Origin of the sequence: Rhizobium sp. AN68 (assembly GCF_030758035.1) — a bacterium.
Classification (GTDB): Bacteria; Pseudomonadota; Alphaproteobacteria; order Rhizobiales; family Rhizobiaceae; genus Agrobacterium; species Agrobacterium tumefaciens.
Genome location: NZ_JARWMI010000003.1, coordinates 1,256,985 through 1,314,062, shown reverse-complemented (window position 1 = coordinate 1,314,062; position 57,078 = coordinate 1,256,985). Strand labels below are relative to the sequence as shown.

Annotated in this window: 52 protein-coding genes, 1 pseudogene and 1 riboswitch (2 of these 54 running past the window's edge); of the genes and pseudogenes, 16 read left to right on the top strand and 37 right to left on the bottom strand. The window is 58.7% G+C overall.

Annotation, left to right across the window (positions count from 1 at the left end):
- Nucleotides 1-364, bottom strand: the 5' portion of a protein-coding gene (locus RBH71_RS19445; protein WP_003512953.1) for a copper chaperone PCu(A)C. The gene continues 620 nt to the left of window position 1, outside the view; the window shows 364 of its 984 coding nt (coding positions 1-364); its start codon is at nt 362-364; its stop codon lies beyond the left edge, outside the window.
- 88 nt (nt 365-452) lie between these two features.
- On the bottom strand, nt 453-833 hold the full coding sequence (locus RBH71_RS19440; protein WP_003512951.1) for a hypothetical protein: 381 nt from the start codon (nt 831-833) through the stop codon (nt 453-455).
- 173 nt (nt 834-1,006) lie between these two features.
- Here RBH71_RS19440 and RBH71_RS19435 point away from each other — a divergent pair, with 173 nt between their 5' ends.
- The 5 genes from RBH71_RS19435 (at nt 1,007) to RBH71_RS19415 (ending at nt 6,917) form a co-directional block, all read left to right on the top strand.
- A complete protein-coding gene (locus RBH71_RS19435) occupies nt 1,007-1,192 on the top strand; it encodes a DUF3008 family protein (RefSeq protein ID WP_003496099.1) in 186 nt (61 codons plus the stop codon).
- Nucleotides 1,193-1,316: 124 nt separating this feature from the next.
- Nucleotides 1,317-1,404: riboswitch (glycine riboswitch) on the top strand.
- Nucleotides 1,405-1,558: 154 nt separating this feature from the next.
- Complete coding sequence (gcvT, locus tag RBH71_RS19430; protein WP_003512949.1) at nt 1,559-2,698, top strand: glycine cleavage system aminomethyltransferase GcvT; 1,140 nt, start codon at nt 1,559-1,561, stop codon at nt 2,696-2,698.
- 28 nt (nt 2,699-2,726) lie between these two features.
- Complete coding sequence (gene gcvH / locus RBH71_RS19425; protein WP_003512948.1) at nt 2,727-3,089, top strand: glycine cleavage system protein GcvH; 363 nt, start codon at nt 2,727-2,729, stop codon at nt 3,087-3,089.
- A complete protein-coding gene (gene gcvP, locus RBH71_RS19420; RefSeq protein WP_003512945.1) occupies nt 3,089-5,953 on the top strand; it encodes an aminomethyl-transferring glycine dehydrogenase in 2,865 nt (954 codons plus the stop codon). Before gcvH ends, gcvP begins: the two co-directional genes overlap by 1 nt.
- 160 nt (nt 5,954-6,113) lie before the next feature.
- Complete coding sequence (locus tag RBH71_RS19415; protein ID WP_003512943.1) at nt 6,114-6,917, top strand: endonuclease/exonuclease/phosphatase family protein; 804 nt, start codon at nt 6,114-6,116, stop codon at nt 6,915-6,917.
- Nucleotides 6,918-6,962: 45 nt separating this feature from the next.
- Here the strand turns inward: RBH71_RS19415 and RBH71_RS19410 are convergent, their stop codons facing one another.
- Nucleotides 6,963-7,466: a hypothetical protein gene (locus tag RBH71_RS19410; RefSeq protein ID WP_003512942.1), complete on the bottom strand. Its 504-nt coding sequence runs from the start codon at nt 7,464-7,466 to the stop codon at nt 6,963-6,965.
- 133 nt (nt 7,467-7,599) lie between these two features.
- Here RBH71_RS19410 and RBH71_RS19405 point away from each other — a divergent pair, with 133 nt between their 5' ends.
- Nucleotides 7,600-8,940 carry an MFS transporter gene (locus RBH71_RS19405; RefSeq protein WP_003512940.1) on the top strand — a complete coding sequence of 447 codons (1,341 nt, stop codon included), beginning with the start codon at nt 7,600-7,602 and terminating at the stop codon, nt 8,938-8,940.
- Between the two features lie 60 nt (nt 8,941-9,000).
- Here the strand turns inward: RBH71_RS19405 and RBH71_RS19400 are convergent, their stop codons facing one another.
- From RBH71_RS19400 to cysG, 5 genes are all read right to left on the bottom strand, one after another.
- A complete protein-coding gene (locus RBH71_RS19400; RefSeq protein ID WP_323687452.1) occupies nt 9,001-9,813 on the bottom strand; it encodes a ferredoxin--NADP reductase in 813 nt (270 codons plus the stop codon).
- A 146-nt stretch (nt 9,814-9,959) separates the two neighbouring features.
- Nucleotides 9,960-10,466 carry a DUF934 domain-containing protein gene (locus RBH71_RS19395; RefSeq protein WP_003512936.1) on the bottom strand — a complete coding sequence of 169 codons (507 nt, stop codon included), beginning with the start codon at nt 10,464-10,466 and terminating at the stop codon, nt 9,960-9,962.
- Between the two features lie 10 nt (nt 10,467-10,476).
- A complete protein-coding gene (locus RBH71_RS19390; protein WP_003512935.1) occupies nt 10,477-12,147 on the bottom strand; it encodes a nitrite/sulfite reductase in 1,671 nt (556 codons plus the stop codon).
- A gap of 8 nt (nt 12,148-12,155) precedes the next feature.
- Complete coding sequence (locus RBH71_RS19385) at nt 12,156-12,470, bottom strand: DUF2849 domain-containing protein (protein ID WP_003512933.1); 315 nt, start codon at nt 12,468-12,470, stop codon at nt 12,156-12,158.
- Nucleotides 12,463-13,926, bottom strand: coding sequence for a siroheme synthase CysG (gene cysG / locus RBH71_RS19380; RefSeq protein ID WP_003512931.1), 1,464 nt, complete (start codon nt 13,924-13,926; stop codon nt 12,463-12,465). Before cysG ends, RBH71_RS19385 begins: the two co-directional genes overlap by 8 nt.
- 261 nt (nt 13,927-14,187) lie before the next feature.
- Here cysG and RBH71_RS19375 point away from each other — a divergent pair, with 261 nt between their 5' ends.
- Together RBH71_RS19375 and mazG are read left to right on the top strand one after the other, a co-directional pair.
- Entirely contained in the window at nt 14,188-14,775 is a 588-nt protein-coding gene (locus RBH71_RS19375) for a deaminase (RefSeq protein WP_003512927.1), read from the top strand.
- Between the two features lie 64 nt (nt 14,776-14,839).
- A complete protein-coding gene (gene mazG, locus RBH71_RS19370; RefSeq protein WP_003512925.1) occupies nt 14,840-15,685 on the top strand; it encodes a nucleoside triphosphate pyrophosphohydrolase in 846 nt (281 codons plus the stop codon).
- Nucleotides 15,686-15,886: 201 nt separating this feature from the next.
- Here the strand turns inward: mazG and hflX are convergent, their stop codons facing one another.
- From hflX to dusB, 8 genes are all read right to left on the bottom strand, one after another.
- The gene (hflX, locus tag RBH71_RS19365) at nt 15,887-17,311 is read right to left on the bottom strand and encodes a GTPase HflX (protein WP_323687451.1); all 1,425 of its coding nucleotides are present in this window, start codon (nt 17,309-17,311) and stop codon (nt 15,887-15,889) included.
- A gap of 108 nt (nt 17,312-17,419) precedes the next feature.
- A complete protein-coding gene (hfq, locus tag RBH71_RS19360; RefSeq protein WP_003496145.1) occupies nt 17,420-17,662 on the bottom strand; it encodes an RNA chaperone Hfq in 243 nt (80 codons plus the stop codon).
- Nucleotides 17,663-17,846: 184 nt separating this feature from the next.
- Nucleotides 17,847-19,223 (bottom strand): Trk system potassium transporter TrkA, encoded by a 1,377-nt coding sequence (gene trkA / locus RBH71_RS19355; protein ID WP_003512920.1) that lies wholly within the window; start codon nt 19,221-19,223, stop codon nt 17,847-17,849.
- Nucleotides 19,224-19,273: 50 nt separating this feature from the next.
- On the bottom strand, nt 19,274-20,638 hold the full coding sequence (locus RBH71_RS19350) for a sigma-54-dependent transcriptional regulator (protein ID WP_003512918.1): 1,365 nt from the start codon (nt 20,636-20,638) through the stop codon (nt 19,274-19,276).
- Nucleotides 20,628-22,889: a sensor histidine kinase NtrY-like gene (locus RBH71_RS19345; RefSeq protein ID WP_003512916.1), complete on the bottom strand. Its 2,262-nt coding sequence runs from the start codon at nt 22,887-22,889 to the stop codon at nt 20,628-20,630. The genes RBH71_RS19350 and RBH71_RS19345 overlap by 11 nt, the downstream gene beginning before the upstream one ends.
- 149 nt (nt 22,890-23,038) lie before the next feature.
- Nucleotides 23,039-24,490 carry a nitrogen regulation protein NR(I) gene (ntrC, locus tag RBH71_RS19340; protein ID WP_323687450.1) on the bottom strand — a complete coding sequence of 484 codons (1,452 nt, stop codon included), beginning with the start codon at nt 24,488-24,490 and terminating at the stop codon, nt 23,039-23,041.
- A complete protein-coding gene (locus RBH71_RS19335; protein WP_003512904.1) occupies nt 24,487-25,635 on the bottom strand; it encodes a two-component system sensor histidine kinase NtrB in 1,149 nt (382 codons plus the stop codon). Before RBH71_RS19335 ends, ntrC begins: the two co-directional genes overlap by 4 nt.
- Nucleotides 25,632-26,618 (bottom strand): tRNA dihydrouridine synthase DusB, encoded by a 987-nt coding sequence (gene dusB / locus RBH71_RS19330; RefSeq protein WP_371414565.1) that lies wholly within the window; start codon nt 26,616-26,618, stop codon nt 25,632-25,634. Before dusB ends, RBH71_RS19335 begins: the two co-directional genes overlap by 4 nt.
- A gap of 305 nt (nt 26,619-26,923) precedes the next feature.
- On the opposite strand from dusB, the gene RBH71_RS19325 reads away from it, so the two are divergent.
- Together RBH71_RS19325 and RBH71_RS19320 are read left to right on the top strand one after the other, a co-directional pair.
- Nucleotides 26,924-28,111 (top strand): bifunctional 2-C-methyl-D-erythritol 4-phosphate cytidylyltransferase/2-C-methyl-D-erythritol 2,4-cyclodiphosphate synthase, encoded by a 1,188-nt coding sequence (locus tag RBH71_RS19325; protein WP_003512901.1) that lies wholly within the window; start codon nt 26,924-26,926, stop codon nt 28,109-28,111.
- Complete coding sequence (locus tag RBH71_RS19320; RefSeq protein WP_003512899.1) at nt 28,108-28,617, top strand: CinA family protein; 510 nt, start codon at nt 28,108-28,110, stop codon at nt 28,615-28,617. The genes RBH71_RS19325 and RBH71_RS19320 overlap by 4 nt, the downstream gene beginning before the upstream one ends.
- Here the strand turns inward: RBH71_RS19320 and RBH71_RS19315 are convergent.
- Nucleotides 28,599-29,054: a type II toxin-antitoxin system RatA family toxin gene (locus RBH71_RS19315; protein ID WP_003512897.1), complete on the bottom strand. Its 456-nt coding sequence runs from the start codon at nt 29,052-29,054 to the stop codon at nt 28,599-28,601. The genes RBH71_RS19320 and RBH71_RS19315 overlap by 19 nt on opposite strands.
- A gap of 9 nt (nt 29,055-29,063) precedes the next feature.
- Complete coding sequence (locus tag RBH71_RS19310) at nt 29,064-29,633, bottom strand: hypothetical protein (RefSeq protein ID WP_003512895.1); 570 nt, start codon at nt 29,631-29,633, stop codon at nt 29,064-29,066.
- A 249-nt stretch (nt 29,634-29,882) separates the two neighbouring features.
- Between RBH71_RS19310 and RBH71_RS19305 the strand changes: the two genes are divergently transcribed.
- The 3 genes from RBH71_RS19305 to RBH71_RS19295 all read left to right on the top strand — a co-directional run bounded on the left by RBH71_RS19305 (nt 29,883) and on the right by RBH71_RS19295 (nt 31,933).
- Nucleotides 29,883-30,059: a hypothetical protein gene (locus RBH71_RS19305; RefSeq protein WP_003512893.1), complete on the top strand. Its 177-nt coding sequence runs from the start codon at nt 29,883-29,885 to the stop codon at nt 30,057-30,059.
- 114 nt (nt 30,060-30,173) lie between these two features.
- Entirely contained in the window at nt 30,174-30,908 is a 735-nt protein-coding gene (locus tag RBH71_RS19300; RefSeq protein ID WP_003512891.1) for a helix-turn-helix transcriptional regulator, read from the top strand.
- A 95-nt stretch (nt 30,909-31,003) separates the two neighbouring features.
- A complete protein-coding gene (locus RBH71_RS19295; protein ID WP_003512889.1) occupies nt 31,004-31,933 on the top strand; it encodes a DMT family transporter in 930 nt (309 codons plus the stop codon).
- A gap of 78 nt (nt 31,934-32,011) precedes the next feature.
- Here RBH71_RS19295 and lipA read toward each other — a convergent pair whose 3' ends face one another.
- The 11 genes and pseudogenes from lipA to RBH71_RS19240 all read right to left on the bottom strand — a co-directional run bounded on the left by lipA (nt 32,012) and on the right by RBH71_RS19240 (nt 43,403).
- A complete protein-coding gene (gene lipA / locus RBH71_RS19290) occupies nt 32,012-32,983 on the bottom strand; it encodes a lipoyl synthase (RefSeq protein ID WP_003512887.1) in 972 nt (323 codons plus the stop codon).
- 104 nt (nt 32,984-33,087) lie between these two features.
- A complete protein-coding gene (locus tag RBH71_RS19285) occupies nt 33,088-33,336 on the bottom strand; it encodes a GlsB/YeaQ/YmgE family stress response membrane protein (protein ID WP_003512885.1) in 249 nt (82 codons plus the stop codon).
- 81 nt (nt 33,337-33,417) lie between these two features.
- Nucleotides 33,418-34,863, bottom strand: coding sequence for a dihydrolipoyl dehydrogenase (gene lpdA / locus RBH71_RS19280; protein ID WP_003512883.1), 1,446 nt, complete (start codon nt 34,861-34,863; stop codon nt 33,418-33,420).
- 58 nt (nt 34,864-34,921) lie between these two features.
- Complete coding sequence (locus RBH71_RS19275; RefSeq protein WP_003512881.1) at nt 34,922-35,566, bottom strand: SGNH/GDSL hydrolase family protein; 645 nt, start codon at nt 35,564-35,566, stop codon at nt 34,922-34,924.
- Between the two features lie 12 nt (nt 35,567-35,578).
- Nucleotides 35,579-36,950 (bottom strand): annotated as a pseudogene (locus tag RBH71_RS19270) (pyruvate dehydrogenase complex dihydrolipoamide acetyltransferase).
- Between the two features lie 14 nt (nt 36,951-36,964).
- Complete coding sequence (locus tag RBH71_RS19265) at nt 36,965-38,386, bottom strand: pyruvate dehydrogenase complex E1 component subunit beta (RefSeq protein ID WP_003512876.1); 1,422 nt, start codon at nt 38,384-38,386, stop codon at nt 36,965-36,967.
- Nucleotides 38,387-38,403: 17 nt separating this feature from the next.
- Nucleotides 38,404-39,447 carry a pyruvate dehydrogenase (acetyl-transferring) E1 component subunit alpha gene (pdhA, locus tag RBH71_RS19260; protein ID WP_003512874.1) on the bottom strand — a complete coding sequence of 348 codons (1,044 nt, stop codon included), beginning with the start codon at nt 39,445-39,447 and terminating at the stop codon, nt 38,404-38,406.
- Between the two features lie 153 nt (nt 39,448-39,600).
- Entirely contained in the window at nt 39,601-39,918 is a 318-nt protein-coding gene (locus tag RBH71_RS19255; RefSeq protein WP_003512872.1) for an FtsB family cell division protein, read from the bottom strand.
- 336 nt (nt 39,919-40,254) lie between these two features.
- Nucleotides 40,255-41,529 carry a phosphopyruvate hydratase gene (eno, locus tag RBH71_RS19250; protein WP_003512870.1) on the bottom strand — a complete coding sequence of 425 codons (1,275 nt, stop codon included), beginning with the start codon at nt 41,527-41,529 and terminating at the stop codon, nt 40,255-40,257.
- Between the two features lie 147 nt (nt 41,530-41,676).
- A complete protein-coding gene (kdsA, locus tag RBH71_RS19245; RefSeq protein WP_003512868.1) occupies nt 41,677-42,522 on the bottom strand; it encodes a 3-deoxy-8-phosphooctulonate synthase in 846 nt (281 codons plus the stop codon).
- Nucleotides 42,522-43,403 (bottom strand): VOC family protein, encoded by an 882-nt coding sequence (locus RBH71_RS19240; protein WP_003512866.1) that lies wholly within the window; start codon nt 43,401-43,403, stop codon nt 42,522-42,524. The genes kdsA and RBH71_RS19240 overlap by 1 nt, the downstream gene beginning before the upstream one ends.
- A 211-nt stretch (nt 43,404-43,614) precedes the next feature.
- On the opposite strand from RBH71_RS19240, the gene lexA reads away from it, so the two are divergent.
- Nucleotides 43,615-44,337, top strand: a complete 723-nt coding sequence (lexA, locus tag RBH71_RS19235; protein WP_003512859.1) for a transcriptional repressor LexA — start codon at nt 43,615-43,617, stop codon at nt 44,335-44,337.
- A 438-nt stretch (nt 44,338-44,775) separates the two neighbouring features.
- Complete coding sequence (locus tag RBH71_RS19230) at nt 44,776-45,459, top strand: glutathione S-transferase family protein (protein WP_003512858.1); 684 nt, start codon at nt 44,776-44,778, stop codon at nt 45,457-45,459.
- A 16-nt stretch (nt 45,460-45,475) separates the two neighbouring features.
- Here RBH71_RS19230 and RBH71_RS19225 read toward each other — a convergent pair whose 3' ends face one another.
- On the bottom strand, nt 45,476-47,911 hold the full coding sequence (locus tag RBH71_RS19225; protein WP_035251723.1) for a ComEC/Rec2 family competence protein: 2,436 nt from the start codon (nt 47,909-47,911) through the stop codon (nt 45,476-45,478).
- Between the two features lie 306 nt (nt 47,912-48,217).
- Here RBH71_RS19225 and gltA point away from each other — a divergent pair, with 306 nt between their 5' ends.
- Complete coding sequence (gltA, locus tag RBH71_RS19220; RefSeq protein WP_003496202.1) at nt 48,218-49,507, top strand: citrate synthase; 1,290 nt, start codon at nt 48,218-48,220, stop codon at nt 49,505-49,507.
- A 139-nt stretch (nt 49,508-49,646) separates the two neighbouring features.
- On the opposite strand, the gene lpxB is transcribed toward gltA, so the two are convergent.
- From lpxB to rseP, 7 genes are all read right to left on the bottom strand, one after another.
- A complete protein-coding gene (lpxB, locus tag RBH71_RS19215) occupies nt 49,647-50,819 on the bottom strand; it encodes a lipid-A-disaccharide synthase (protein ID WP_003512856.1) in 1,173 nt (390 codons plus the stop codon).
- Nucleotides 50,816-51,697, bottom strand: coding sequence for an LpxI family protein (locus RBH71_RS19210; protein WP_003512855.1), 882 nt, complete (start codon nt 51,695-51,697; stop codon nt 50,816-50,818). Before RBH71_RS19210 ends, lpxB begins: the two co-directional genes overlap by 4 nt.
- A gap of 3 nt (nt 51,698-51,700) precedes the next feature.
- Nucleotides 51,701-52,516, bottom strand: coding sequence for an acyl-ACP--UDP-N-acetylglucosamine O-acyltransferase (lpxA, locus tag RBH71_RS19205; protein WP_003512854.1), 816 nt, complete (start codon nt 52,514-52,516; stop codon nt 51,701-51,703).
- On the bottom strand, nt 52,513-52,980 hold the full coding sequence (gene fabZ, locus RBH71_RS19200) for a 3-hydroxyacyl-ACP dehydratase FabZ (RefSeq protein WP_003512853.1): 468 nt from the start codon (nt 52,978-52,980) through the stop codon (nt 52,513-52,515). The genes lpxA and fabZ overlap by 4 nt, the downstream gene beginning before the upstream one ends.
- Nucleotides 52,973-54,040: a UDP-3-O-(3-hydroxymyristoyl)glucosamine N-acyltransferase gene (lpxD, locus tag RBH71_RS19195; protein WP_003512851.1), complete on the bottom strand. Its 1,068-nt coding sequence runs from the start codon at nt 54,038-54,040 to the stop codon at nt 52,973-52,975. Before lpxD ends, fabZ begins: the two co-directional genes overlap by 8 nt.
- 49 nt (nt 54,041-54,089) lie before the next feature.
- Nucleotides 54,090-56,420: an outer membrane protein assembly factor BamA gene (gene bamA / locus RBH71_RS19190; RefSeq protein ID WP_003512849.1), complete on the bottom strand. Its 2,331-nt coding sequence runs from the start codon at nt 56,418-56,420 to the stop codon at nt 54,090-54,092.
- Nucleotides 56,421-56,619: 199 nt separating this feature from the next.
- Nucleotides 56,620-57,078 carry the final stretch of an RIP metalloprotease RseP gene (rseP, locus tag RBH71_RS19185; RefSeq protein ID WP_003512847.1) on the bottom strand. Its footprint extends 663 nt past the window's final position, so only the last 459 of its 1,122 coding nucleotides appear in the window; its start codon lies beyond the right edge, outside the window; its stop codon occupies nt 56,620-56,622.

Below are 57,078 nucleotides of genomic sequence, written 5' to 3'. Positions count from 1 at the left end.
CCTGAACGGCAAAGGTGTCATAGAATTCATCCGGCAGATTGCCGCCCTTCCAGCGGATTTCGACCGCGCCGCTTTTGATGTCCTTTCCGTGGTTCTTGTAGGCTTTCTGATAGTCGCCCTTGATGACCTCAAGGTCCCAACCGGCCTTGGGCTGCGGCTTGGCAGTGATGAAGCCTTCCGGCAGCTTGATCTGCACTTCCGTGGTGGCAAGTCCGCCATCGCAGCCATGCGGCACCTGAAGTGCGGCAACGATTGTGCTTTCCTGTTCGGCCGAACCGTCAACGAAGGTCGTATGGGCGAAGGCCTGCGCCGTCGAGACGGAGGCGACGAACAGGGTGCAGGTGATGATCTTGGTGGTTTTCATTTGTTTGTCCTTGCGACTGCGGCGCCATTGGCCCGGGCAGCTGCTCCGTGCCGCCACCCGGCGGCGATGATCCTGTGAAACGAAGAGATCAGGCGAACAGGGATGGTGGGCCGCGTGCGGACGGTTTGCGGATCGTCTGGACCGAGCGAAAGTCCCATTCCGCGGTCAGGCGATTGTCGAGCCAGGCGAACTCCGTCCTCAGCCAGCCGGCCGCATCGGGCACCGGCAAGAGAATGGACGAGGCCAGAAGGCAGGCCTCGCAAAACAGGATCGCATCGCTTGAATGGGCGGGGCCGTCATTGGGGTGCGAGGCATTTACCCCGCCGCTGTGGCCTAGGCAGATTTCGGCAAAGGTGCCGTCCGGCAGCCGGTAACTCTCATCCAGAAGAACGGCAGGTGCCCCGGCGAGCGCGGGCTTGTGGGCAAAACCAAGCGACAACATCAAAAGCGCACAGAAAATGCGAAGCATTTTCTCCACCCTTGTCAGCGGTCGTTTTCGATTTGCGTCCATCTTCTGGCGATACCCCTCTTTCTTTCCGATTTCAAAGGGGAAATTTGCCGCAGGCCCAACCGCTCAACGGAACAATCGATACAGGGCGGCATTTCCTCTCCAATACTGATCGTTTCGGAAGGAGTACCGACATGCCAGCCAAATCGAAAGCCCAGCAGAAAGCCGCGGGTGCGGCGCTGGCCGCCAAACGCGGTGAAGTCAAGAAATCCAGTTTACAAGGTGCTTCAAAAAGCATGGAGAAGTCCATGACAGAAAAGGAACTTGATGAACTGGCGTCGACAAAGCGCAAGGGTCTGCCGGAGAAAAAATCAGACTGACGGCACGCCTCATACAAGGAACTCGCCATTTATCCTGCCAGCGATGGCGCAGATGGAGCAAAAATCTGTTCAGATGCGTCATTTCGTCCTTGCCAATGACCGGGCTTCGAAGATAATGAGCCTCGCATCATCGTTGGGAGAAACCGCTTCATTGCGGTGCCGAAGGAGCAACCGCCCCGGAAACTCTCAGGCAAAAGGACCACCGGTGACGACGGAACTCTGGAGAGAAGCCACCTTTGATAAGGACGGCTCGCCGAAGGGATAACAATCTCAGGCGACAAGGACAGAGGGGGCTCTTGAACCCGGCGCGTTTTTCGCGTCATGACCTGAGCCCGCGCGATCTTTCGCGCAACCCTGGAGGCGTCCTTGGACGATACCGCCGAGCTTAAAATCACGCCGCTCCATTCCCTGCATGTTTCCCTTGGCGCCCGCATGGTGCCTTTCGCCGGTTACGACATGCCGGTGCAATATCCGGCGGGCGTGCTGAAGGAACATCTTCAGACCCGTACCTCTGCTGGCCTCTTCGACGTGTCCCACATGGGCCAGGTTATCGTGAAGGCGAAGTCGGGCAACAATGCCGACGCTGCAATCGCGCTTGAAAAACTGGTGCCGGTTGACATTCTCGGCCTGAAGGAAGGCCGCCAGCGTTACGGTTTCTTCACCGATGAAAACGGCTGCATCCTTGATGATCTGATGATCACCAATCGCGGCGATCACCTTTTCGTCGTCGTCAACGCGGCGTGCAAGGACGCCGATGTCGCCCATATGAAGGCGCATCTTTCTGACACTTGCGACATTACCCTTCTCGATCATCGTGCGCTGATTGCGCTTCAGGGACCACGCGCGGAAGCGGTTCTGGCCGAGCTTTGGGCCGGTGTTTCCGAAATGAAGTTCATGGACGTGCTGGAAGTTCCCCTGCACGACGTTCCCTGCATCGTTTCCCGTTCCGGTTATTCCGGCGAGGATGGTTTTGAAATCTCCGTGCCTGCCGAAAAGGCGGAAGAGATCGCCAAGGCCCTGCTTGAGCACCCTGATTGCGAGCCGATCGGGCTTGGAGCACGCGACAGCCTGCGTCTTGAAGCTGGCCTTTGTCTCTACGGCAACGATATCGATACAACGACCTCCCCCATCGAAGCCTCGCTTGAATGGGCGATCCAGAAGGCGCGCCGCGCCGGTGGTGATCGCGAAGGCGGTTTCCCTGGGGCAGAGCGTATTCTCGGTGAACTCAAGGACGGCACATCGCGTCGTCGCGTCGGCCTGAAGCCAGAGGGCAAGGCACCGGTGCGCGGTCATTCCAAGCTTTTCGCGGATGCAGAAGGCAAGACGGAAATCGGCGAAGTGACTTCCGGCGGCTTCGGTCCGTCGGTCGAAGGTCCCGTTGCCATGGGTTACGTCCCTTCTGCCCATACTGCTCCCGGCACGGCGATCTTTGCGGAAGTGCGCGGCAAATATCTGCCCGTCACCGTCGCTGCCCTGCCCTTCATCAAGCCCACCTACAAACGATAATCTTCATCCCATCTCCGGAGAGAATACGATGCTGAAATTTACCGCAGAACACGAATGGCTGAAGTTCGAAGGCGATATCGCCACCGTTGGCATTACAAGCCACGCCGCTGAACAGCTTGGCGACCTCGTCTTCGTCGAATTGCCGGAAGTGGGCGCCACCTTCTCCAAGAATGGCGACGCGGCGACCGTTGAATCCGTCAAGGCGGCTTCCGATGTCTATTGTCCGCTGGATGGCGAAGTGGTGGAAATCAACCAGGCCATCGTCGACGATCCCTCGCTGGTCAATTCCGATCCGCAGGGTGCTGGCTGGTTCTTCAAACTGAAGCTCTCCAACGCCGCGGATGCCGATACGCTGCTCGACGAGGCAGCCTACAAGGAGCTGATCGCGTAATGACGACGCCCACGGAATTCCATTTCACCGACTATCAGCCCTATGATTTCGCCAACCGGCGTCACATCGGGCCGTCGCCGTCGGAAATGGCGGAGATGCTGAAGGTCATTGGCTACAAGAGCCTCGATGCCCTGATCGACGCCACCGTTCCCTCCTCCATCCGCCAGAAGGTGCCGCTGACCTGGGGTGCAGCGCTGACCGAACGCGAGGCGCTCGACCGCCTGCGCGAAACGGCCAACAAGAACCAGGTGCTGACCTCGCTGATCGGCCAGGGGTATTACGGTACAATCACCCCGCCGGTGATCCAGCGCAACATTCTGGAAAACCCGGCCTGGTACACCGCCTATACGCCTTACCAGCCAGAAATCAGCCAGGGCCGTCTTGAGGCGCTGCTGAACTACCAGACCATGGTCTGCGATCTGACCGGCCTCGATGTCGCCAATGCATCGCTGCTCGATGAAGCGACCGCCGCTGCCGAAGCCATGGCGATGTGCCAGCGCGTCGCGAAGTCCAAGGCAACCGCCTTCTTCGTCGATGCCAATTGCCATCCGCAGACCATCGCGCTGATCGAGACACGTGCGGCGCCACTCGGCTGGAAGGTTATCGTTGGCAATCCCTTTACCGATCTCGATCCTGTCGACGTATTTGGCGCGATCTTCCAGTATCCGGGCACCCACGGTCATGTCAGCGATTTCTCGGGCCTGATTTCCCGCCTGCACCAGACGGGTGCCATCGCTGCCGTTGCCGCCGATCTTCTGGCGCTGACGCTGTTGAAGTCACCCGGTGAAATGGGTGCGGATATCGCCATCGGCACCTCGCAGCGTTTCGGCGTTCCGGTCGGCTATGGTGGTCCGCATGCGGCTTACATGTCCGTCAAGGATGCACATAAGCGCTCCATGCCTGGCCGTCTGGTCGGCGTCTCAGTCGATGCGCGCGGCAATCGCGCCTATCGCCTGTCGCTGCAGACCCGCGAGCAGCATATCCGCCGCGAGAAGGCTACCTCCAACATTTGCACCGCGCAGGTGCTGCTTGCAGTCATGGCGTCGATGTATGGCGTTTTCCATGGCCCGCAGGGCATCAAGGCGATTGCCCAGCAGACCCACCAGAAAGCCGTTTTGATGGCCAAGGGCCTGGAGAAACTAGGCTACGTCATCGAGCCGGAAACCTTCTTCGACACCATCACCGTCGAAGTCGGCCATATGCAGGGCGTCATCCTGCGCTCGGCCGTTGCGGAAGGTGTGAACCTGCGCAAGGTCGGCGCGACCAAGATCGGCATGAGCCTTGACGAGCGCACGCGTCCCGCGACACTTGAGGCGGTCTGGCGCGCATTCGGCGGCAATTTCTCGATCTCGGATTTCGAGTTGGAATATCGCCTGCCGAAGGAACTGCTGCGCACCAGCCAGTACATGACGCATCCGATCTTCCACATGAACCGTGCCGAAAGCGAGATGACCCGTTACATCCGCCGTCTTTCGGACCGTGATCTCGCGCTCGACCGCTCGATGATCCCGCTCGGTTCCTGCACCATGAAACTGAACGCAACTGCGGAAATGCTGCCCATAACGTGGCCGGAATTTTCCGACATCCATCCCTTCGTGCCGGCCAATCAGGCGCTCGGCTACAAGGAAATGATCGATGACCTTTCGGAAAAGCTGTGCTCGGTCACCGGTTATGACGCCTTTTCCATGCAGCCGAATTCCGGCGCGCAGGGGGAATATGCGGGGCTCCTGACCATCCGCAACTACCACATCGCCAATGGCGGCGCACATCGCGACGTTTGCCTCATTCCAACCTCGGCGCACGGCACCAATCCAGCCTCCGCGCAGATGGTCGGCATGAAAGTGGTGCCGGTGAAAGTGCGGGAAAATGGCGATATTGATATCGACGATTTCCGAGCAAAAGCAGAGCAGTATGCGGAAAACCTCTCGTGCTGCATGATCACCTATCCGTCCACCCATGGCGTGTTTGAGGAGACGGTTCGCGAGATTTGCGAGATCACCCATAAACACGGTGGTCAGGTCTATCTTGACGGCGCCAACATGAACGCCATGGTCGGTCTTGCCCGTCCCGGCGATATCGGTTCCGACGTCAGCCACCTCAACCTGCACAAGACCTTCTGCATCCCGCATGGCGGCGGCGGTCCGGGCATGGGGCCGATCGGCGTCAAGGCGCATCTTGCTCCCTATCTTCCCGGCCATCCGACGACGGACGGTCGTGAAGGTGCGGTTTCGGCTGCCCCCTTCGGCTCGCCGTCGATCCTGCCGATTTCCTGGAGCTACTGCCTGATGATGGGCGGCGAAGGGCTGACGCAGGCGACCAAGGTTGCGATCCTCAACGCCAACTACATCGCCGAACGGCTGAAGGGTGCTTACGACGTGCTCTACAAGTCCGAAACGGGACGTGTGGCGCATGAGTGCATCATCGACACCCGCCCGCTGGCAGACAGCTGCGGCGTGACGGTGGACGACGTTGCAAAGCGTCTCGTCGACTGCGGTTTCCATGCGCCGACCATGAGCTGGCCGGTTGCCGGCACGCTGATGATCGAGCCGACGGAATCCGAGACCAAGGCGGAAATAGACCGTTTCTGCGATGCCATGCTGGCGATCCGCGAGGAAGCCCGCGACATCGAGGAAGGCCGTGCGGACAAGACCAACAATCCGCTGAAGAACGCGCCGCACACGGTAGAAGATCTCGTCGGCGAGTGGGATCGTCCCTACAGCCGCGAACAGGGTTGCTTCCCGCCCGGCGCCTTCCGCATCGACAAATACTGGTCGCCGGTAAACCGCATTGACAATGTCTATGGCGACCGCAACCTTATCTGCACCTGCCCGCCGATGGAGGCTTATGCCGAGGCCGCCGAATAAAGGCATCGGTACGAACGAACTTATGAAGGCCCGGAGCGATCCGGGCCTTTTTCGTTCCGGACACAAGCCCCCAAGACCGGACGACCACGTCACATGCGATTGATCGTAACCCGTTCCATGCTAAACCGGATGCTGCAATTTAAGCGGTGATGGAGTTTGAATGCGTTTGATTTGCCTGAATGGTTGGGGCGGAAAGCTCCATGACGAGCTTGTTCCCTATATCTCCGCGTCCGATCCCGACATTCTATGTTTGCAGGAAGTGGTGCACACACCGGCAGCCGAAGAGGACTGGCTGAGCTATCGCGATGACGGTATGGACCTGCCGCAAAGGGCGAACTTCCTTCGCGATGTCGAAGAAGCCCTACCCGATCATCTGGCAATCTTTTGCCCGGCGTCACAGGGTGACCTCTGGCACGGGGAGACACGATATCCCTCTCAATGGGGGCTGGCGACTTTCGTGCGTAAATCCATCGCGATTGTTGCGCAGGCTCAAGGTTTCGTGCACGGCTGCTTTTCTGCGAATGGGTACGGAGATCACCCGCGTTCGCGCACGGGCCATGCTGTCAGGGTTTTCGACTTCACGACCGGCCAGCCAGCCGTCATCGCCCATATGCATGGGCTGCGTGACCCCAACGGTAAACACGATATTCCCGCCCGTCTGATGCAGGCAAAACGCCTCGTGAAACTTGTCAAAGACATCGCGGAGTATGGTGACCGGATCATCGTCTGCGGCGATTTTAATGTTCTGCCTGAGAGCGACACCTTCACGGTATTGAAGGAACTGGATCTCATCGAACTCGTCACAACACATGGTTTCACAGACACGCGCACCTCGCACTATGCCAAACAAAACCGTTTTGCAGATTACATGCTTGTCAACCCGGTTGTGCAGGTCGATCACTTTGATGTGGTGAGACAGCCAGAAGTCTCGGATCATTGCCCTTTGCTGATCGAATTCAGCTAGAGGCTTAAGCCGCATTACCGGTCATTGCCTCACGTCGCGGCTTGGTCAGCGCACGAGCCGGATATCGCTCGTCACCACCGTCTTGCCGGTCCTGCCGTCCTTGTCGGTGGTGCGAAGCCGCAGGCCGTTTTGCCCGACTTTTTCGATTGTCATGGCTGCGACGCGGTCACCGTTGATGTCGCGGTTCCAGCGAACCGTCAGATTGATTGCATTTCCCTGCCGCGTACCGGAAAGGGCAGACGGTCGGCCGGAGGGTCCGGTGTAAGCGCCGCTGTAACGTCCACCTTTCTCCGACAGGTCGGCCGCAATTGCGCGCCTGACCACCAGAAGCCCCCGGCATGTGCCGGACATATTGAGCGACGAGGTCCCCGTTTTGGAATTCAGCGTACAATTGACGTTGATCGGCGGCGTGCCAATGCGGGTGATCACGGTTCCCTTCCCCGCCCATGTGCCCTTCAGCGACGAGAGGAATTCGCGTTCGTCCGCTAATGCCGGCTGCACACCGAGCAGCCCTGCAAAAAATAAACTCGTGATAGCCGTCGTTTTCATGGCGCGTATCCAATTTTTCACGAAGATTAACTCGCTTGCACCGTCAAACGTTCCTCCGGTTTATTTAGCAACTGTCAAAAAATTCGAGAGGCTCATGTTTCTCTCGTGCCGATGCAACCAAATGCAGGCATAGATGTTTCTCGCCAGCGTCGATCAATTTCTGATCACCTACCGCGTATTTTTCGGAGCATATTTCATGACGACGATCGGCGTTTTGGCACCGCGCGGCAGCCTCCCCTCCGGCGGTCTGCCTCGCAGCGGTGGTATGTCAGACCGCACGCTTTTTGCCCTTGCGGCGCTTAATTTCTTTCTGGCCGATGCCCGCGACGGGCTAGGGCCGTTCCTGGACGCATTTTTGGCGACACAGGGCTGGTCTTCACTTTCGCTGGGGATGATTGCCACGGTCGGCGGCCTCGTCGGTCTGCTTGCCACACCACTCTGCGGCGCGTTGGTGGACAGCACGACGTGGAAAAGGACGTTGATTGCCATCCCCGTCGTTCTCGTGACCGTCGGCGCGCTGATTACGCTGATCTTTCCCGATGCGTGGATCGTCTGGACCGGCCAGATCATGACTGCGGTTGTCGGCGCCGTCGTTGGACCGGCTCTGGCCGGACTGACGCTTGGTCTGGTCGGTGAACGCCTGTTCTCCCGTCAGATATCGCGAAACGAATTCTGGAACCATGGCGGCAATTTCGCATCGCTCTTCGCCACTTACGTTGCCGTTTCCTTCTTCGGCCTGCATGGCGTCATCGGACTGATGCTTCTGACGGCTGCCGGCGCACTTGTTGCCGCCGCCGCCATCGACCCCGACAGGATCGACCACAAGGTGGCGCGAGGCCTTGGCGAGGACAAGGGCGAACCGGGGCCTTCAGGCATCAACGTGCTGCTTCACGAACGCGGTCTGATATTCCTCGCGATCATTCTTCTCATCTTCCACTTCGGCAACGCGCCGATGGGGCGGCTTATCGCGCAGAATTTTGCCATCGAACTGCAGACACCATTTCGCACAACAGCGATCATTACTGGCGTCGCGCAATTTGCCATGATCTTCGTTGCGGCCCTGGCGCCGTGGCTGATCCGTCGCTTCGGTCTTGCCACGGTGTTCCTGATCGCGCTTGCGGCCCTTCCGATCCGCGGTCTGCTGGCTTCCGCCTTCACCGATTTCTGGGTAATCTTTCCGGTACAGCTGCTTGACGGTATCGGTGCCGGCCTTCTGGGCATCGTGACGCCTGTGGCCGCCGAACGCATTCTCAAGGGAACAGGCCGGTTCAATGTCGGTCTTGCAAGCGTCATGATGGTGCAGGGCATTGGTGCGTCCCTTAGCAACGTCGTTGCCGGCTGGCTGGTAACCAAAGGCGGTTACGCCCTTTCGCACTTGGTCGGCGGCGGCATATCGGCCATCGCCATCGCTCTCTTCTTCATCTACCGAAACGAGATCGCCCCGAAGCAGGCCGACGAAGCACTGCCTCAGTAAACCGTACAAATAAAAAAGGAGGCCTCACGGCCTCCTTCACCCAACTTGCGCAAATGTCGGTTATCCGACGAAAGCGCGCTCGATGACGAACTCGGCAGGCTTGTTGTTCGCACCTTCGTTAAGGCCGGCCTTTTCAAGAAGCTCCTTCGTGTCCTTCAGCATGGCCGAAGAACCGCAGATCATGCCGCGATCGATAGCGGGATCGAGTGCGGGAACACCCAGATCCGCAAACAGCTTGCCGTTCTCAATCAGCGAGGTGATGCGGCCCTTGAAGGGATAATCCTCGCGCGTGACAGTCGCATAATGCTTGAGCTTGTCGCCGACGATCTCGTTCAGGAATTCATGGTTCCTGAGTTCCTCGACCAGGTCGAAACCGTATTTCAATTCGGCCACATCGCGGCAGGTATGGGTGAGGATGACCTCTTCAAACTTTTCATAGGTCTCGGGATCGCGGATCAGGCTTGCGAAAGGTGCGATGCCGGTGCCGGTCGAGAACATATAGAGCCGTCTGCCTGGTGTCAGCGCATCCAGAACCAGAGTGCCTGTCGGCTTCTTGCGCATAAGCACGGTGTCGCCGGGCTTGATCGCCTGAAGATGCGAGGTCAACGGGCCATCCGGAACCTTGATCGAGAAGAATTCAAGTTCCTCGTCCCAAGCCGGGCTGGCGATGGAATAAGCGCGGTAGATCGGCTTTTCGCCGACCATCAGGCCGATCATGGCGAATTCGCCGGAGCGGAAGCGGAAGCCGGCCGGACGCGTCATGCGGAAGCGGAACAGGTGATCCGTATAGTGCTCCACCGACAAAACTGTCTCGGCGTAAACACCATCAGGTATCTTGATCGCGAAATCTTCCGTCTTGGCTGGCGCGTTCATTTCAGGTTCCGTCCATTCATTCGATAAGCGACATTCTTCGACCGGGCAATTATACCATTTTTGCCGCGGTTTGAAGGCATGAGAATATCAATACTGCCATGCGCGCAGAAAATATGCATCTAAAACTCATATTTCCGCGCAACGCGTCATTGGGCCGCACGGCGGCGCCAGCTATAGGCCTCTCCACTGTTGGCCGGAAGGGCCGTCGGCTGGTAATAGACCGGGATTTCCGGCAGGCGATTTTCGGACAGACGGCGGATCGCCGTCTCGTTCGTCACCGCAAAGCTGGTAAAGCCGGTGCGCAGCATCAGCGGCACCTGGTCGATCAAAACATCGCCAACCGCCCTCACCTCGCCGGCAAAATCAAGACGGCTGCGCAGCAGCGAGGCATGGCTGAAACCCCGCCCGTCATTGAAGGCCGGGAAGCTGACGGCGACAAGGTCGATGCGGTCGAGATAGGGCTCGAGCCGGGTGACATCGTCGGCAGGCGCAATCAGAACGCCGAGGCCGACATCATTGCTTTCAGCCGCACGGACGAGGAAATCAGCAAGCGACAGCACCGGTTTCTGCTCGGCAGTTGCCTTCACTTCTTCCGTTTCGATCACCCAGGGATCGTTTTCCACGAAGCCGTCGCGGTTCCATATTTTCGTCATGGCAATCTCCTCAGGCGGCTTCAGCGGCGGAACCGTAGAGCGCATCCTTGAACGGCTGCGGTCCGACGCGGCGATAGGCTTCGAGGAAGGTTTCTTCCTTCGAAAGACGCAAGCCCAGATAGGTGTCGACGATGGTTTCCACCGCGTCGGTCACTTTTTCCGGCTCGAAACCGCGGCCAATGATCTCACCAATCGAGGTGTTTTCATCACCCGATCCGCCAAGCGTGATCTGGTAGAGTTCCGCACCCTTCTTCTCAACACCCAGAAGGCCGATATGGCCGACATGGTGGTGGCCGCAGGCATTGATGCAGCCGGAAATCTTGATCTTAAGCTCGCCGATTTCCGCCTGACGTTCCGGCGCGCCAAAACGGGTAGAGATTTCCTGCGCCACCGGAATGGAGCGCGCATTGGCAAGCGCGCAATAGTCCAGCCCGGGACAGGCAATGATATCCGTAATCAGCCCGGCATTGGCAGTCGCCAGTCCGGCTCCTACAAGTGCGCGATAGACCGGCTCGAGATCGGCCAGCGCCACATGCGGCAGGATGATGTTCTGCTCGTGGCTGATGCGGATTTCGTCAAACGCGTATTCGGCGGCGATATCGGCGACGAGTTCCATCTGCTCGTCGGTCGCATCGCCGGGAATGCCGCCAATCGGCTTCAGGGAAATCGTCACCATGCCGTAGTCCGGATGCTTATGCGGCTGGACGTTCTGCTCGACAAAACGGGCAAAACCCTCATCCGCCCGCTTCCAGCGCGCCAGGCTCTCCCAGCCTTCAGGACGGTCCTTAAGTGCTGGCGGTGCGAAATAGGCGGTGATGGCCGCAATATCGGCATCCGGCAGCTTCAATTCCGTGTTTTTCAGCTCCGCGAATTCAACCTCGACCTGGCGGGCCAGTTCTTCTGCGCCGGTTTCATGCACGAGGATCTTGATACGCGCCTTGTACTTGTTGTCGCGGCGGCCGTGCAGGTTGTAAACGCGCATGACGGCCGTGGTATAGGACAGCAGGTCTTCTTCCGGCAGGAAGTCGCGGATCTTCTTGGCGATCATCGGCGTACGGCCCTGCCCGCCGCCGACATAGACGGCAAAACCGATCTCGCCCTTGTCGTTCTTTTTCAGATGCAGGCCGATATCGTGAACCTGAATCGCGGCGCGGTCGCGCTCGGCGCCCGTTACAGCGATCTTGAACTTGCGCGGCAGGAACGAGAACTCCGGATGCACGGAAGACCATTGACGCAGGATTTCCGCATAAGGACGCGGATCGGCGACCTCGTCTGCGGCGGCGCCCGCGAAATGGTCGGCGGTCACGTTGCGAATGCAGTTACCCGAGGTCTGCAGCGCATGCATTTCCACGCTTGCCAGTTCGGAGAGGATATCGGGCGTGTCGGACAGGCGCGGCCAGTTGTACTGAATGTTCTGGCGGGTGGTGAAGTGGCCGTAACCCCGGTCATATTTGCGGGCGATATGGGCCAGCATCCGCATCTGCTGCGAATTCAGCGTGCCGTAGGGAATGGCGACGCGCAGCATATAGGCATGGAGCTGGAGATAGACACCGTTCATAAGGCGCAGCGGCTTGAACGCGTCCTCAGCAAGCTCGCCGGACAACCGGCGCTCGACCTGATCGCGAAACTGTGCCACGCGGCCTTCAACAAATGCGTGATCGAACTCGTCGTAACGGTACATATTCTTCCTCAGACTGCGATGAATGCTGCATCGGCCGGCTTGAAGCCGTTGGCATAGTGCATGGTCGGGCCAGCGGCGCGAATGCGCTCACGAAGCCGCGTCGGCCAAAGCTTGCCATTCTCCTCCACCACGTCGATGACATTCACGTCAACGACCTTGTTGGCGGAAAAATCCCGCTTGCCGATTTCCTCGAACGAAGCGACGGCCTCTGCGTGGCGGGCGACGATTGCGTCCTGCAGGTTCTCCGTCCATTCGCCATTGGCATCGAGCCATACAGCGATCCCATCGCCCAGGCGGTTGGCGGTCAAAACCTTGTCAGCCATTTGCATACTCCCTTTTAAGGTTCGCTGGCCGCGCAACAAGCGCGAGCGCCTCGGACCTGTCAAAATTGGCGCCCGCCACCGCATCGCCGATGATGACCATGACCGGACCGGTCAGTTCGTCGCGATGTTCGAGGTCGGGCAGATCGTTCAAAGTGCCATGCAGCAGGCGGCGATCCGCGCGGCTGGCATTTTCGATGACGGCTACGGTCGTTTCCACGCCCAGACCTGCCTCTATCAGCCTCGTCGCGACCGACGCGGCAACGCTGCGGCCCATATAGACAGCAATGGTAGCACCAGAGACGGCAAGCCGCGCCCAGTCCGGCAGGACATCGCCGGTCAGATCGTGGCCGGTGGTGAAAATCAGCGACGAAGCGACACCGCGCAGCGTCAAGGGCAATTCGAAATCCGCAGCAGCGGCGAAGGCGGAGGTGATGCCCGGAACGATCTCGTAACCTATACCGGCATCGCGCAGCGCCGCCATTTCCTCTCCCGCCCGGCCGTAGACCAGCGGATCACCGGATTTGAGGCGCACGACGCGCTTGCCGTCTTTACCAAGACGCACCAGCAGGCGGTTGATCTCATCCTGCGACTTGCTGTGGCACCCCTTGCGTTTGCCGACGGACAGCCGCTCGGCGTCGCGGCGCCCCATGTCAACGATTGCCTGCGGCACTAGCGCATCATAGACGATCACATCCGCTTCCATCAGCACGCGCTGCGCGCGCAGCGTCAGCAAATCTTCAGCACCGGGACCAGCGCCCACAAGCCAGACGCGGCCTTCGCTGCGCTCGGGCGATTGCAGCAAACGGTCAGCGGCATGGCGGGCGGATGATGTATCGCCGAGAGCGACGGCATCTGCGACAGCACCGGAAAAGAACCGGCGCCAGAAATTGCGCCGCAACGCGCCCTTGGGAACATTCTGCTCGGCGGCGTGACGATATTGCACGGCGAGACGCGCAAGCTTGCCCAGCGACGGAGACAGCATCTGATCGATACGCGCGCGGATCATCTGGGCAAGAACCGGGCCGGCGCCTTCGGTGCCAATGGCTATGGCGACGGGTGCGCGGGCGACGAGTGCGGGCGTGAAGAAATCGCAGAACTCCGGCTGATCCACCGCATTGGCGGGGATTTTCTTGGCGCGCGCAGCCAAAACGATCTCACGGTCCAGTGCCTCGTCTCCAGTGGCGGCAAAAACCAGCGTCGCGCCTTCAATCAGCGGGCTTGCGAAACTCAAGGCCCGATGATCGATGCCGTTTTCGCTGATATAGCGCGCAAAATCCGCTTCGGGCTCGTCGGCATAAGCAATGACATGTGCATTGGTATTGGCAAGCAGCCTTACCTTCGCAAAGGCCTCGTCGCCATTGCCGAAAACAGCGACCTGCCGTCCCTCAACCCGGAAGAACGCGGGGAAGGTCGAAAGGCGATCGCCAGTAGCGGAAAAATCATGTTCGTTGTGCATCGGGCATTTATCCCGCATTGCGGCGCAAGATTGAAGAAACAGAAATTCAAGCCTTTCCGGCACCTGGATTTTTATTTCTCGAACACCCCTGTTTTTGAGGAAAACTAACCGGCGCACCTTTATCAACCCTGTCGAACGCCTCGAAATCCCATGAGAATCCCTTGACAAACCAGGCCCTCGCGCCGAACAAGAAGGGACTATTTTCGTCGATATCTCCATGCAAAACCGCTTCCCCCTGAGGCGGTACGAAGGATCAGACCCTTGACCAGCTCGACCATCGCCGCCCGTCTTCTCGATGTTATCGAACACGATATCCTGCCCCTGACGACGCGCGGCGTCAGCCTCGGCAACAAGGTTTTCGGTGCGGCGATCCTGCGTAAATCCGACCTGTCGCTGGTGATCGCGGAGACGAATAACGAGCTGGAAAACCCGCTCTGGCATGGCGAAGTGCACGCGCTGAAGCGGTTTTACGAGCTGGGTGAGAAGCCGAACACCAAGGAATTGATTTTCCTTTCCACCCATGAACCCTGCACCATGTGCATGTCCGCCATCACCTGGGCCGGCTTCGACAATTTCTACTCCTTTTTCAGCCACGAGGATTCGCGCGACGCTTTCGCCATTCCGCACGACCTGAAAATCCTCAAGGAAGTTTTCGGGCTGGAGCCGGGCGGGTATCGCCGCAGCAACGCCTTCTGGAACTCTTTCTTCATTGCGGATCTGGTGGAGAGCGAAGACGATCCGCTGAAGACCGAGCTGAAGGCGCAGACGGCCCGCATCAAGGCTGCCTATGACGAGCTTTCCACCAGCTATCAGTCATCGAAGAGCGGCAACGATATTCCGCTGAACTAGAGCATTTCTAGACGGTTGTCCGCCTGGATATGTATGAAAATAAAGAACGAAGGTTTGAAAGACTATGGAAGCCTCGAAGGATATTTCCCGCCTGATCGAGATCATGGAAGCCCTGCGCCAGCCGGAAACCGGCTGCCCCTGGGATGTCGTCCAGACCTTCGAGACGATCAAGCCTTACACCATCGAAGAGGCTTATGAGGTTGCCGACGCCATCGAGCGCAAGGATATGGATGATCTTTGCGAAGAACTGGGCGACCTGTTGCTGCAGGTGGTTTTCCATGCCCGCATCGCCGAGGAACGGGGCGAATTCGCCTTTGGCGACGTGGTTGAGGCCGTGACGTCCAAAATGATCCGCCGCCATCCGCACGTCTTTGCCGTTTCCGCCGCCAATACGCCTGACAGCGTCAAGCTGCAATGGGACCAGATCAAGGCCGAGGAAAAGCGCGAGCGTGCGGAACGCCGCGCCCGCCGCGGCATCACCGAGGATTTCAAGGCTGGCTTTTTAGGCGGTGTGCAGCGTAGCCAGCCGGCTCTGACCGAGGCTCTGAAGTTGCAGGAACAGGCTGCGCGTGTCGGTTTCGATTGGTCGGATCCAGCCCCCATTCTCGACAAGATCGAGGAGGAAATCGCCGAACTGCGTGAGGCGCTGGCGGAGGGAAAGCCGGAGAAGGTCTCTGATGAACTTGGCGATCTCATCTTCGCGCTGGTCAATATCGGCCGCCATGTCAAAGCCGATCCGGAGGACGCGCTGCGCGGCACCAATACGAAATTCCGCAGGCGTTTCAATCACATCGAGACGTCGCTCACCGAAAATGGCGAAACGCTTCAGGAAGCGAGCCTTGAGAGAATGGAAGACCTGTGGCAGGCGGCAAAACGCATAGAACGCTCGCTGGATATGGTTTCGTCCTGATCACCCGGATATGCCGAAAAATTCAGAGTGCCCGGTGCTTTCGACAGTGGTGACGAAAACCTAGAACCTCTCCTGCGTCACGCTCCGGCCTGCCCCGAGCATCTGCTATGCCCTGATTGTATCTGGGTTTTTAGATCCTTGGGACAAGCCCAAGGATGACGTTGAGTATAAGGGAACATACCGCAATCGTTCTCGGAGCGCTCACTGCTCCCAGTCTTCCCGCTCGCGGATGGTTGCCTTTCCAAGCTTGCGTTCCAGCTCGGTGGCCTGCGCTTCCGACAGGCGCACATCAAGCGAAACCGAACCGTCCTCATTGTCTTCGCGGCTATCCACGATGGAGTTGCTGTAGACCCATGAGATCAGCGGCAATTGCTCGACGGAGAGGACGACAGTCGTTTCCGTCAGGACACCTGACAGGCGGCCGGAAATCTCGTCCATCAGGGCATCGACGCCCTCGCCCGTGACCGCCGAAACGGCGCGAATATCGGAGCGGCCCTCGGCACGTTCAATGATGGCGTCATGCGCTTCTGGTTCGAGACGATCGACCTTGTTCCAAACCTCGATGATGCGCTTTTCGGCTTCCTTTTCGTCGATGCCGAGATCGCCAAGAATGCGCAGCACATCGGCCGGCTGGGCGGCATTATCCGGATCGGACATGTCGCGCACGTGCAAAATAAGATCGGCTTCCAGCACCTCTTCCAGCGTTGCGCGGAAAGCGGCGACGAGATGTGTCGGCAGATCGGAGATGAAACCGACGGTATCGGAAAGGATAACCGTGCGGCCATGCGGCAGCTTCATGCGGCGCAAGGTTGGATCGAGCGTCGCGAACAGCATGTCTTCCGCCAGAACGCCAGCGCCGGTAATACGATTGAACAGGGTGGACTTGCCGGCATTGGTATAACCGACCAGTGCCACGATCGGATGCGGCACCTTGCGGCGCTTGGCGCGGTGAAGCTGGCGGGTGCGCACCACCTGCTCCAGCTCGCGCTCGAGCTTGACGATGCGATCCTGCAGCAGCCGACGGTCGGCCTCGATCTGCGTTTCACCCGGACCGCCCATGAAGCCCGCGCCACCGCGCTGGCGTTCAAGGTGTGTCCAGCTTCTGACGAGGCGGCCCTTCTGATAGTTCAGATGCGCAAGATCGACCTGCAACGTGCCTTCCTTGGTGGAGGCACGGCGGCCGAAGATTTCGAGGATCAGGCCCGTCCTGTCGATGACCTTGGCATTCCACTGCTTTTCAAGATTGCGCTGCTGCACCGGGGTCAAAGGATGATCGACGATCACCAGACCGGAATTGGTTTCATCCAGAAGATGGCCGATTTCCTCGATCTTGCCGGTTCCAAACAAAGTCGCCGGACGCGGCTGGTTGACCGGCACGACAAGACCTTGCGTCACCTCAAGATCAATGGCGAGCGCCAGCCCCTTTGCTTCCTCAAGCTTGGCCTCAACAGACCGTACAGGAGAAACCGGACCCGCCACCGCATCACGGCTTTCGCGCTGCTGCTTGAGGACAGGCACGATGACCACCGCACGCATGTCGTCGCGGTGCTTTTCCTGTTCGGGAATGATCGATTCGTTCGAGGTGTCGCGCGTCGTAATGGGTTCAGCCTTATCAAGAAATGACATTGCAGCCGACCGCATCCGTGCGGACGACTATCTGGATTAACCTGATTGAACCGGAAATGTTCCCGGTTCAGGTCAGCTTATATCGAAGATACCGTTGAGGGAGCCTGATCAGGCTGCGCCTTCTTCGCTCTCGAACATCTGCATCGGCTGGCCGGGCATAATGGTGGAGATCGCATGCTTGTAAACAAGCTGCGAGTGACCGTCACGGCGCAGAAGCACGCAGAAATTATCGAAGGAGGTGACAACGCCCGTCAGCTTGACGCCGTTGATCAGGAAAATCGTGAGCGAAATCTTTTGCTTACGAACGGTATTGAGGAAAAGATCCTGAAGGTTTTGAGAACGTTCCGCCATGGCGCCGCTTCTTTCTTTTTTGCCGGCAGGGATACCGGAAAATAATCAATCAATAATAAGCCGGCCGAGTCTAGTCCCCCGCTTGGCCGACCTGCAACTCTGGTATCAAATCGTGTCCTGTTCCGCAACGGCGAAAACAGCCGAATGAGTACGAGTATTGACCTGCTTTTTCGATTCGAAACAGTCAGAAATATTGTATCGAAACCCGGAAAAGCTGTTCCACGTCGCGCACCGCATCGGCAGATGCAAACAGCACGACGCGGTCCTTCGCCTTGATCTTCGTGCTGCCGTCCGGGCGGATCACCACACCGTCGCGATAGATCGCGCCGATGCGCACGCCATCAGGCATATCGATGTCACGGAAGGACTGGCCCACCAGCGGCGAAGTCTCCAGCGCCTCTGCCTCGATTACCTCCGCCGAGCCGCGCTGAACGGCATAAACCGACCGGATACGGCCCTTGCGCACATGCTGGAGAACGCGCGAAATGGTAACGGCCCGGGGATTGATATAGGCGTCGAGACCGAGTGAATCCGCAACCTCGTGAAAGGACGAGCTGTTCAACAATGCAAGGTTGGATTTGCAGCCAAGCTGCTTGGCCATCACCGCCGCCAGTATATTGGTTTGATCGCTGTTGGTGAGCGTCACGATCAGATCCGCATCCTGAATATCGGCCTGCAGCAAAATCTTCTGGTCCAGCGCCGAACCATGCATGACAATGGTGTTGCTGAGCTGTTCCGATGCGGCAATAGCCCTGTCGCGATCCGCCTCGATGATCTTTACCCGCGTCTTAGGCTGCAACTCCTCGATCTTCTGCGCGACGAAGTGGCCAATATTGCCGGCGCCCGCAATCACGATGCGCTGCGCCTCCTGCTCCTCATGGCCGAAGAGGCCAAGGGTGCGGCGTGCGTGCTGGCGCTGACAGATGACATAAGCGAGGTCGCCGACGCGCAGCTGCTCGGAGGAGTGCGCGACCTTGAGGATGCCGTTCCGGTAGACACCCACCACGGTTGCGATAAGGTCCGGAAAGAGGTTGGAAAGCTGCTGCAGCGGCGTGTTGATGACCGGGCAGTCCTCCATGCACTCGATTGCCAGCATGAAGACCGTGTCGTCGGCGAAACGCACGACATCGGTGGCACCCGGAAAGGCGATGCGCCTGAGTACCATCTTGCCGACTTCGACTTCAGGCGAAATCGTCACGTCGATCGACATGTTTTCGCGGCTGAACAGATCGGCATATTCCGGTTTCAGATAGCTTTGGTCGCGGATGCGGGCGATCTTGGTCGGAACGCTGAACAGCGCATGCGCAACTTCGCAGGCGACGATATTGATCTCGTCATGCAGGGTCACGGCGATGATCATGTCGGCCTGGTCCGCCCCCGCCTTTGCCAGCATGTCGGGATGGGCGCCATGGCCGACATAACCGCGCACATCCAGCGTCTCTGTAATGGCGGTAATGAGGGTCGCGGAGGTATCGATGACCGATACCTCATTATCCTCGCGCGACAGTTGTTCGGCAATGCCGTAACCCACCTGCCCTGCGCCGCAAATGATGACTTTCATGCTGTCTCTCTGACGGAATAATCGATTACGACGACTTGGGCCTTCGTCTCTTATACGCCGAGAGATTTCAGTTTGCGATGCAGTGCCGATCTTTCCATGCCGACAAATTCCGCCGTTCGCGAAATATTGCCGCCGAAGCGGTTGATCTGGGCAACCAGATAGTCCCGCTCGAACATTTCACGTGCTTCGCGCAGCGGCAGGGTCATGATGTGCTGATCGCCTTGCGCCGAAATCTTCGGCAGCATGTCGCCAATATCCGCCGGCAACATGTCTGCCGAGATTGGTGCCTCACCGCCTTCGGGGCGTGCCAGAATCATCAGCCGCTCGATATTGTTGCGGAGCTGGCGAATGTTACCCGGCCAGTCATGCGTCTGGAGAACGGCCATGGCGTCATCGCCGATCTTGCGCGGGCGGATGCCGGCCTGTTCGGAAATCTGCCGCATGAACATGTCGACGAGGAAAGGAATATCCTCACGCCGCTCGGACAGCGCCGGCACCTTCACTGGCACCACGGCGAGGCGATGGTATAGATCTTCGCGGAACTGGCCTTCGGCGATCAGGCTTTCGAGGTGATGGGCGGTTGAGGAGATGATGCGCACATCCACTTTTACCCGCTTGCCGCCACCGACACGCTCGAACTGCTGATCGACCAGCACGCGCAGGATCTTGTTCTGGGTTTCGCGCGGCATCTCGCCGACTTCATCGAGATAGAGAACACCGCGATGGGCTTCTTCCAGAGCGCCCACCTTGCGCGGCTGCCCGGGCAGACCTTCGGTACCGAACAAGGCGATTTCCATGCGGTCCGGCGTGATCGTCGCAGCGTTCAGCGCAACGAAAGGTCCTGTGGCACGCGAGGATTTCTTGTGCACCATGCGCGCCACCAGCTCCTTTCCGGAACCGGAGGGGCCGAGAATCATGATGCGGCTGTTGGTGGGCGCCACGCGGTCAATGGTCTGGCGAAGTTGGGAAACCGCAAGCGACGCGCCGACGAGTTCAACCGCGTCGCCAGTGCGCTTCTTGAGTTCCTGCACCTCCCGCTTCAGCTTGGAGTTCTCCAGCGCGCGTTCGGCAATCAGGATCAGGCGGTCTGCCTTGAACGGTTTCTCGATGAAATCGAACGCGCCGCGCTTGATGGCGTTGACGGCGGTTTCGATGTTGCCGTGACCGGAAATCATCACAACAGGGATATCGGGATGGCGGCTCTTGATCTCATCCAGCAGGGCCAGACCGTCGAGCTTCGACCCCTGCATCCAGATGTCGAGAAAGATGAGACGCGGCACGCGTTCGGAAATGGCGGCCAGCGCGCTGTCGCTGTCGAACGCCATACGCGTCTCGTGGCCTTCATCGGAAAGAATACCCGCTACGATTTCGCGAATGTCCGCCTCGTCATCCACGACCAGAATATCAGACGCCATATGCTGCTTCCTTGTTATTTTTGCCGCCGACCGCCTCGATATAGGGCAGCAGCACTCTGATCATGGCACCGTGGCCATGGTCGAACTCCGGCGGGGCATCGTGGAGTTCCAGATACCCGCCATGCTCTTCGATGATTTTCTTGACGATGGCGAGGCCGAGGCCCGTGCCCTTGTCCCGCATCGTCATATAGGGTTCGAGAATGCGGTGACGGTTTTCGACGGGCAGGCCTCTGCCATTGTCGATGATGTCGGCCACGAACCGCGAATTGGCCTCGTCGAAGGATGCGCGCACCAGGATTTTACCTGGCCGCTTTTCGCCTTCCACCGCCTCGATCGCTTCCGTTGCATTCTTGATGAGATTGCCGAACGCCTGTCCCAGCATGCGGGCATCGAACATGCCCTCCAGCGGGACATCGCCAAATTCCGTCGAGAATTTCGTGTCTGCGGCGCTTATTTCGCGCAGGAATGCCGCGTCCTTCAAGATCGAACGGAGGTCCGACTTTTCCTTCGTGGGCTTCGGCATGCGCGCAAAGGCCGAGAATTCATCCACCATCCGGCCGATGTCACCAACCTGCCGGACGATGGTGTCCGTACATTGGTCAAAGATGGCGCGATCGTTCTCGTCGATCTGCTTGCCGAAGCGTCGTTTGATGCGCTCGGCAGAAAGCTGGATAGGTGTCAGAGGATTCTTGATCTCATGCGCAATACGCCGCGCGACGTCGGACCAGGCGGTCGAGCGCTGGGCAATGACGAGATCGGTGATATCGTCGAGAGTGATGACGTAGCTGTCGCGGCTGTCGCGCGCATCCTCACGGGTCACCTGCACATTGAGCGTCCGTTCCGTGCCGCGCCGCATGATGTTGATCTGCTTGCGGAAATTGCCGCGCGACCAGGTGTTGGCCTCGGTCACGACCTCTTCGATTTCAGGCGCGATATCAGATAGTTGCGCACCGATAAGCTGGTCGGAGGAAAGCGCCACGAATTCTTCAGCCGAAGGATTGACGATGGTGATCCTGCGATTTTCATCAATGCCGATAACGGCGGCGGTAACGCCCGACAATACGGCCTCGATGAAGCGGCGGCGATCATCGATGTCGTCTTTCGCTTCAATGATCTGTTCCTGTTGGCTGCGCAGTTCCGAGACCATCTTGTTGAAGGTGCGCGACAGGCGGCCAACGTCGCCATCGATGGCGCGAACGGGAACCAGCACATGCATGTTCCCGGTGGCTACACTGTCTGCGGCGCTGATGAGGAGACGGATAGGACGCACGATACGGTCGGCCACCGCAATCGCTGTCCAGATCGCCGCCAGAAGCACGATCAGCGCGAAACCGAGATAAAGGATTGCAAACGCAATCTGCAACGGCGCACGGCCGGCCTCCATCGCCTTGTATTCGGCGCGGTTCTCTTCCATCAGCCGCATCGCGCCCATTACCTTGGGATCGACGGCACGCACGGTGTAAAGAAACGTACCGCTGATGCCCTCGAGCTTGATGATGGCGCCGACGAGATTGGTGATGCCAGGCGGAATAAGGGTTGGCTGACCAGCGGCGGCCTTTTCAAGCGCATCGTGCGGAATGGCCGGAAGCGGCTTTTCCGTCTTGATATCGGCTTGCGCGACGGCGTCGCCGTCTTCCTGCACCAGGAATGCGCCGAGAAGACCACGGCCCTTGGCCTGACGAGTCATGAGATCGACGAAGCCGGTGCGGTCGAGATAAAAGAGCGCGCGATTGCGGTCGAGGTCGGTGGCCATCGACAGGGTCTGTCCCTGAAGATAACCGGCATTCTCCATCATATAGGCCTGGGCGATATTGCTGGAGGAATCGACGATCGACTGGGTACGTAGCGCAAACCAGCGGTCGAGACCGACATTCAGTGTCAGACTGGCGAAGATGGCGACGAGAACGGCCGGTGTAATCGCAACGATGGAAAACAGCACGACGATGCGCACATGCAATCGTGCCGCCGCCCTGCCCTTTTTCCGCGCTTTCAGCAGGCGGTTTATTTCCCGACCGATGAGAAAGATCAGTCCGATCACAAAGACCGAATTGATGACGACCGAGGCGATGACGACATTCGATGTCGGCGCAATCGGTGTTACGCCCAGAAGCACGAAAAGTGTCAGTATGGCGCAAACAAGGGCGACACCGGCAAGCACCAGCCCCGGCAGAGCGAAAGACATCCTGCGATCGGCTACCACCATTCCCGCTGCGTCTTCGGCAACGGCTTTTTCGGCGGCGGGTTTCCGCATGCATTTCTCCCAATCGCTGGCTAGCCAGCACCACATTCATGAAAATGGGCGAATCCGCCTCGTGCCGGCGAATCTCTCTCCATCCTAGTGTTTTCCAAGCAACACAATGTGGCGAAAATGCAACGACAACCGCGGCCTTGTCAACATTCTCAGCTGGGCCGGGAGCTGCGATACACGGAAACGCCAAGCTCGCGAATCTTCTTGCGCAGCGTATTGCGGTTGAGGCCAAGAAGATCGGCAGCCTTGATCTGGTTACCGCGCGTCGCCGTCAGGGCGGCGAGAATGAGCGGATATTCCAGTTCGCGCAGAACACGGTCGTAGAGACCCGGCGGCGGCAGGTCTTCGCCGAAACTTGCGAAATAATCCCGCATGTTTTCCTCGACCGCCTGCGAAATGGTCAACGAGCCGGTGCGGACCGCCATCTTGTCGAGCGGGCTGTCTGGAACATCCGACTGCAATTCCTGCTCGATGATCTCGCGGGTGATGACTTCCTGCGGATAAAGCGCCATCAGGCGACGGATCAGGTTTTCGAGTTCGCGCACGTTGCCGGGCCAAGCATAGGCCTTCATGACTTCCAGCGCCTCGGTCTCGAAGCGCTTTCCTTCCAGCCCCTCCTTCTCACCCGTCTGGATGAAATGGCGCACCAGATCGGGAATATCCTCAGCGCGGTCGCGTAGCGGCGGTAGCCGCAGCGGCACGACGTTCAGGCGGTAATAGAGGTCTTCGCGGAAAAGGCCCTGGTTGATCGACTGCTTCAGGTCCTTGTTGGTGGCGGCGACGATGCGAACATCGGTCCTGATCGGCGTGCGTCCGCCCACCGTCGTATATTCGCCCTGCTGCAATACGCGCAGCAGCCGCGTCTGGGCGTCCATTGGCATATCGCCGATTTCGTCGAGAAACAGCGTGCCGCCCTCGGCCTGTTCGAAACGGCCGGTCGAGCGGTTCTGCGCGCCGGTGAAGGCGCCCTTCTCATGGCCGAACAGTTCGGATTCGATCAGATCACGCGGGATTGCCGCCATGTTGATGGCGACGAAGGGGCCGTTGCGGCGCTTGCCGTAATCATGCAGCGCGCGCGCCACCAGTTCCTTGCCGGTGCCGGATTCGCCGGTAATCATCAGCGTCAGGTCGGTCTGCATCAGGCGGGCGAGAACCCGGTAGATTTCCTGCATGGCGGCCGAGCGGCCGACGAGCGGCATGCCGTCCTGCATATCGTCGTCCAGTTTGGCGGGCTTGCGCTTCGGCTCCGACAGGGCGCGGCCGATGATGGCAATCAGCTCCGTCAGGTCGAAGGGCTTGGGCAGGTAATCGTAAGCGCCCTTTTCCGAGGCCTTGATCGCGGTCATGAAAGTGTTTTGGGCACTCATCACCAGAACCGGCAGGTCGGGGCGGGCCTTCTTGATGCGCGGAAGCAGATCGAAGGCGTTTTCATCGGGCATCACGACATCGGTAACGACCAGATCGCCCTCGCCGGCAGAAACCCAGCGCCAGAGCGTTGCGGCATTGGACGTGATGCGCACATCGTAACCGGCACGGCTGAGCGCCTGATTAAGCACGGTGCGGATCGCGGCATCATCATCGGCGACGAGGATAGTAGCTGTCATCTGTCATTTCCTGTCGAGTTCGGCAAGATGCGGTCGTCCAGCGCCACTTCAGGCGAGACGGGCATCAATACGCGGAAAGTCGTGCGATGGTTCTGGCTGTCGCATTCGACAATGCCGCCATGGGCGCCGATCAGTTTGGCGACAAGCGCCAGACCCAGGCCCGAACCATTCGTCTTGGTGGTAATGAAGGGGTCGAAGAGATGCGGCAGGAGATCGGCCGGCACTCCCGGCCCATTGTCATGCACGCAAAATTCAAGCGGCAGCGAGATGCGTTCGCGGCTGCCGGCCACGGACATGCGCATGCCGGGACGATATGCCGTCGTCAGCACGATCTCGCCCTCCGACTGATTCCCGACGGCTTCCGCCGCATTTTTCACCAGATTGAGAAAGACCTGCACCAGCTGGTCGCGATTGGCATAGACCGCCGGCAGCGATGGATCATAATTCTCGGAAATCTTGATGTTGCGGGCAAAGCCAGCCTTGGCTATGGCCTTCACGTGGTCGAGCACCGAATGGATGTTGACCGGCACGCGGTCCACCGGACGCTCGTCGGAAAATACTTCCATGCGGTCGACCAGCGAGACGATACGATCGGTCTCGTCGCAGATCAGCCGCGTCAGCGCACGGTCCTCATCGGCAACCGATGTCTCGAGAAGCTGCGCGGCACCACGAATGCCCGAAAGCGGGTTCTTGATCTCATGCGCCAGCATCGAGGCAAGGCCGGTGACAGAGCGTGCAGCAGCCCGATGGGTCAATTGCCGGTCGATCTTGTCAGCCATCGACCGTTCCTGAAAGACGACGACAACAGACCCCGGCTCGCTGACAACAGGCGCGACATAGAGATCAACGAGCTTGTCCTGTCCAAGCCGGGGGGAGCTCAGATCGACCCGATATTCATTTACCGGCGCGCGACGTTCCCGCACCTGATCGATCAGCGCAAGCAGCGGACTGCCGAAAGGAATGAAGGTGGAGACGCGGTAGCGGGCGAGATGGGAGGCGCTGGCCCCGAAAAAAGCTTCTGCTTCCCAATTGGCAAAAGCGATAAAACCTTCGGCATCCACCAGAATAACGGGATTCTGCACCGCGTTCAGAACCGCCATGGCGAGCGGGTTCGCATCTGCCGGGCTGTGTTTATCAGCGCTCATGCGGCCTTCCTTGCGGCTTCTTCGCCCGCATTGTCGCAAAGGGCGGAGCGCAGCAGATCAGCCACTTCCCCCGTATCACGCGATGTCATGATTTTAGCCTTGTCGGTGGTGGCGATCTCCGTCGCGAAACGGTCGAGATACCAGCCCAGATGTTTGCGGGCATGCCGAAGACCGGCTTCCCTTCCATAAAATTCGAGCATCATGTCGTAATGTTCGACGGCGATATCGGCAATATCGGCGCGTTGCGGCGCTGCATGTCCGGCCAGTACCGCCGGCAGCCAGGGTTGACCCTGTGCACCGCGACCGACCATAACGGCATCCGCGCCGGAACGGCTGAGGATTTCACGCGCATCTTCGGCGGTCTCGACATCGCCATTGGCGATCAGCGGCACGGAAATCACCTCGCGCACGGCGCGAATGGCATCCCAGTTCGCCCGACCTTCGTAAAACTGCATACGGGTGCGGCCGTGAATGGTGATGAGCTGGATGCCAGCGGCTTGAGCGCGGCGCGCAATTTCAGGTGCATTGATGGTGTTTTCATCCCAGCCGAGCCGCATCTTAAGCGTCACGGGCACATCGACCGCGCCGACGGTCGCCTCGATCAACGACAGCGCATGGTCAGGATCCCGCATCAAGGCTGAACCGGAGTACCCGCCCGTCACCTTCTTGGCCGGACAACCCATATTGATGTCGATGATACCAGCGCCATTGTCAGCGGCAATTTTTGCCGCTTCCGCCATAAAATGCGCTTCGCGCCCGGCGAGCTGCACCATATGCGGAACCATCCCGGCATTTTTCAGCCGCGCCCAGGATTCCCCACGATTGGCGACAAGTTCCCGGCTTGCGACCATTTCAGTCACCACAAGGCCCGCGCCGTAACGCCAGGCGAGCTGACGGAAAGGCAAATCGGTCACGCCCGACATAGGCGCCAGCACCGCGCGATTACGGATCGCGACTGAGCCGATGCTGAACGGGACTGACAACTCCGGAAGGGGCAAGTGATGATCTTTCGTGCAGAAGAGTTATATGCATTATTTTTAGACAGTGTTTGCGCAGTTGCCAAGCACTTTTACAGGGTTGCACCTTTTATTTGCGCGTGGCCTGCCTGCCTGTTTTGCTGGCGGCGGCAATTTGTGCAGGTTTGAACAAACGGGATGACCGATCCTGCGGCATGTGGGTGCGGGTGGGCGGCTTATCGGGCTGGCCATTCGGGTTTTGAAACGCTAGAGCAGGACTGTCAACCATTAAGGGTTGCGCATAAAGCATAAGACCAATGCAGGAAAGTACTATGAAACTCGGCATCGTCGTTGTCGCCGCAGGACGCGGAGAAAGAGCCGGCTCCCCCGAGGAAGGGCCGAAACAATATCGCCCGATCGGTGGCAAGGCCGTGATCGAGCATACATTGTCGACCTTTCTTGCCTGGGCAGACACATCCCCTATCGTGGTCGTTATCCATGCCGACGATGCGGCACTCCTGTCACCAATCCTTGAACGGCTGAATGCCGGAGAGCGGATTGTCACCGTCACGGGCGGCGCAACCCGGCAGCAATCGGTGCTCGCTGGTCTGGAAGCGCTGGCCGCGCAAGACCTTACACATGTGATGATCCACGATGCCGTGCGGCCTTTCATCGCCGTGGACATGCTGGAACGCATCGTGGCGCTGCACAAGGCGGGCGCTGTCGGCGTTCTGCCTGCCCTGCCCGTCACTGATACGCTGAAGCGTGGCGCAGGCGATTCCGTCGCGGAAACGGTTTCAAGGCAGGGTCTTTATGCGGCGCAGACACCGCAAAGCTTCGGCTATGGCGAAATCCTCGCCGCGCATCGCGCTGCTGCCACATCCGGGAAAACCGACTTTACCGATGACGCCTCGATCGCCGAATGGGCAAGTCTGCCTGTGACGCTGGCCGAAGGCTCGGTCGACAATGTGAAACTCACTCTCAAGCGGGATATCGCCATGGCCGATGAAAAGCTCTCCTACGGACTGCCTGACGTGCGCACCGGCAATGGTTATGACGTGCACCAGCTGGAAGCAGGAGACGGTGTGACGCTGTGCGGCGTCTTCATCGAACACGACCAGAAACTCAAAGGCCATTCGGATGCCGATGTGGCGCTGCATGCGCTGACGGATGCCCTGCTCGCCACCTGCGGCGCTGGCGACATAGGCGATCACTTCCCGCCTTCCGATCCGCAATGGAAGGGTGCCGCTTCGCGCATCTTCCTCGAACACGCGGCCAAGGTAGTACGCGGCAATGGCGGCACGATCATGAATGCCGATGTCTCGCTGATTGCCGAAGCGCCGCGCATCGGACCGCATCGGCAGGCCATGCGTGAGGCGCTTTCCGACATTCTCGGCATCGCGCTGGAGCGCTGCTCGGTCAAGGCGACCACCAACGAGACGATCGGCTTCGTCGGCCGCCGGGAAGGTATTGCTGCGATTGCCACTGCCACTGTGGTCTACAAGGGCAGACCGCTATGAGCCTGTTTCCTGCGGATATACAAGAACTGGCGCGGCGGATCATTTCTGACTTTACCGCCGGCGGCTTCATGGTCTCGACGGCGGAAAGCTGTACGGGCGGCCTGATTGCTGGTTCGCTGACGGAAATCGCCGGCTCTTCTGCCGTCGTCGATCGCGGCTTTGTCACCTACACGAACCAGGCCAAGATGGACATGCTTGGGGTTGGAACTGAGACGCTGGCGAATTTCGGCGCCGTATCCCGACAGACCGCGCTGCAAATGGCGCATGGCGCGCTATTTCGTTCCCGGGCGGATTTTGCCGTAGCCGTGACCGGCATTGCCGGTCCGGGCGGAGGTTCGGCTGAAAAACCGGTGGGGTTGGTACATCTGGCCGCCAGGGCGCGCAGCGGTAAAATCCTGCACCATGAAATGCACTACGGAGAGATCGGGCGCACGGAAATCCGTCTTGCAACCATCAGAACGGCGCTCGAGATGCTGATTACCCTCAATCAGGCTGGGTCCGCGTAGATTTTATCGGCGCGGGTCTCGAAGGCTTCGGCGAACATGCGGAAGGCCCTGTCGAACATCGATCCCATGACCGCACCGAGCAGCCGGTTCTTGAATTCATACTCGATGAAAAAATGAATGGCCGAGCCGCCCTCTGCGGAGGCTTCAAAACGCCAGCGATTGTCGAGATATTTGAACGGGCCGTCGATATATTTCACGTCGATAGCGCGCTCTGCCGGGTTCAGCAGCACCTGCGTGGTGAAGGTCTCGCGAATGGCCTTGTAGCCCACCGTCATATCAGCCACCAGCAGAGTCTTGCCGTCCCGCTCCTTGCGCGAGCGGATGACCAGCGCTTCGCAAAGCGGCAGAAACTGCGGATACTTCTCCACATCGGCGACGAGGTCGTACATGCGGTCGGGCGAGTGTTTTACAAGGCGATGCGTTTCGAACTGTGGCATGAGCGGGAGTTAATCCTCGATAACAAGAAGATCAAGAAGGCGGCGAAGCTGTTTTCGGCTTTTAAGCTGGAATACCGGCACGTTGGGACCATAAAGCGCGAAATTCTGCTCGAAGATCGGGGCGTGGCGGCGTTCGAAATTCCAGATATAGCGCAGGAAATCGAGATCCAGTCTTTCGGGGCACCCTTCAGCCATTTCAGGACGCGCCTTGCCATACCCCTTGGCAATCCGAGTGATGGCGCCCCAAAGGCAAAGCCAGCGCGGCATGCGCACCCAAAGGACGATGTCGGATCTCGGCAGACGCATGTCGAAAGACGATGGATTGCTGCCGTCCATCAGCCACCGGTCTTTGGTGACGATGGCGGCGATCCTCTGCCGCTGTTCTTGGCGCGGGCGTGCCTGCCAGCCGGGCAACCAGAAAATATCGCGATCCATGGAAATGTATTCAAATCTAAAGCGTCTTACGAGCTTCCGGGAAAGCGTCGATTTTCCGCCTCCGGAGCAACCAACGACCGAAATACGCTGCGCAGATGCGATAATCGCAGCCGCGTCCTCCACGTTTTCAAGATAGTTCGGCATCGAATAAACCTCGTCTTCGCCACCATGCCATTTTTAAATAGCGCGGCTATTACTCTGCGGCGGCATGGCCGCGGCGTCCGATGTTACGGAAATTTAACTATTGCAACCCCCCTCGCAGGGATTGCTATTTATTTGCGACTAATATTACACCCATGGGATGCAACGGCGCTGGAACCTCCCATTTTCACCGCGCTTATTCATCCCTGGGTTCACACCCACATAACCCGCTTTGAGCCACTGAGTGAGCCGATGGACGATTTTTCCAACATCATCAACCTTCTCGAATCCGCCAAGCAACTTGCATCGATGAACGAAATGCCGATGCTTGCCTATCTCATCGACGTTGCGAAATGCGAGGCGAGAGAGAACAAGCCGGTTTTGCGCAAGCGCAAACGCGGCGAATCGACCGCCAAGGAAGAATGTTAGACGCCGGCTCGATAAAGCCGGCTGGCCCAATCTTCAAGACGATGTCATAATCAGGACTGAAACCGGCCGCTTTTCGAGGCGGCCGTTTCTTTGCACGATGGAAATGACAATCTCATGATCGCCGCATCCGCCGATATCAGAACCTATACGCAGGAAAGACCGAAGGAACGGCACGGCTTCGTGCAGATCGTTCTTCCGGTCTCGGGATGTCTGCGGATCGATGTAGCAGGGCTACAGGACGAATTGTCCACCGGGCGCGCGGTCTTCATTCATCCCAACACATCGCACACACAGGAAGCGACGACGATCAACCGGTCGCTGGTGGTCGATATCGACGAAACTGCTGTTCCCGAACGGGTGCTGGAGAGATTTGTCCACAAGCCGTTTCTCGATATCGCACGGGATACACGGCAGCTGATCGCTTACATGCGCGGCGTCATCGGATCGGATGGGCCGCGTGAGGATATTGCCAACCTCTGGGCACCGCTCCTGATCGACAGCCTTGCGACTGAAAAGACCGATATCCGCCACCGCCTGCATGCGCTGGGCGAGATCGTCAGAGCGGAGCCATTTTTCCCCTGGACCATCGAGACGCTCGCATCCTGCGCCGCGATCAGCGATAGCCGCCTGCATGCGCTGTTTCTGGAAGAGTTTAGCCTCCCTCCTCACCGCTGGCTTGCAGAGCTGCGCATGGACAAGGTCTGCGCATTGCTGCGCCACTCCACATTGCCGATTGCGGAAATTGCCTTGCGGGCCGGCTTCTCCGACCAGACGGCACTGACGCGCGCCATGCGCAACGCGATGGGCAAAACGCCTGCCGCTTATCGCCGGGCCTTCGGAATTCACTGAAAGCACAGCACCTCTTCTCTCAGGAGTTTTTGTCAAGACAGCCGTACGTGGCTGTGGCACATCGCGGGCAATCGTGAATGCGGATGTGACATGACATGAACAAGACAAGCCTCGGTGTTATCTACGGCATGATGGCGGGCGCTCTCTGGGGTGCGATCTTTCTCGCCCCGAAACTCGTACCGGATTTTTCCGCCCTGCAACTGTCAACGGCCCGTTACCTGACATACGGGCTGATTTCGCTCATCATCATCGGACCGCGCCTGAAACGGGTATCGGCCCATTTCGGCGCGCGCGAATGGATCGCGCTCGGCTGGCTGAGCATGATCGGCAACATCGCCTATTATGTCTTCATATCAACGGCGGTGAAACTGAGCGGCGTTGCCTTCACGTCCATCATCATCGGATTCCTGCCGGTTGCCGTCACCATCATCGGCACGCGCGATCATGGCGCGGTATCGCTCAAGCGTCTGTGGCCGTCGCTCGCCTTTGGCGCAATCGGCATTATCGGCATATCCTGGCAGTCGCTGACGGAAAGCGATGCGGGGCTGGATGTATCCCGCCTGATCGGGCTGGCCTGTGCGCTTGGCGCGCTCGCCTCATGGACGGCCTTTGCGGTTGGCAATGCCCGCTGGCTGTCACGCCTTCACGATGTCAGCGCCGACGACTGGAACATGATGACGGGTGTGGTGACCGGAGGGCTGGCGCTGGCGCTCGCCATACCGGCCTTTGCTTTCGGCGGGGAAAGCCATAGCTCCGAGGACTGGCTGCATTTTGCGGCCATCGCCGCCGGTCTCGGTTTCACCGCATCCATTCTCGGAAATGCTCTCTGGAACCGCATGAGCCGCCTGCTGCCGCTCACCATGGTTGGACAGATGATCCTGTTCGAGACGCTCTTTGCCTTGCTCTATGGTTTCCTCTGGGAAGGTCGTGGGCCAACAATCGTGGAAGTCCTGGCGATTTGCTCAGTCGTGCTGAGCGTCATCCTGTGCATGCGCGCGCATCGGCCGGAGAAGGTTGTGGCATGACTTCAGGTGAAAGCAGCAACGTCATCCTCGGGACAAGCCCAAGGATGACGCGTGAGAGAAATTGCCCGCCCCGCCCACTTACTCCGCAGCGGCCAGAAGCTTCTTCTCGCGGGCTGCGCGCAGGCGTGCAAAATCGTCGCCCGCATGGTGGGAAGAACGCGTCAGCGGGCTGGAGGAGACCATCAGGAAGCCCTTGGTATAGGCGACCGTCTCATAGGACTTGAATTCCTCCGGCGTGACATACGCCTCAACCTTGTGGTGCTTGCGTGTCGGCTGCAGATACTGGCCAATCGTAAGGAAGTCTACGTCAGCACTGCGCAGATCGTCCATCAGCTGCAGCACTTCGTTGCGCTCTTCGCCAAGGCCGACCATGATGCCTGATTTGGTGAACATGGTGGGGTCCAGTTCCTTGACGCGCTGCAACAGGCGCACGGAATGGAAATAACGCGCACCGGGGCGAACCGTGAGGTAATTGCCGGGAACGGTTTCCATATTGTGGTTGAAAACATCGGGCTTCGCCGCGACGACACGCTCCAGCGCGCCGGGCTTTTTCAGGAAGTCCGGGGTCAGAATTTCGATGGTGGTGTTGGGAGACGCAGCGCGGATCGCCCAGATCACCTTTTCGAAGTGCTCCGCGCCGCCATCGGCAAGATCGTCGCGGTCGACCGAGGTAATGACGACGTGGCTGAGGCCCATCTGCTTGACGGCCTTGGCGACGTTTTCCGGCTCGTCCATGTCAAGCGCATTGGGCTTGCCGGTCGCGACGTTGCAGAAGGCGCAGGCGCGGGTGCAGATCTCACCCATGATCATGAAGGTCGCGTGTTTCTTGTCCCAGCATTCGCCGATATTTGGACAGCCGGCTTCCTCGCACACCGTCACCAGCTTGTGACTGCGCACCAGTTCGCGCGTTTCGTGGTAGCCCTTGGATGTCGGCGCCTTGACGCGGATCCATTCCGGCTTGCGCATGACTTCGGTATCGGGCCGATGGGCCTTCTCCGGGTGGCGGATACGCTTTTCTTCGGACGAAGTCCTGTCGAGAATAGTGACCATAAGAAACCTGTTTCTATCGCTTGCCGCGATCATCACATTTATTGACGCGATGCTTTAGAACAATTCCAGAAAAAGCGTAAGCCCCTTCCGGGCACGAAGCCTAGTCAGCGCCGTACCAGCTTAGCCATGAACAACAACAGGCTGGCGCCGATGAAGGACGTTACGAAATAACCGAGCCTGCTGTCCTGCACGAAAACGTCGAAGGTTCTCAGCACCGCAACGGCAACCACCGAACCGACGATGCCGAGAACGATATTCATGAAGATGCCGAAACGCATATCCATGAGTTTGCCGGCGAGCCAGCCGGCAAGACCGCCGATGATGATTGCCGCAATCCAGCCGATATTTTCCATTCCCGCGCTCCCTTATAGAACCAGCGTTGAGACATATGGGACACCCGGCACGGTTAGACAATGCCGGGCATCACGGGGCACTCATGCGTTCAGCACACGTCCGTAGGCGTCGAGCACGCTTTCCTTCATCGACTCGGAAATGGTCGGATGCGGGAAGATCGTGTGCATCAGTTCCTCTTCGGTGGTCTCGAGGTTCATGGCGACCACGAAGCCCTGAATGAGTTCGGTGACTTCCGCACCAACCATGTGCGCGCCGATCAACTCGCCTGTCTTCTTGTCGAAGATGGTCTTGACCATGCCCTGATCTTCACCGAGTGCCACGGCCTTGCCGTTGGCCGCAAAGGAGAAGCGGCCGACGCGAATATCGCGGCCCAGTTCCTTCGCCTTGGCTTCGGTGAGACCAACAGAGGCGACCTGTGGGTTGCAATAGGTGCAGCCGGGGATCTTGAGCTTGTCCATCGGGTGAACATTCGGCAGACCGGCGATCTTTTCAACGCAGATCACGGCCTCATGCTCGGCCTTGTGGGCGAGCAGCGGCGGGCCGGCGACATCGCCGATGGCGTAGACGCCAGGCACGTTGGTCTTGCCGTAACCGTCGATGACGATGAAGCCGCGATCGGTCTTCACGCCGACGGCCTCAAGGCCGATGCCTTCGATGTTGGCGACGACGCCGACAGCCGAAATCATCCGGTCAGCGGTGATCTTCTCGGACGAACCGTCCTTCTTCTCGAGCGTCGCAGTAACCGAATTAGCAGCCTTCTCGACCTTGGCAACCTTGGTTTCCAGATGGAACTTGATGCCCTGCTTCTCCAGCTGCTTCTTGGCGGAGGCAGATATCTCCGCATCTTCGACCGGCATCACCTGGCTCATGATTTCAACGACGGTAACGTCGACACCCATGGTGCGGTAGAAGCTGGCGAATTCGATGCCGATGGCGCCGGAACCCATGACGAGCAGCGACTTCGGCAGTTCTTCCGGCTTCATTGCCTCGAAATAGGTCCAGATCAGCTTGCCATCCGGTTCGATGCCTGGAAGCGCGCGCGGGCGGGCGCCTGTGGCGACGATGATGTGCTTGGCGGTATAGGTGCCCTCGCCCAGCGTGTTCTTCGGAACCGGGCCCATCGGTTCGACGGGCTTCTTCTGGGTCTTGGAAACTACGATTTCACCGGGCTTGGTGATCTTGGCCTCGCCCCAGATGATATCGACCTTGTTCTTCTTGAACAGGAAGCCGACGCCGTTGTTCATGCGGTGCGCGATGCCGCGCGAACGATCAACGATCGCCTTGACATCAGGCTTGATCGAGCCTTCGAGCGTCAGGCCGTAATCCTTGGCGTGCTGAGCCGTATGCAAGACATCGGCAGTACGCAGCAGCGCCTTGGTGGGAATGCAGCCCCAGTTGGAGCAGATGCCTGCAAGGTGCTCGCGCTCGACCACGGCAACCTTCATGCCGAGCTGGGCTGCGCGAATCGCGGCAATATAACCGCCCGGTCCCGAACCGATGATGATGACGTCATAAGATTGAGCCATAGGTATCCTGCCTTGTCCTATCGGGTCACGGCATGCCGTTCCGAAACGAGAATTGTTGTCAAAGTCCGAGCATCATGCGAACGACGGGCTCCAGCCCGCGCCCGATAGCCCGCGTGTTTTCAGCATCGAGATGAACGCCGTCTACGGGCGTCGTGCGGGCAACTGATCCCGCATCGAAAAATCCGCAATCGAGATCGTCGGCCAAATCCCGGTAGACCGGGGCGAGCATCGCCGATTCATCGATCGCATCGCGAAAGATAGCGCCCATCACGGGGTTGGCCGTTTCGCACAGTTGCGGCGGCGCGACGATCAGAACATCCGGCGCTTCCCAGTCCGGCACCTGCCAGACATGGTTGCGCACCAGTTTGACCAGCCGCTCCACACCCTTCATCGCGACGATCGCCGAGCCATGAATCGACGGTTTCAAGTCGTTGGTGCCGAGCATGATGATGACCAGATCAAGCGGCGCGTGGCTGTGCAGAAGCGTCGGCAAGAGCCTTGCGCCGTTGCGATCGCAATCAGCGGTATGATCATCATAGGCGGTGGTTCGTCCACCCAGCCCTTCGTGAATCACCTTCACATCAGGCCCGAGCGCCTTTTGCAAGACGCTCGGCCAAAGATCGTCATGGCTGTGCCGGCCACCCGTTTCCGCATCTGATCCCCATGTCAGGGAATCGCCAAAGCAGAGGACCGACTTCACCATCTCACTCTCCGATCAAACCAGCATGCCCATCGGGTTTTCGATATAGCGCTTGAAGGCGCTGATCAGCTCGGCTCCGAGCGCGCCATCGACGCAACGGTGGTCGGTAGAGAGCGTAACCGTCATGACATTGGCGATCTTGATCTCGCCGTTCTTCACGACAGCACGCTGTTCGCCCGCGCCGACTGCCAGAATGGTGGCATGCGGCGGGTTGATGACGGCGGAGAAGCTCTTGACGCCCATCATGCCCATGTTGGACACGGCCGTCGTGCCGCCCTGATACTCCTCGGGCTTCAGCTTGCGCTCCTTGGCACGCTTGCCGTAGTCCTTCATCTCGTTGGAGATGGTGGAGAGCGACTTCTCTTCCGCCTTGCGGATGATAGGCGTGATCAGGCCACCCGGAATGGAAACGGCAACGCCGACATCCGAATGCTTGTGCTTGACCATGTTGCTTTCCGTCCAGGAGACGTTGGCATCAGGCACATCGCGCAGCGCGAGAGCCAGCGCCTTGATGACCATGTCGTTGACCGAAAGCTTGTAGGCGGGCTTGCCGTCCTTTTCGGGAGCGGCGGCGTTGAGCTGGGCGCGCAGCGCCAGAAGCGTATCCAGTTCGCAATCCACGGAAACGTAGAAATGCGGAACGGTCTGCTTGGATCTCGACCAGACGCTTGGCGATGACCTTGCGCATGCCGTCATGCGGCACCAGTTCGTAAGAACCGGGTTCGAACAGCTTGAGAACAGCTTCTTCGGACGGGCCCTTGGCAAGTGCGGCAGCCGGTGCGCCTGCGGATGCTGCGGCAGCAGGAGCAGCTTTCGCACCACCGGAAGCGGCGGCCTTTTCTACGTCTGTCTTGACGATACGGCCATGCGGACCGGAACCGGACACGGCCGTGAGGTCGAGACCGGCTTCCTTGGCGAGACGACGGGCAAGCGGCGAAGCGAAGATGCGCTCGCCGGATTTTGCAACCGGGGCCGGGGTGGAAGGTGCGGAGGCCTGGTCGGCAGCTGGCTTTTCAGCCTTGGCCGGGACAGCTTCTTCCTTTGGCGCTTCGGCCTTTGCAGCTTCCTGCTTCGGAGCCTCGGCTTTGGCCTGGGACGCGGCAGGAGCAGCATTGCCACCCTTTGCTGCCTCAGCCACATCCTCGCCATCGGCGGCGAGGATAGCGATCAGGGCGTTGACCTTGACCGCTTCCGTGCCTGCGGGAACCACGAGCTTGGCGACCGTGCCCTCATCGACGGCTTCCACTTCCATAGTTGCCTTGTCGGTCTCGATCTCGGCGATCACGTCACCGGGTGCGACCTTGTCGCCTTCCTTGACCAGCCACTTGGCCAGATTGCCCTCTTCCATGGTGGGAGAAAGGGCAGGCATGGTGATGTTTATCGGCATCGAAACGCCTCCCCTTACTTGTAGCAGACGGTTTTGACAGCCTGAACGACTTCATCGACGTTCGGCAAAGCCAGCTTTTCGAGGTTTGCCGCGTAAGGCATCGGAACGTCTTTGCCGGCAATCGTCAGGATCGGCGCATCGAGATAGTCGAAAGCGGCACGCATGACCTGGTTGGCGATGAAGTCACCAACCGATGACTGCGGGAAGCCTTCCTCGACGGTGACCAGACGACCGGTCTTCTTGACCGATTCGATGACGGTGGGCAGATCCATCGGACGGATGGTGCGAAGGTCGATCAGTTCGACGTCGATGCCGAGCTTTTCGAGTTCCGCAACCGCCTTGATTGCGTAGGTCATGCCGATGCCGAAGGAAACGATCGTCGCATCCTTGCCCTTGCGGTGAATGCGCGCCTTGCCGATAGGCAGCACGAAATCGTCCAGCTTCGGCACTTCGAAGCTCTGGCCGTAGAGAATTTCGTTCTCAAGGAAGATGACCGGATTCGGATCGCGGATGGCTGCCTTCAGGAGACCCTTGGCGTCCGCTGCCGTGTAGGGCATGACGACCTTGAGGCCCGGAATATGGCTGTACCATGCGGCGTAACATTGCGAGTGCTGAGCACCAACGCGGGCAGCAGCACCCGAGGGGCCACGGAACACCATCGGCGCACCCATCTGGCCGCCCGACATGTAAAGCGTCTTCGCAGCCGAGTTGACGATCTGGTCGATCGCCTGCATGGCGAAGTTGAAGGTCATGAATTCGACGATTGGCCGCAGGCCCGTCATTGCCGCACCGACGCCGATACCGGCAAAACCGTGCTCGGTGATCGGGGTGTCGATGACGCGGCGCTCGCCGAATTCCTGCAACAAGCCTTGGGTAATCTTGTAAGCGCCCTGATATTCGGCGACTTCCTCACCCATGACGAAGACTTTTTCGTCGGCGCGCATTTCTTCGGCCATGGCGTCGCGCAGCGCTTCACGCACCGTCGTCATCACCATTTCGGTGCCTTCAGGAATATCCGGATCGGCAGCGACTTCGATCTTAGGTGCTGCCGGAACCTTTGCGGCTTCCTTGGCAGCGCTCGGCTCCTCGGATGCTTCGCGGGTCTTGCCGCCTGCGGCATCCGAATCGGAATTTGCAGCTTCAGCCTTCGGCTCTTCCTTCTTGGCGGAAGAAGAGATGTCGGCAGCGCTTTCGCCTTCCTGGATAAGAACGGCGATCGGCGTGTTGACCTTGACGCCTTCGGTGCCGGCGTCGATCAGCAGCTTGCCGATAACACCTTCATCCACAGCTTCCACTTCCATGGTCGCCTTGTCGGTCTCGATCTCGGCAATCACGTCGCCGGAAGTGACCTTGTCGCCTTCCTTTTTAAGCCATTTGGAAAGCGTGCCTTCCTCCATGGTCGGGGAAAGGGCGGGCATAAGAATTTCTACTGGCATGGGTTTCCCTTTCCCGATCAGAGCAGAATGTCGGTGTAGAGCTCGGATACATCCGGCTCTGGGTCGTTCTGGGCGAAGTCTGCGCTATCGGCGACGATATCACGGACATCCTTGTCGATGGCCTTCAACTCGTCTTCGCTTGCCCAGCCCTGCTCCAGAAGCCGTGCCTTGACCTGCTCGATCGGGTCATGTTCGGAGCGCATCTTCTGCACTTCGTCTTTCGAACGGTATTTCGCCGGGTCGGACATGGAGTGACCACGGTAACGGTAGGTCAGCATTTCCAGAATGATCGGACCCTTGCCGGAGCGGCAATGTTCCAGCGCCTGATCGGCGGCTGCCTTTACGGCGCGCACATCCATGCCATCCACCTGGATGCCGGGAATGCCGAAGGACTGGCCGCGCAGCGAATAGTTCGACTGTGCGGTGGCGCGGGCGGTCGAGGTGCCCATGGCGTAACGGTTGTTTTCAACGATATAGATGATCGGCAGTTTCCAGAGAGCGGCCATGTTGAAGCTCTCGTAGACCTGACCCTGGTTGGCGGCGCCGTCACCGAAATAGGTCACGGAGACATTGTCGTTGCCGCGATATTTATTGGCGAAGGCAAGACCGGTTCCGAGCGAAACCTGCGCACCGACGATGCCGTGGCCGCCGTAGAAATGTTTCTCCTTGGAGAACATGTGCATCGAGCCGCCCTTGCCCTTCGACAGGCCGCCCTTGCGACCGGTCAATTCGGCCATGACGCCACGCGCGCTCATGCCCAGAGCCAACATATGGCCGTGGTCACGGTAAGCGGTGATGACCTGATCGCCTTCCTTCTGAGACATCTGCATGCCGACAACAACGGCTTCCTGACCGATGTAGAGGTGACAGAAACCACCGATGAAGCCCATGCCGTAAAGCTGACCGGCCTTTTCCTCGAAGCGACGGATGAGAAGCATCTCACGATAGGCGTGAAGCTCTTCTTCCTTCGAAAAGTCCGGGCTGTTCTTACCGGTGAATTCGCCTGCAGCCTTTGCCGTTGTCTTTCGGCCGGATACGGACGCGGTTTTTCGCGGCGCCATTCATCCCTCCCTGAGTTGTCGTTTGAATGGATAGATTGGCGCGTACCATATGCAAGAAAATGCCATGCAGCAATGCTTTAAACGCATGGCACATATTCATGCTAAAGTGCTGTGAATAAATCACAAATCATTAATTAACTTGATTTCGGTTAATTAGAAGTAGGTATTCATGATGACAATTTCGTCCGTACGGGACATATTCAACTGATAACGGGAAATCTCGTCAATCATGTCACGTTCGAGAGAACCGTCGCTCAATAATTCGACCTGCCGCTCCAGCGCAACGCGCGCCTGCGTCAGCTTGGCAAGCTCTGCCGTTCTGGCAATACGCTGTCGCTCCAGCCGCTCCGTCGCCTGAAGGCCGAAGTCGCCGTGGATGGAATGATACCCGAAATAGGAAAGAAAAGCGATCGTAATGGCCGGAACGATCAAACGGCCGAATCGTCTCTTTTTATGATGTCTGGTCCACATGCCGGAGAGAAGCCTTAAAACGCATAATGTGAGTCTCGAGACTAATGCGGATTGTTTAACTATCCGTTGACCTTAAATTCCGCGCGGCTGATAGACGCAAAAAAGCCCGCCAGAGGCGGGCTAATAATGACGAAGATATCAGAGAGAGTTCGTTATGCCGAGCGTGATCCGGCATCAAGCCACAGCGCGTCTTCGCCGTGAAAAGAGTCTTTTCAACCCAGGGACCTGGGCTGACTGAACCCCGGATCAACTCGGGAGTGAGCAGTGCGGATAAACCGCCCATCCCTGAGACTGGCCCGCCAGGCGGCGGGCCATATCGCGAAACCCGAACGCGGATTATCCGCGCAGGATCGAACGGCCGGCGTAAGCAGCCTGCGGGCCCAGCATTTCTTCAATGCGGATAAGCTGGTTGTACTTTGCGAGCCGGTCGGAACGGGCAAGCGAGCCGGTCTTGATCTGACCGCAGTTGGTTGCGACCGCGAGATCGGCGATGGTGGAATCTTCCGTTTCGCCCGAACGGTGCGACATGACGGCGGTATAACCTGCCTTGTGCGCGGTTTCGACTGCGTCCAGCGTCTCGGAAAGCGAACCGATCTGGTTGACCTTGACGAGGATGGAGTTGGCGACACCCATCTTGATACCGTCGCGAAGGCGGGCGGAGTTGGTGACGAAAAGATCGTCGCCCACCAGCTGGCACTTGTTGCCAATGAGATCGGTCAGCGCCTTCCAGCCATCCCAGTCGTCTTCAGCCATGCCGTCTTCGACGGAGATGATCGGATATTTCGCCACGAGCTCGGCCAGGTATTCGGCCTGCTCGATCGGCGAACGGGTCTTGCCTTCGCCTTCATAAACGTAATTGCCGTTCTTGAAGAATTCGGTCGCCGCACAGTCGAGACCGATGAACATGTCGTCGCCTGGACGGTAGCCAGCCTTTTCGATCGACTTCATGATGAAATCGAGTGCTGCCGGCGCGCTTTCGAGACCCGGTGCAAAACCGCCCTCATCGCCGACATTGGTGTTGTGGCCCTGTGCGGACAGTTCTTTTTTCAGCGTATGGAAGACTTCGGAGCCCATGCGCACGGCTTCGCGAATATTTTCTGCGCCGACCGGCAGGATCATGAATTCCTGGAAGTCGATGGGGTTATCGGCATGCGCGCCGCCGTTGATGATGTTCATCATCGGAACCGGCAGAAGATGCGCGTTCGGGCCGCCGACATAACGGTAAAGCGGCAGGCCGGAGGCTTCAGCGGCAGCCTTCGCAACGGCGAGCGACACGCCGAGGATGGCGTTGGCGCCGATGCGCGACTTGTTCGGCGTGCCGTCGAGCGCGATCATCATCTGGTCGATCTGGATCTGGTTTTCAGCGTCGAAACCGCCAATCGCGTCGAAGATTTCCGTATTGACGGCTTCGACCGCCTTTTCCACGCCCTTGCCGAGATAACGCTTGCCGCCATCGCGCAGCTCAACCGCCTCGTGCGCGCCGGTGGAGGCGCCGGAGGGAACGGCGGCACGGCCCATGGAGCCGTCTTCGAGATAAACGTCGACTTCAACGGTCGGATTGCCGCGGCTGTCGAGAATTTCGCGCGCGATGATATCGGTAATGGCAGTCATGGTCTCTCCCTTGGGAATGGAACAGATATTTTCCGTCGCCTGTCTTAGACGATGGCGAAGAAATTACAATGACGGTGGGCAGCGGAAACGGCCCGCCCGCCATTAAAATCGATTGGCACAAAAGTGCCCGCCGTCACGGTCAGCCGATCAGGCTTTCGTAATCGCGTCGAAAGCCAGAAGCTTTTCGAGCAGTTTCGGCATGTCCTTCAAGTGGACCATGTTAGGGCCGTCTGACGGCGCATTGTCCGGATCCTCATGCGTCTCGATGAAGAGGCCGGCCACGCCAACCGCAACGGCCGCACGCGCCAACGTCTCGACGAATTCGCGCTGGCCACCTGTGGAGCCGCCCTGCCCGCCCGGTTGCTGCACCGAATGGGTGGCATCGAACACGACAGGTGCGCCGAGCGCTGCCATGATCGGCAAAGAGCGCATGTCGGAAACCAGCGTGTTGTAACCGAAGGACGCGCCGCGCTCGCACAACATCACATTCGGATTGCCGCTCTCATTGAGCTTGGCGAGCACGTTCTTCATGTCCCAGGGCGCCAGAAACTGGCCTTTCTTGACGTTGATGATGCGGCCGGTTTTGGCGGCAGCAACGAGAAGATCGGTCTGGCGGCTGAGGAACGCCGGAATCTGCAGCACGTCCACCACCTCGGAAACGATGGCGCATTGCTCTTCCGTGTGGATGTCGGTCAGAACAGGAAAACCGAATTCCTTTTTGAGATCGGCAAAAACCTGCATCGCGTTATCCAGGCCGATGCCGCGTTTTCCGGAAAGCGAAGTGCGGTTCGCCTTGTCGAAAGAGGACTTGTAGACAAGCCCTATTCCCAGCTTGTCGCAAAGCTCCTTCAGGACGCCAGCGATCATGAAGGCATGTTCGCGGCTTTCCATCTGGCAGGGGCCGGCAATCAGCGAAAACCGCTCGGTATTCGAGAAGGAAACCTTGCTGGCGCCATCGCCGGCGGTGACTTTAAGATTGTTCGTAACGCTCATCATTTTTCCTCGAAGGCGAAGGCAACACCCTGACCGGGTGCTGCGGGCACCACCAGACGGCCGTCCGCTTTTGCGCAGGACACGCCATTAGCAGCAAGCACCGCCTCTGTCACGGCAAGATCGTGTGACGAAAAGACAATGCCCGCGCCGCGCAATCCGCCTTCGTTGCCATCCTGAGCATTCAGGGCCTGCCCGCTGAAAGCCGGTTTTCCGGTCAATCTGATGCTGGCATTGCCGGTCGCGAAAACCATATCACCGCCCGGAGACCATTTGCCTTCACAGCCAAACACCGTCTCGATCAGGCCCGCCACCTTCATATCGCCGCCGGTAAACAGGACGATTTCACTGAGGCCGGTGACACCATTGGCGTGGCGCTCCAGCATGGTGCGATCGCCCGGAAGGGCTTGAACCCGTTGACAACTGAACAAAAAGAAATCCGCGGCCGCCCCGCTTGCAGCAAAAGCAAGCCGGAACGCCGCCTCGCCTTGCGAGCCATCCGGCATCCGAACAGGCCGCGAAAACTCGAAAACATCGCCCGCCGAAAGGCCGGCTGCCCGAAACCGCTCATGGTCAACCAAGGCGTCTTCAGTCCTGGCGACAAGAGCCGAAAAACCCTCCTGCCCGTCCCGTTGCCGGAAGGCCACATCCCTGCCAGTGAAAACATCACCCCTCTCTATTGACGCATTATATTTAGCCGGATCAGTAATTGCGAGCGGCTCCAGATAGGTGCCATCGGCGAAAAATACGCAGGCATTTTGGGTGCCGAAAGGATGCAGAGCCTCCGGCGCAACCGTAAAGCCAAGACTGACGAGGCGCTTCACGGCGACGCCTATGACTTCCACGGGCAAAACGAGATGGTCAACGCTATAGGGTTTCGTCATGAAAATGTATCCTGCTGGCCTTCCGCCCGGAGCATGCCGGGACGGTTTCGACCGCACAAAAGCACAATTGCGTGCTATGAGGCAAATCATCACAGCAACAGATGGCACCTTCACGAAATTTTAGGGGATTGCAGAACACATATGGAACATATAGTGTTCGTTCTGTATTTGTTTCGCGACTTCCACTACGATTCTAAAGGGTGTTTTCCTCATGCTCACGCGCAAACAGCAGGAATTGCTTCTCTTCATTCATGAACGAATGAAAGAGTCCGGCGTGCCGCCCTCCTTCGATGAAATGAAGGACGCACTCGATCTTGCTTCGAAATCCGGCATCCACCGCCTGATAACCGCTCTCGAAGAGCGAGGATTCATTCGTCGGCTACCGAATAGAGCTCGGGCGCTGGAAGTCATCAAGCTGCCCGAGGCTTATACGCCGGGTGCAAGGCCGCAGCGCGGCTTTTCGCCAAGCGTTATCGAAGGCAGCCTTGGCAAGCCCAAAACGCCGGAACCGGCCCCTGCCCCCAAGACGCCGGCCAATGATCTGGGCGGCGCTGTCACCGTGCCGGTCATGGGCCGCATCGCTGCGGGCGTACCGATTTCCGCCATCCAGAACAACACCCATGATGTGGCCGTGCCAGTAGACATGCTTGGCACGGGCGAACATTACGCTCTTGAGGTCAAGGGTGATTCGATGATCGAGGCCGGCATTTTCGACGGCGACACAGTCATCATCCGCAACGGCAACACCGCCAATCCCGGGGATATCGTTGTGGCTCTGGTGGATGACGAGGAAGCCACGCTGAAGCGCTTCCGCCGCAAGGGTGCCTCCATTGCGCTCGAGGCGGCAAACCCAGCCTATGAGACCCGTATCTTCGGGCCCGACCGGGTTAAAATTCAGGGCAAGCTGGTGGGGCTGATCCGCCGCTACCATTGATCTTATCGAACCGAACGTATTCACTTTATAATAGGCGTCATCGTGAAGATGGCGCCTATATTGGGTTTGGCTTTTTCCAAACGTGGCGGGCTTTTGCGGGTGCACGAGGATATGCGCCATCCAGCCTATGCGCGTTGCCCTTTCTAAACTGAGTTCCTGCTCCATAAAGATGCTTCGGTTTCGCTACAGGCGTGGTGGCGAATGGGCTGCTCGCTGTAATTGTCGAAGCGATCCCATCCGCTGTTTTTTAGCGACGTTGTTCTGTCGTGTTGCGCAGTCAGTTTTAGTCGTCACCAAAGGGTGACTTATCGAAGGCGCGCTCTCAGCGGCCCCACATCACCATTCATCAACGGCGTTTATGGGAGCCATGGATAATTTTCGATATTCCGTGAACGCTTGGCAGGTGTAGAAATACGCGTCATATCCGGGAGATACGCCATGTACGATCTTTATATAGCCAACAAGAACTATTCTTCATGGTCGCTGCGGCCGTGGGTATTGATGCGCACGCTCGGTATCGCCTTTGATGAAAAGCTCATTCCGTTCGGCGAAGGCGTATCCTTCTCCTCCTTTTCGCCGACGGGCAAGGTGCCCTGCCTGGTCGACGAGGGTATGACGGTTTGGGAAACGCTTTCGATCGTCGAATATCTTGCCGAAAGACACCAGGGTGTCTGGGCAAGCGACAAGCATGCGAGGGCCTGGTCGCGTTCGGCCGCAAGTGAGATGCATGCCGGCTTTTCCTCGCTGCGCAATCTCTATCCCATGTCGGTGGGCATTCGGGTCAAACCCAGGGGCGGCGATGCCGGACTTAAGGCCGATATAAAGCGGATCGATGCGTTGTGGAGCGAGGGTCTTACAAAATTCGGCGGGCCATATCTTGCCGGTCAAAAGTTCACGGCGGTCGATGCTTTCTTCTGCCCGGTTGCATTCCGTTTCCAGACCTATGGCAGCGCGGATCTTTCGCCAGCAGCGAAAGCCTATTGCGACCTGCTGCTCGCCCTGCCTGCCATGCAAGAATGGTACGAGGCCGGTTTGAAGGAGAGCTGGCGCGACGCTGGTCATGAAGAGGAAGTTGGCGGGATCGGCGAATTGACTGAAGATTTGCGCGCCAAGGCCCGATGATCCATGCTGGCGGCAGTCATTGCGACGCCGCCAGCAGCCGGATGATGGGCTGCGGCAGATCACGGTCGAAACGTCCGCTTTTCCAGTCGTAATAACGGTGCTGGCTCCAGGGCCTGTCCGTTCCGGCGATTGCGGCGCGCAGCCCGCTCACCACACCCTCCTCCCTCTTGTCAGCAAAATCTATTTCCACAGAACCGAGACGCCGCAAGATGTCACGGCTGAGCAGGAGTGCTCCCGAGCGGCACTGCGAAAAAGAGGTTCTGCGGGAAACAACGACGATATCGGCAATATCGCAGGCTTTTCCGGCGAAGCGGCCATCTTTCAGAACGACGACCCACTCTCCGCTTGCGGCGCTCGCTACGCACCATATGTCTTTCCTGCAGGTGAAGACGCCAGCTTTGGCGCCTTTGAGCGCCGCCGTCATCTCGCGTACCACCACAGCCATGTCTTCCGGCGACAGTTTCGATCTCGAGTCAGAACCAGCATTATTTGCCATGCTCTCACCATTTATAAAATCTGGCGGCACGGTTTTTTCCGGCAGCAGCAGCGCCCTTTGCCACTGTCCGTAAACGAAGCCCTGCGGACGGGCTTTTGTGGTTGAGACCTTGCCGTCCTCCAGGAGTGCTACCAAGTCGCCGTCCTCGTGAATCAATAGATCCGGCAGATCACGATAGGCCGTAACTGCCGACACGCCGAAGGCGAAGAGCAGAAACGGGATGCCAAGAAGCGCAAGCTTGCTTCGCAGCAATGTCAGCAGCAGGAAACCCACCGAAGCCAAACCGATAAACCATCCATGCGGACGCCCCGTCGCTGCGCTGCCGCCCCAGGAGGCCACCTCGTTTGCAACCTCGATGACGAGTGCCATGCCATAACCCATGATCTTCAGGAACGGCGCATCGAGCCCGAAGGGCAGCAGCAGCATGGCGATAAGAGCGAATGGCATGACGATCAGTGACATGAGCGGCATTGCAGCCAGATTGGCGAACAGTCCATAGGTGGTGACACGGTGAAAATGTTCGGCCGAATAGATCGCCGTCGAAAGGCCCCCGATCAACGACGTCGTGATAACGCCGCCAATGACCGCGCCCATCATTTCCGCCACCTTCAGCCATGCGGGCTTGCGCCCGATGAACAGCCGTTCGCGGTCCGTGCGCCAACGGCTCCAGAAGGCATAGGCGGAAACAAGCGCTATGGTGGCCGCAAATGACATCTGAAAACTGGGACCCATGATTTCCGAGGGCGAGAAAGCCAGAATGATCAGGGCGGAAATGGCAACGTTTCTGAGGCTGAGTGATGGCTGATCGAAAAGGACCGCAATCAGCATCACAGACATCATCAGCCAGGCGCGCTCGGCGGAAACGGCGAAACCGGAAATCAGATAATAGGCGAGCGTCATCAGCAGTGCCGCGAAAGCCGCGATCTTCTTGACCGGCCAGCGCTGCGCAAAGGCGGGAAACAGGCTGAAAGCCAGTCTCAAGCCAACAAAGAATATGCCGGAGGCCAGTGCCATGTTGAGCCCGGATATGGCAACGATATGGGCAAGGCCGGAGAGCCGCAACGCCTCCATCGTCTCCGCCGATATAGCCTGTCTCTCATCGGTGATGATGGAGGCGGCGAAGGCTCCGGCATCACCGCCGATGGTGGTGCGGATGCGTTCGGCAATTGCGCTGCGAAGGCCGTAAAGCCGCATATCGGCCCATTCCAACCAACCCTTGTCAGGCCTTGCGTCACCAACGGGTGATACAAGCGCATCCGGTGATTTATAAAAGAAACCGGTCGCGCCTATGCCTTTGAAATAGGACGTGAAGGCGAAGTCGTTCAGTCCCGGCAAGGCCGGGCCGGATGGCGGCGAGAGGCGGACCTTGCCGCGAAGGGTTGCGCCGAGTGCGATCGGCTCGCCTCCGCCACGCGAAAGCACCGATATCCTCTGCGGCGGACGCGACAATGTCGGGTCCGCTGTTGCGGTCAGATCGACGACATATCGCCAGTAGCCGCGTGCATCGACCTCCCGGCGCGCCACGGTGCCGGTGATGGTGGTGGTGACGGGGGTATCCAGCACCACGGTCCCTGCCCGTCGGGTTTCTAAATCGGCCAGAAGCATGCCGAGCAATAGAAAAGCGAAAGGGCCGCAAACCGCCGCCGCAATGCCAGCTTTATATCTCACAAAGAGCGCCAGAACGGCGACAAAAAGAAATGTGGCAATCAAAATGACCGGGGAAGGCGTGGCATCTAGAGAAAACCAAAATACCGCGCCGCAGCCGATGGAAACGGGAATGAAAAGAAAATCGTGGCCGAATGCGCGCTCCTCGGCCAGGCACGTGGCGATTTTTTCGGCCAAGGTAGTGTTGCGGTTAATCTCGGGAATAATGGCGGGAGTGTCATATGTTGTCGCATCACTGCTTCGGCGGAGAGGAAACAGAATTTCCCGTGTGCCGGGCAAGTCTCCCTGCATCGTTTTAGCATATTCGAAATGCTGTTTTTCCCCTTGACCGAGCAATCCCCACCGCCCCTTGCCGCACCAAAAACAGGTTTGCAGACCAGCGCTGGGGATTGCAATCCTTTACTTTAACGATGCGTTGACCGAGATTGAATTGCTGCTGCCGGGAAAGCCTGAAGCAACGCGATTGCGTTTGCCGCAATGCACAATTTGACCTTTGGATAGCTTGGCATCCGCGCAAGGATCATATAGCTAATCGGTAGACGCTTAACCGCGGGGCGTATCTCAACGCCCCCACCCGCATGTTTTCGGAGGATCAGTATGACGGAAAAAAGCGCTACAGTGACACTTGGCGAAAAACAGGTCGAACTCCCGGTCAGGGAAGGCACGATTGGACCAAGCGTCGTCGATATCGCCACGCTGTACAAGCACACGGGCTCCTTCACCTACGACCCCGGCTTCACCTCGACAGCCTCCTGCGAATCCAAGATCACCTATATCGATGGTGACGAAGGCGTTCTTCTGCACCGCGGCTTCCCGATCGAGCAGCTTGCCGAACAGGGCGACTTCCTGGAAACCTGCTATCTGCTGCTTTACGGCGAATTGCCGACGGCTGCGCAGAAGAAGGACTTCGACACCCGCGTCACGCGCCACACCATGGTGCACGAGCAGATGAGCCGCTTTTTCACCGGCTACCGTCGCGACGCACATCCGATGGCTGTCATGTGCGGCACGGTCGGCGCGCTCTCGGCCTTCTATCACGACTCGACGGACATTACGGATCCGCACCAGCGCATGGTCGCTTCGCTGCGGATGATCGCGAAAATGCCGACGATCGCCGCCATGGCCTACAAGTACCATATCGGCCAGCCCTTCGTTTACCCGAAGAACGACCTCGATTACGCTTCCAACTTCCTGCACATGTGCTTTGCCGTGCCTTGCGAAGAGTACAAGGTCGATCCGGTTCTGGCTCGCGCCATGGACCGCATCTTCATCCTGCATGCGGATCACGAGCAGAACGCTTCCACCTCCACGGTGCGTCTTGCCGGTTCGTCGGGTGCAAACCCGTTCGCCTGTATTGCAGCGGGCATCGCCTGCCTCTGGGGTCCGGCACATGGCGGCGCCAACGAAGCGGCGCTCAACATGCTCAACGAAATCGGCACGGTTGACCGCATTCCGGAATATATTGCACGCGCCAAGGACAAGAACGATCCGTTCCGCCTGATGGGCTTTGGCCACCGCGTGTACAAAAACTACGACCCGCGCGCCAAGATCATGCAGAAGACGATGTACGAAGTGCTGGAAGCCACCGGCAACTCCGACGATCCGATCATGCAGGTCGCGCTCGAACTCGAAAAGATCGCTCTTTCCGATCCTTATTTCGTCGAGAAGAAGCTGTACCCGAACGTCGACTTCTATTCGGGTATCACGCTGAAGGCGCTTGGCTTCCCCACGACCATGTTTACCGTGCTGTTCGCACTGGCCCGCACCGTCGGCTGGATCGCGCAGTGGAACGAAATGATCGAGGATCCGCAGCAGCGCATCGGCCGTCCGCGCCAGCTCTACACGGGCGCCGGCAAGCGTGACTACGTTCCGGTTTCCAAGCGTTAAGCCGGGAAACCAACCAACATAAAAAAGCCGGCGGGTTTTATCCGCCGGCTTTTTTGTTGGATATGATCATCGATAAGAATAGCGAAACCTGCCCTGCCGACCCCAGGAAGCAGACAGGATCGCTGCCGGTTCAGCCTTGTTACTTGCGGCTGTTCAGCACATCGAGAAGGATAAGGGCACCGGTTTCGCCAGGAGGCACTTCGGTATGCAAACGCTCCTGCACCAGAGCATAGCCGTCCAGCATCGCCCGCCGTTCGGTGGTGTCGGATGAGAGCCGCTCGGCCCAACGCAACATCGACCCTGCCCGTACCACCTCGTTGAAATATTCCGGCACCACGACATAGTCGGCAATCAGGTTCGGAAGCGCACCTGTCCAGGTTTTCACCCGCTTGCTCAGCATCGTGAAAATCCAGTCGGTCTTGTAGACCGATATGGTTGGTACGCCGACGAGCGCGAGTTCGAGAATAACGGTGCCGGACGCGGCAATCGCCGCATCGGCGCGCGCAAATGCATTCCACTTGAAGGCGGGATCGATGCCTATTTCGGGCCTGATATCCTGAGGCCATGTTGCCGCCAGTTCGCGGATGCGGTTTTCCTGGCGCGGCACTGTCGGCAGCAGAAACTTCGTCGGGCCGTTGCGCTCGACATATGCTTTTGCCGCTTCTTGAAACGGCTCCATCAACCGGGTCGTTTCGGTGGAACGTGACCCCGGCAGGAGCAGAATGGTTTTCGGTTCGCCGTTGGCAGGCAGGGGCCGCTCAGCCCGCCTCTGCCGCACGGAGAGCACGTCTTGATCGACGCTGAGGCGATGGCCGACAAAGGTTGTCGGTGGGCCGCCGAGACGCCGCATCGCCTCCGGCTCGAATGGAAGCAGGGCCAGAACGTGATCGACATAGGACAACATCGCAGTGGCGCGATATTCCTTCCACGCCCAGACGCTGGGGCAGACATAATTGACGACCGGCAGATCCGGCAATTGTTTGCGGACTTTTTTTGCAACACGATGGGTGAAATCCGGGCTGTCGATGATCAGCAGAATATCCGGCTTGGCGACAATGATTGCCTGCGCGGTCTGGTTGATCCGCGAAATCAGCTTCGGCAGCTTCTTCAGAACCTGCGTAAAGCCCATGATGGAGAGTTCTGAATAATCGAACAGCGAAACCAGCCCCTGCGCCTCCAGAGCCTCACCGCCGACGCCCATCAACTCGACAGAACCCGAGTAATGGCCTTTCAGGGACCGGATGAGATCGGCACCCAGAAGATCGCCCGATACCTCGCCGGCTATAACCGCCACCTTCAACGTTGCCGTCATCCCACCATGTCTCCGCCCATCATGTCTTCACCGAGTGACGTATCGATACCGCAGACGAATATGCCGGCCTGATCTGCCGCCTTCAACATCTCATCGCGATCAAGTACCAGCGCGCGCCCGGCTTCAACGGCGATCCCCGCCAGCCCGGCCTTATGCGCGTTCTCCACCGTTTCCACGCCGATAGTCGGCAGGTCAGCGCGGATATCCTGCTGCGGCTTGCAGAGCTTCACCAAAACACCCTTGCGACGGGTCGAGATGCGGCCCTCAGCGCGCAATGCCGCGACACGCGCCAGCATCGCGTCTGTGCCCTCGACGCCCTCCAGTGCAACGATACGGCCGCCAACGGCGACTGCACCCTGCCCGACATCAAGCGTGCCGAGTGCCAGTGCGGCTTGCGCGGCCTTGCGTATGTCGCGCAGATCGTCTTCAGCAGGTTTATGCGCACCGAAAGGGCCGGTCGTAGCAAGCAGACCGGGTGCGATCTCGTGGGCGCCAATGACTTTTGCCCCAAGCGTGCCGATGACCTTGATGACCATCTGCAAAACGGCGTCATCGCCGCTCGACAGCAGGGTGCGGACGATGGATGGCAGTTTCAGCAATATGCCGATCGTGGGGCGGATTTCCCGCCATTCAGGGCGTCGCGCCACGGCGCCGGAAAGCACGACGCGGTCCACCTGGTTTTCGCGCAGCAGGCGACCAAGCCCGGCGACATCGCCGACGCTAATCACCGCATTGTCGAAACCGCTCCAGTCAAACTGGGAATCATCACGCAGCTGTACAATGAAGGGGTTCTCCCCCATCTCGCGCGCAGCCGCCGCGACATGCAGCGGCAGCTGGCCGCTGCCGGCCACGATGGCGAGACGCCCGCCGCCTGTCACGGCTCACTTGCCCCGGTTTGGCGAAGAAAGCGCGCGGTCGCTGTCCGCACCGATGAAATCGAGGATTTCGATGACCTGGGGGCAATCGAGATATTCTGCGCGGTCAATCGCAGCCGCATTGCTGCGGATGGCGCCTTCGCCTTCGAATATCTGCTTGAAGACGCGCCTGACCTTGTGAATATCCGCGCGGTCTATACCGGAACGCGTCATGCCAACGACATTCAGCCCGCCGAGAATGCCGGGATTACCGTTCAGCATGCCATAGGGAATGACGTCATAATTGACCGCCGACAACCCGCCGATAAAGGCCTGACGACCGATTCGGGTGAACTGGTGCACGGCACAGCCGCCGCCCAGGATAGCGCGGTCCTCGATGGTGACATGTCCAGCCAGCATCACATTGTTCGACAGGATGATATGGCTGCCGAGGCGACAATCATGCGCCACGTGCGAATTGGCGAGGAACAGGTTGTCATCGCCGACAATCGTCTTGCCGCTGCCGTCGGAGCTGCCCGCATTCATTGTTACGCCTTCGCGCATGATGCAGCGCGCACCGATCTCGAGCGTCGTTTCCGAGCCATCGTGGCGAATTGCCTGCGGTGTACCGCCAATAACGGCCATTGGATGGATGACCGAACCACGGCCAATGACGGTTAGACCGGAGACGACGGCATGATTGTGCAGCGTGACCTCGTCTTGCAGAGTAACTTTCGCGCCGACATAGCTCAGGGCACCGATGACGACATTTTCACCGATAACCGCGCCGTCTTCGACAACGGCGGTCGGGTGAATTCTTGCCGAAGCCGCGATAGTGCTCATTGCTGGTCCTCGGGGATCATCATCGCACCGACGTCAGCTTCCGCCACCAGCGCGCCTTCGACCTTGGCCTCGCAATGAAATTTGAAGACATTGCCCCGCTGGCGCTGCTTGACCACGTGAATTTCCAGACGATCGCCGGGAACGACGGGTCTGCGGAAGCGCGCGTTGTCGATTGTCATGAAATAGACGAGATAACCGCCCTCACCCTGGCTGCGGGCGCAGATCGCACCTGCCGTCTGGGCCATGGCCTCGACGATCAAAACGCCCGGCATGATCGGGCGATCCGGGAAATGACCGGTGAAATGCGGTTCGTTGACCGTCACGTTCTTGATGCCAATCGCCGAATTATTACCATCGATCTCGATGATCTTGTCGATGAGCAAGAACGGGTAACGATGCGGTAAAAGCTTCATGACTTCCAGAATGTCAGCCGCGCCGAGCGTCGTCTTGGTTTCTTCAGCCATCGTTTTTTTCTCCTGTTTTTTTATCACGCCCTTCAGCGCGCGCCAGAATATCGGCCATGTCGCGCAGGAAATACTTCATCGGACGCGCTGGCGTCCCACCATAACGAGCGCCGGCCGGAACGTCGGCGACAACACCGCTCATCGCCGCAATCTGCACGCCGTCACCAATAGTGATATGGCCGTTGATACCCGCCGCGCCGCCGATCATCACACCATCGCCGATGCGGGTGCTGCCCGCAATGCCGACCTTGCTGACGATGCCGCAATGGCGGCCGATGCGGACGTTGTGGCCGATCTGAACCTGATTGTCGATCTTGGTACCTTCGCCGATGACCGTATCGTCCATCGTGCCACGGTCGATCGTCGTATTAGCGCCGATCTCAACATTATCCTGAATGATAACCCGGCCGATCTGAACGATCTTCAGCATGCCGCGCGGACCGGGCGCATAACCGAACCCGTCCTGACCGATGCGCGCTCCGTTGTGAATAATCACATTGTTGCCGATGAGAGCGGCAAGAATGCTCGCGCCGCCGGCAATCGTGCAATCACGCCCCACCTGAACATCCGCGCCGATGATGACACCAGGCCCGATCCGCGTACCGGCGCCGATATGGGCACCAGCGCCAATCACGGCGAGCGGCTCGACAATCACGCCAGCTTCCAGCTTTGCAGACGGATCGACATGCGCGGTATGGGAAACTTCAGCTTCCATCACCACAATCGTACCGGGACGCATCGCGGCGGGATGCAACAAGGCACCTACCTGCGCAAAAAGCGTGTGCGGGTTTTTCGATATCAGCGCCGGGATGTGAGACGGCAGCATATCCGCAAGTGCGGCGTCACAAATGACGGCGCCAGCCTCACAGGTCGGCAACTCATCGCGGTTTTTGCGAGAAAGAATATAGCAGAGCTGGTCGGGTTTTGCCCGGTAGACCGGCGCAACGGACCTGATGATCCGTTCTCCCGCCGCCTCATCAGACAGTTCCGCCCCAAAACGGTCTGCGATGTCTTTCAATCGCAGTCCCTCGTGGGGCGGAAAAAACGCGTTGTATTCCATTAGCCGGACACTCCAGAACGTTCAAAGTTGCAGTTCTGGACTGCCGATATCAGAAAGTGTTGGACATGCCAAACCGGAAACGCTGTTCCTCGTCGTAGTCTTCCTTGGCGATCGGAACCGCATAGTCAACGCGGATCGGGCCGAAGGGCGATGCCCACATCACGCCGATACCGGCGGATGCGCGGATGGAGTTGTCATCCTGCAGGGTTTCTCCCGAACCGATCTTAACCTTGTTGCCATATAGCGTACCGGCATCTACGAAACCTGCAAGGCGCAGACCGAAGTCTTCGGGAACACCAGGCATCGGAGCCGTAACTTCTGCTGAAGCGGCGAAGTAGGTCGTGCCGCCGATGGAGTCGGAACCGATGCGCGGGCCAATACCATCATTCTTGAAGCCGCGAACCTGACGACCGCCGAACTTGAACTGATCGAACACCAGCAGATTGTCGCCCGTCGGCAAAACATGACCCGCCTGGCCGGTGAGCGAGCCGATAACATCGTACTCGTCCGAAAGAGTGTAGTAGAAGCGCGCCTTGGCGTAGATCTTGTAATATTCGGAATCGCCGCCGAGGCCTGCAAATTCGTTCGTCAAGGCAGCCTGCCAGCCTTCACGCGGCATATTGCGGTCGTCAAGCGTATTGTAGTTCAGCGTGTTGGAGATAATGGACTGTGTCCAGTCACCGCCACGGATCAAATCCTTGTAGGGGCCTGCAAGATTGCTGCCGGTTTCCCAATCGCCCTCACCGTCATAGTTGAGCTGTTTGTAGGTGTACTTGAACGTCGTTGAGAGGTTCTCGGTGATCGGCGCCGTCACGCGAAGTGCGAAGCCCTGCTCGTCGTAATCGTAATAGTCTTCGCTGCGGCTCTGGCTTTTGAACAGGTCGAAACCTGCGGCCAGACGGTAACCAAGGAAATACGGCTCGGTGAAGGACAGCGTGTAGCTGCGTGCATCGTCTTCACCCGCACCGGCGGCGAGACGAATGTACTGGCCCCGACCGAGGAAGTTCTTCTCTTCGATCGATGCTTCAAGCAGCACACCGTCGTTCTGCGAGTAACCCGCACCGATACCGAACGAACCAGTCGACTGATCTTCCACGTCGACAACGATGACGACGCGATCAGGCGCGCTGCCGCCAGCAGTCGAGACATTGACCTTCGAGAAATAACCGAGCGCTTCAAGACGGCGCTTGGCAGCCGTAATGACCGTCTGGTTGAAAGCATCGCCTTCGGAAATATCGAACTCGCGGCGAATGACGTAGTCACGCGTACGCGTGTTGCCACGGATTTCAATACGCTCGACATAGGCGCGCTCGCCCTGATCGACGATATAGGTCACACCGATGGTGTTACCAGACATATCGCGGTCACCGCGCGGCGTTACACGGGCGAAAGGATACCCCTCACCGGCAACGCGCTTGGAAATCGCTTCCATGCTCTGCTGGACTTCCTTGGCGCTGTAGCTAGCGCCCTGGCGGGTTTCCACGAGACCCTGAAGCTCGGAGCCGTCAATACCCGGAACAGTCGATTCGACTGCGACGTTGCCGAAGTCGTACTTCTTGCCTTCGTCGACCGTGATGGAGATGGTGTATTCGTTCTTGGACTCATCAAGCACAGCGTCGGACGACACGACCCGGAAGTCGGCATAACCACGGTTGTAGTAGAACTGGCGCAGCGCCTCTTCGTCGGCGCGCAGCTTGTCCTCGTTATAGACGTCCTTGCGTGTCAGGAACGACAGCATGTTGGACTTCTTGGTATTGATGACAGCGGCCAGACGACCGTCGCTATAGGAATTGTTGCCGACAAAATCGATGCGGCCGATCTTCGTGCGCTCGCCTTCGTTAATAACGAAAGCGATGTTCACACGGCCCTGACCAACGGAAACGGTCTGGGTGGTGATTTCGACGTCGCTGCGGCCGATCGCGGAATAGGCTTCCTTGATGCGCGCGATATCGGCAGTAACGATTGCCTGATTGAACGGGCCGAGCGGCTGGGTCTGCACGACGCCAGCGAGCTTGTCGTCCTTGATCTTGCGGTTACCGTTGAAAACCACCTGATTGACGAGCTGGTTTTCGTTGACCGTTACAACCAGCGTGCTGCCGGAAACGCGCATGGAGACATTCGAGAAGTAACCGGTGGCGTAAAGACGCTTCACCGATTCATCGATGTCCGAATTGGAAAAGTTCTTACCCGGCGCAATGGTGATGTTGGAGCGTACAGAGTCCGCACCGGATCTCTCAGCGCCACGAACATCAATCTTGCTGATGACGGCTGCATTCGCAACACCAGCAGAGGCAAGCACGCCGAGGCCCGCAACCGAAGAAACACCAGCAGACAGCGCAACCGCCGACACCGCGTTCAAAAATCTTGAACCAGCCTTCATTTCAATTCTTACCTTTTTACGTTGTCCCTCAGCGGGCGGAACCCGACTCCGGCCATGTGCGTCGTTTTACCTGCTTTTCCCCTACAAGCAAGTCAGAACGTTAAATTCTGTTTACTTCGTGATCCAGAGTGGCGCATTCGCCACTTCGGGATAAAAACAGGGTAAACAATCGACTAACAAAACCGTTAAAACACTATCCTCAGCCAATCAAGCTGCTGATATCATTCCATGTTGCAAAAACCATAAGACCCAAAATCATTGCCATGCCGATACGGAACGCAACCTCCTGCGCACCGGCACCAAGGGGTCTGCCGCGGACGGCCTCGATTGCATAAAACACCAGATGTCCGCCGTCCAGAACCGGCACAGGCATCAGGTTCAAAAGACCGATCGATACGGAGAGAACCGCTGCAAGCTGGATGACGGCCGAAATACCGAGCGTCGCCATCTGGCCCGAAGCCTGTGCTACGCGGACGGGACCGCCCAGTTGATCGGCGTTCATGCGCCCGGTCACGAGGTTACCGATGTAGTTGAAAGTACCGGTGATGACGTGGCCCGTTTCACGCACGCCCTCAAGCAGCGCCTCAGACGGCGAATACTCGATGTGGCGGAAATTGCCGCTGTTCTGGTCGGTGACAATGCCGATGATGCCCATTTC

What these genes read in the sequence shown, in the direction of transcription:
- RBH71_RS19230 (WP_003512858.1), top strand. Translation starts at nt 44,776, where the DNA reads ATGTACGATCTTTATATAGCCAACAAGAACTATTCTTCATGGTCGCTG.
- RBH71_RS19440 (WP_003512951.1), bottom strand. Translation starts at nt 833, where the DNA reads ATGCTTCGCATTTTCTGTGCGCTTTTGATGTTGTCGCTTGGTTTTGCC.
- mazG (WP_003512925.1), top strand. Translation starts at nt 14,840, where the DNA reads ATGGAAGCCTCGAAGGATATTTCCCGCCTGATCGAGATCATGGAAGCC.
- gcvH (WP_003512948.1), top strand. Translation starts at nt 2,727, where the DNA reads ATGCTGAAATTTACCGCAGAACACGAATGGCTGAAGTTCGAAGGCGAT.
- RBH71_RS19390 (WP_003512935.1), bottom strand. Translation starts at nt 12,147, where the DNA reads ATGTACCGTTACGACGAGTTCGATCACGCATTTGTTGAAGGCCGCGTG.
- RBH71_RS19350 (WP_003512918.1), bottom strand. Translation starts at nt 20,638, where the DNA reads ATGGCGTCTGATATTCTGGTCGTGGATGACGAGGCGGACATTCGCGAA.
- ntrC (WP_323687450.1), bottom strand. Translation starts at nt 24,490, where the DNA reads ATGACAGCTACTATCCTCGTCGCCGATGATGATGCCGCGATCCGCACC.
- lpxA (WP_003512854.1), bottom strand. Translation starts at nt 52,516, where the DNA reads ATGAGCACTATCGCGGCTTCGGCAAGAATTCACCCGACCGCCGTTGTC.
- RBH71_RS19275 (WP_003512881.1), bottom strand. Translation starts at nt 35,566, where the DNA reads ATGGTGAAGTCGGTCCTCTGCTTTGGCGATTCCCTGACATGGGGATCA.
- RBH71_RS19255 (WP_003512872.1), bottom strand. Translation starts at nt 39,918, where the DNA reads ATGTGGACCAGACATCATAAAAAGAGACGATTCGGCCGTTTGATCGTT.
- trkA (WP_003512920.1), bottom strand. Translation starts at nt 19,223, where the DNA reads ATGAAAGTCATCATTTGCGGCGCAGGGCAGGTGGGTTACGGCATTGCC.
- RBH71_RS19385 (WP_003512933.1), bottom strand. Translation starts at nt 12,470, where the DNA reads ATGGCTGACAAGGTTTTGACCGCCAACCGCCTGGGCGATGGGATCGCT.
- kdsA (WP_003512868.1), bottom strand. Translation starts at nt 42,522, where the DNA reads ATGAGCGTTACGAACAATCTTAAAGTCACCGCCGGCGATGGCGCCAGC.
- RBH71_RS19285 (WP_003512885.1), bottom strand. Translation starts at nt 33,336, where the DNA reads ATGGAAAATATCGGCTGGATTGCGGCAATCATCATCGGCGGTCTTGCC.
- RBH71_RS19395 (WP_003512936.1), bottom strand. Translation starts at nt 10,466, where the DNA reads ATGACGAAAATATGGAACCGCGACGGCTTCGTGGAAAACGATCCCTGG.
- RBH71_RS19320 (WP_003512899.1), top strand. Translation starts at nt 28,108, where the DNA reads ATGAGCCTGTTTCCTGCGGATATACAAGAACTGGCGCGGCGGATCATT.
- pdhA (WP_003512874.1), bottom strand. Translation starts at nt 39,447, where the DNA reads ATGGCGCCGCGAAAAACCGCGTCCGTATCCGGCCGAAAGACAACGGCA.
- RBH71_RS19415 (WP_003512943.1), top strand. Translation starts at nt 6,114, where the DNA reads ATGCGTTTGATTTGCCTGAATGGTTGGGGCGGAAAGCTCCATGACGAG.
- RBH71_RS19240 (WP_003512866.1), bottom strand. Translation starts at nt 43,403, where the DNA reads ATGACGAAACCCTATAGCGTTGACCATCTCGTTTTGCCCGTGGAAGTC.
- RBH71_RS19310 (WP_003512895.1), bottom strand. Translation starts at nt 29,633, where the DNA reads ATGCCGAACTATCTTGAAAACGTGGAGGACGCGGCTGCGATTATCGCA.
- hfq (WP_003496145.1), bottom strand. Translation starts at nt 17,662, where the DNA reads ATGGCGGAACGTTCTCAAAACCTTCAGGATCTTTTCCTCAATACCGTT.
- bamA (WP_003512849.1), bottom strand. Translation starts at nt 56,420, where the DNA reads ATGAAGGCTGGTTCAAGATTTTTGAACGCGGTGTCGGCGGTTGCGCTG.
- lpxD (WP_003512851.1), bottom strand. Translation starts at nt 54,040, where the DNA reads ATGGAATACAACGCGTTTTTTCCGCCCCACGAGGGACTGCGATTGAAA.
- RBH71_RS19225 (WP_035251723.1), bottom strand. Translation starts at nt 47,911, where the DNA reads ATGCAGGGAGACTTGCCCGGCACACGGGAAATTCTGTTTCCTCTCCGC.
- lipA (WP_003512887.1), bottom strand. Translation starts at nt 32,983, where the DNA reads ATGGTCACTATTCTCGACAGGACTTCGTCCGAAGAAAAGCGTATCCGC.
- RBH71_RS19410 (WP_003512942.1), bottom strand. Translation starts at nt 7,466, where the DNA reads ATGAAAACGACGGCTATCACGAGTTTATTTTTTGCAGGGCTGCTCGGT.
- RBH71_RS19300 (WP_003512891.1), top strand. Translation starts at nt 30,174, where the DNA reads ATGATCGCCGCATCCGCCGATATCAGAACCTATACGCAGGAAAGACCG.
- lexA (WP_003512859.1), top strand. Translation starts at nt 43,615, where the DNA reads ATGCTCACGCGCAAACAGCAGGAATTGCTTCTCTTCATTCATGAACGA.
- gcvP (WP_003512945.1), top strand. Translation starts at nt 3,089, where the DNA reads ATGACGACGCCCACGGAATTCCATTTCACCGACTATCAGCCCTATGAT.
- RBH71_RS19345 (WP_003512916.1), bottom strand. Translation starts at nt 22,889, where the DNA reads ATGCGGAAACCCGCCGCCGAAAAAGCCGTTGCCGAAGACGCAGCGGGA.
- lpxB (WP_003512856.1), bottom strand. Translation starts at nt 50,819, where the DNA reads ATGACGGCAACGTTGAAGGTGGCGGTTATAGCCGGCGAGGTATCGGGC.
- RBH71_RS19325 (WP_003512901.1), top strand. Translation starts at nt 26,924, where the DNA reads ATGAAACTCGGCATCGTCGTTGTCGCCGCAGGACGCGGAGAAAGAGCC.
- RBH71_RS19335 (WP_003512904.1), bottom strand. Translation starts at nt 25,635, where the DNA reads ATGAGCGCTGATAAACACAGCCCGGCAGATGCGAACCCGCTCGCCATG.
- fabZ (WP_003512853.1), bottom strand. Translation starts at nt 52,980, where the DNA reads ATGGCTGAAGAAACCAAGACGACGCTCGGCGCGGCTGACATTCTGGAA.
- RBH71_RS19295 (WP_003512889.1), top strand. Translation starts at nt 31,004, where the DNA reads ATGAACAAGACAAGCCTCGGTGTTATCTACGGCATGATGGCGGGCGCT.
- RBH71_RS19405 (WP_003512940.1), top strand. Translation starts at nt 7,600, where the DNA reads ATGTTTCTCGCCAGCGTCGATCAATTTCTGATCACCTACCGCGTATTT.
- eno (WP_003512870.1), bottom strand. Translation starts at nt 41,529, where the DNA reads ATGACTGCCATTACCGATATCATCGCGCGCGAAATTCTCGACAGCCGC.
- lpdA (WP_003512883.1), bottom strand. Translation starts at nt 34,863, where the DNA reads ATGGCTCAATCTTATGACGTCATCATCATCGGTTCGGGACCGGGCGGT.
- RBH71_RS19435 (WP_003496099.1), top strand. Translation starts at nt 1,007, where the DNA reads ATGCCAGCCAAATCGAAAGCCCAGCAGAAAGCCGCGGGTGCGGCGCTG.
- RBH71_RS19305 (WP_003512893.1), top strand. Translation starts at nt 29,883, where the DNA reads ATGGACGATTTTTCCAACATCATCAACCTTCTCGAATCCGCCAAGCAA.
- RBH71_RS19400 (WP_323687452.1), bottom strand. Translation starts at nt 9,813, where the DNA reads ATGAACGCGCCAGCCAAGACGGAAGATTTCGCGATCAAGATACCTGAT.
- hflX (WP_323687451.1), bottom strand. Translation starts at nt 17,311, where the DNA reads ATGTCATTTCTTGATAAGGCTGAACCCATTACGACGCGCGACACCTCG.
- RBH71_RS19315 (WP_003512897.1), bottom strand. Translation starts at nt 29,054, where the DNA reads ATGCCACAGTTCGAAACGCATCGCCTTGTAAAACACTCGCCCGACCGC.
- RBH71_RS19265 (WP_003512876.1), bottom strand. Translation starts at nt 38,386, where the DNA reads ATGCCAGTAGAAATTCTTATGCCCGCCCTTTCCCCGACCATGGAGGAA.
- gltA (WP_003496202.1), top strand. Translation starts at nt 48,218, where the DNA reads ATGACGGAAAAAAGCGCTACAGTGACACTTGGCGAAAAACAGGTCGAA.
- cysG (WP_003512931.1), bottom strand. Translation starts at nt 13,926, where the DNA reads ATGCACAACGAACATGATTTTTCCGCTACTGGCGATCGCCTTTCGACC.